General features: G+C 67.8%; 53 protein-coding genes, 1 tRNA gene and 1 pseudogene (2 of these 55 only partly in view). 26 read left to right on the forward strand and 29 right to left on the reverse strand.

Going from position 1 to position 55,839, the window contains the following annotated elements:
- Positions 1 to 392, reverse strand: partial view of a M50 family metallopeptidase gene (locus tag A3CU_RS0142525; RefSeq protein WP_084144244.1) — the 5' portion only. Its footprint begins 331 nt before the window's first position; 392 of the gene's 723 nt are visible here — the first part of the coding sequence; it begins with the start codon at positions 390 to 392; its stop codon lies beyond the left edge, outside the window.
- Positions 393 to 535: 143 nt separating this feature from the next.
- On the opposite strand from A3CU_RS0142525, the gene A3CU_RS55350 reads away from it, so the two are divergent.
- The 8 genes and pseudogenes from A3CU_RS55350 (at position 536) to A3CU_RS0142565 (ending at position 8,318) form a co-directional block, all read left to right on the forward strand.
- Positions 536 to 658 (forward strand): hypothetical protein, encoded by a 123-nt coding sequence (locus tag A3CU_RS55350; protein ID WP_281174201.1) that lies wholly within the window; start codon positions 536 to 538, stop codon positions 656 to 658.
- A gap of 208 nt (positions 659 to 866) precedes the next feature.
- Positions 867 to 1,342: pseudogene (locus A3CU_RS55030) on the forward strand (alpha/beta hydrolase fold domain-containing protein).
- Positions 1,285 to 1,539 (forward strand): alpha/beta hydrolase fold domain-containing protein, encoded by a 255-nt coding sequence (locus tag A3CU_RS55355; RefSeq protein ID WP_281174204.1) that lies wholly within the window; start codon positions 1,285 to 1,287, stop codon positions 1,537 to 1,539. The pseudogene A3CU_RS55030 and the gene A3CU_RS55355 overlap by 58 nt, the downstream one beginning before the upstream one ends.
- A gap of 1,393 nt (positions 1,540 to 2,932) precedes the next feature.
- Positions 2,933 to 3,541, forward strand: a complete 609-nt coding sequence (orn, locus tag A3CU_RS0142545; RefSeq protein ID WP_027947373.1) for an oligoribonuclease — start codon at positions 2,933 to 2,935, stop codon at positions 3,539 to 3,541.
- A gap of 66 nt (positions 3,542 to 3,607) precedes the next feature.
- Positions 3,608 to 3,683 (forward strand) — tRNA-His (locus A3CU_RS0142550).
- Positions 3,684 to 4,335: 652 nt separating this feature from the next.
- The gene (locus tag A3CU_RS55510; protein ID WP_342668967.1) at positions 4,336 to 4,851 is read left to right on the forward strand and encodes a pentapeptide repeat-containing protein; all 516 of its coding nucleotides are present in this window, start codon (positions 4,336 to 4,338) and stop codon (positions 4,849 to 4,851) included.
- Between the two features lie 44 nt (positions 4,852 to 4,895).
- Positions 4,896 to 5,672, forward strand: coding sequence for a rhomboid family intramembrane serine protease (locus tag A3CU_RS49495; protein ID WP_052373193.1), 777 nt, complete (start codon positions 4,896 to 4,898; stop codon positions 5,670 to 5,672).
- 1,041 nt (positions 5,673 to 6,713) lie between these two features.
- Complete coding sequence (locus tag A3CU_RS0142565) at positions 6,714 to 8,318, forward strand: acyl-CoA dehydrogenase family protein (RefSeq protein WP_084144245.1); 1,605 nt, start codon at positions 6,714 to 6,716, stop codon at positions 8,316 to 8,318.
- Between the two features lie 72 nt (positions 8,319 to 8,390).
- Here A3CU_RS0142565 and A3CU_RS0142570 read toward each other — a convergent pair whose 3' ends face one another.
- From A3CU_RS0142570 to A3CU_RS0142605, 8 genes are all read right to left on the reverse strand, one after another.
- A complete protein-coding gene (locus tag A3CU_RS0142570) occupies positions 8,391 to 8,951 on the reverse strand; it encodes a GAF domain-containing protein (RefSeq protein WP_027947376.1) in 561 nt (186 codons plus the stop codon).
- A 3-nt stretch (positions 8,952 to 8,954) separates the two neighbouring features.
- On the reverse strand, positions 8,955 to 9,590 hold the full coding sequence (locus A3CU_RS49500; RefSeq protein WP_052373173.1) for a GTP-binding protein: 636 nt from the start codon (positions 9,588 to 9,590) through the stop codon (positions 8,955 to 8,957).
- Complete coding sequence (locus A3CU_RS0142580; protein WP_027947377.1) at positions 9,571 to 9,939, reverse strand: DUF742 domain-containing protein; 369 nt, start codon at positions 9,937 to 9,939, stop codon at positions 9,571 to 9,573. Before A3CU_RS0142580 ends, A3CU_RS49500 begins: the two co-directional genes overlap by 20 nt.
- Before the next feature lie 2 nt (positions 9,940 to 9,941).
- Complete coding sequence (locus A3CU_RS0142585; protein ID WP_027947378.1) at positions 9,942 to 10,343, reverse strand: roadblock/LC7 domain-containing protein; 402 nt, start codon at positions 10,341 to 10,343, stop codon at positions 9,942 to 9,944.
- On the reverse strand, positions 10,328 to 11,956 hold the full coding sequence (locus tag A3CU_RS49505) for a sensor histidine kinase (protein ID WP_052373175.1): 1,629 nt from the start codon (positions 11,954 to 11,956) through the stop codon (positions 10,328 to 10,330). The genes A3CU_RS0142585 and A3CU_RS49505 overlap by 16 nt, the downstream gene beginning before the upstream one ends.
- Positions 11,957 to 12,794: 838 nt before the next feature.
- Positions 12,795 to 14,285 (reverse strand): 3-hydroxyacyl-CoA dehydrogenase, encoded by a 1,491-nt coding sequence (locus A3CU_RS0142595; RefSeq protein WP_027947379.1) that lies wholly within the window; start codon positions 14,283 to 14,285, stop codon positions 12,795 to 12,797.
- Positions 14,286 to 14,391: 106 nt separating this feature from the next.
- Positions 14,392 to 14,634: a hypothetical protein gene (locus A3CU_RS0142600; protein ID WP_156960841.1), complete on the reverse strand. Its 243-nt coding sequence runs from the start codon at positions 14,632 to 14,634 to the stop codon at positions 14,392 to 14,394.
- An 11-nt stretch (positions 14,635 to 14,645) separates the two neighbouring features.
- Entirely contained in the window at positions 14,646 to 15,092 is a 447-nt protein-coding gene (locus A3CU_RS0142605) for an MFS transporter (RefSeq protein WP_027947381.1), read from the reverse strand.
- Between the two features lie 123 nt (positions 15,093 to 15,215).
- Here A3CU_RS0142605 and A3CU_RS0142610 point away from each other — a divergent pair, with 123 nt between their 5' ends.
- Positions 15,216 to 16,349, forward strand: a complete 1,134-nt coding sequence (locus A3CU_RS0142610; RefSeq protein ID WP_027947382.1) for a hypothetical protein — start codon at positions 15,216 to 15,218, stop codon at positions 16,347 to 16,349.
- Between the two features lie 52 nt (positions 16,350 to 16,401).
- On the opposite strand, the gene A3CU_RS0142615 is transcribed toward A3CU_RS0142610, so the two are convergent.
- The 5 genes from A3CU_RS0142615 to A3CU_RS0142635 all read right to left on the reverse strand — a co-directional run bounded on the left by A3CU_RS0142615 (position 16,402) and on the right by A3CU_RS0142635 (position 22,275).
- Positions 16,402 to 17,874, reverse strand: a complete 1,473-nt coding sequence (locus A3CU_RS0142615; RefSeq protein ID WP_027947383.1) for an aldehyde dehydrogenase family protein — start codon at positions 17,872 to 17,874, stop codon at positions 16,402 to 16,404.
- Entirely contained in the window at positions 17,871 to 19,313 is a 1,443-nt protein-coding gene (locus tag A3CU_RS0142620; RefSeq protein ID WP_027947384.1) for an APC family permease, read from the reverse strand. The genes A3CU_RS0142615 and A3CU_RS0142620 overlap by 4 nt, the downstream gene beginning before the upstream one ends.
- 97 nt (positions 19,314 to 19,410) lie before the next feature.
- Complete coding sequence (locus tag A3CU_RS0142625; protein WP_043844472.1) at positions 19,411 to 20,766, reverse strand: glutamine synthetase family protein; 1,356 nt, start codon at positions 20,764 to 20,766, stop codon at positions 19,411 to 19,413.
- Positions 20,763 to 21,533 (reverse strand): SDR family NAD(P)-dependent oxidoreductase, encoded by a 771-nt coding sequence (locus tag A3CU_RS0142630; RefSeq protein WP_043844374.1) that lies wholly within the window; start codon positions 21,531 to 21,533, stop codon positions 20,763 to 20,765. The genes A3CU_RS0142625 and A3CU_RS0142630 overlap by 4 nt, the downstream gene beginning before the upstream one ends.
- Positions 21,517 to 22,275 (reverse strand): gamma-glutamyl-gamma-aminobutyrate hydrolase family protein, encoded by a 759-nt coding sequence (locus tag A3CU_RS0142635; protein WP_027947387.1) that lies wholly within the window; start codon positions 22,273 to 22,275, stop codon positions 21,517 to 21,519. The genes A3CU_RS0142630 and A3CU_RS0142635 overlap by 17 nt, the downstream gene beginning before the upstream one ends.
- Positions 22,276 to 22,352: 77 nt before the next feature.
- Here A3CU_RS0142635 and A3CU_RS0142640 point away from each other — a divergent pair, with 77 nt between their 5' ends.
- The 4 genes from A3CU_RS0142640 (at position 22,353) to A3CU_RS0142655 (ending at position 25,930) form a co-directional block, all read left to right on the forward strand.
- Positions 22,353 to 23,057: a FadR/GntR family transcriptional regulator gene (locus A3CU_RS0142640; protein WP_027947388.1), complete on the forward strand. Its 705-nt coding sequence runs from the start codon at positions 22,353 to 22,355 to the stop codon at positions 23,055 to 23,057.
- Positions 23,058 to 23,128: 71 nt separating this feature from the next.
- Positions 23,129 to 23,338, forward strand: coding sequence for a ferredoxin (locus A3CU_RS0142645; RefSeq protein ID WP_027947389.1), 210 nt, complete (start codon positions 23,129 to 23,131; stop codon positions 23,336 to 23,338).
- A complete protein-coding gene (locus A3CU_RS0142650) occupies positions 23,328 to 24,698 on the forward strand; it encodes an NAD(P)/FAD-dependent oxidoreductase (protein WP_027947390.1) in 1,371 nt (456 codons plus the stop codon). Before A3CU_RS0142645 ends, A3CU_RS0142650 begins: the two co-directional genes overlap by 11 nt.
- 20 nt (positions 24,699 to 24,718) lie before the next feature.
- On the forward strand, positions 24,719 to 25,930 hold the full coding sequence (locus A3CU_RS0142655) for a cytochrome P450 (protein WP_027947391.1): 1,212 nt from the start codon (positions 24,719 to 24,721) through the stop codon (positions 25,928 to 25,930).
- Here the strand turns inward: A3CU_RS0142655 and A3CU_RS0142660 are convergent.
- The gene (locus A3CU_RS0142660) at positions 25,927 to 26,892 is read right to left on the reverse strand and encodes an Lrp/AsnC family transcriptional regulator (RefSeq protein WP_027947392.1); all 966 of its coding nucleotides are present in this window, start codon (positions 26,890 to 26,892) and stop codon (positions 25,927 to 25,929) included. The genes A3CU_RS0142655 and A3CU_RS0142660 overlap by 4 nt on opposite strands.
- Positions 26,893 to 26,999: 107 nt before the next feature.
- On the opposite strand from A3CU_RS0142660, the gene A3CU_RS52065 reads away from it, so the two are divergent.
- From A3CU_RS52065 to A3CU_RS0142675, 3 genes are all read left to right on the forward strand, one after another.
- Complete coding sequence (locus tag A3CU_RS52065) at positions 27,000 to 27,668, forward strand: SDR family oxidoreductase (protein ID WP_245617566.1); 669 nt, start codon at positions 27,000 to 27,002, stop codon at positions 27,666 to 27,668.
- 96 nt (positions 27,669 to 27,764) lie between these two features.
- Positions 27,765 to 28,112 (forward strand): DUF6907 domain-containing protein, encoded by a 348-nt coding sequence (locus tag A3CU_RS0142670; protein ID WP_027947394.1) that lies wholly within the window; start codon positions 27,765 to 27,767, stop codon positions 28,110 to 28,112.
- Between the two features lie 148 nt (positions 28,113 to 28,260).
- A complete protein-coding gene (locus A3CU_RS0142675; protein ID WP_027947395.1) occupies positions 28,261 to 29,532 on the forward strand; it encodes an HNH endonuclease signature motif containing protein in 1,272 nt (423 codons plus the stop codon).
- Positions 29,533 to 29,551: 19 nt separating this feature from the next.
- On the opposite strand, the gene A3CU_RS0142680 is transcribed toward A3CU_RS0142675, so the two are convergent.
- From A3CU_RS0142680 to rhaI, 5 genes are all read right to left on the reverse strand, one after another.
- Complete coding sequence (locus tag A3CU_RS0142680) at positions 29,552 to 29,788, reverse strand: helix-turn-helix domain-containing protein (protein ID WP_027947396.1); 237 nt, start codon at positions 29,786 to 29,788, stop codon at positions 29,552 to 29,554.
- Complete coding sequence (locus tag A3CU_RS50515) at positions 29,788 to 30,414, reverse strand: DUF2975 domain-containing protein (protein WP_052373178.1); 627 nt, start codon at positions 30,412 to 30,414, stop codon at positions 29,788 to 29,790. Before A3CU_RS50515 ends, A3CU_RS0142680 begins: the two co-directional genes overlap by 1 nt.
- Before the next feature lie 80 nt (positions 30,415 to 30,494).
- Positions 30,495 to 31,847: a rhamnulokinase gene (locus A3CU_RS49520; protein WP_043844377.1), complete on the reverse strand. Its 1,353-nt coding sequence runs from the start codon at positions 31,845 to 31,847 to the stop codon at positions 30,495 to 30,497.
- Positions 31,844 to 33,865, reverse strand: coding sequence for a bifunctional rhamnulose-1-phosphate aldolase/short-chain dehydrogenase (locus A3CU_RS0142695; RefSeq protein WP_027947397.1), 2,022 nt, complete (start codon positions 33,863 to 33,865; stop codon positions 31,844 to 31,846). Before A3CU_RS0142695 ends, A3CU_RS49520 begins: the two co-directional genes overlap by 4 nt.
- Positions 33,853 to 35,019 (reverse strand): L-rhamnose isomerase, encoded by a 1,167-nt coding sequence (rhaI, locus tag A3CU_RS0142700; RefSeq protein ID WP_027947398.1) that lies wholly within the window; start codon positions 35,017 to 35,019, stop codon positions 33,853 to 33,855. Before rhaI ends, A3CU_RS0142695 begins: the two co-directional genes overlap by 13 nt.
- 81 nt (positions 35,020 to 35,100) lie before the next feature.
- Between rhaI and A3CU_RS0142705 the strand changes: the two genes are divergently transcribed.
- Positions 35,101 to 36,096, forward strand: coding sequence for a LacI family DNA-binding transcriptional regulator (locus tag A3CU_RS0142705; RefSeq protein ID WP_027947399.1), 996 nt, complete (start codon positions 35,101 to 35,103; stop codon positions 36,094 to 36,096).
- 73 nt (positions 36,097 to 36,169) lie between these two features.
- Here A3CU_RS0142705 and A3CU_RS0142710 read toward each other — a convergent pair whose 3' ends face one another.
- A complete protein-coding gene (locus A3CU_RS0142710) occupies positions 36,170 to 36,628 on the reverse strand; it encodes a winged helix-turn-helix transcriptional regulator (RefSeq protein WP_027947400.1) in 459 nt (152 codons plus the stop codon).
- A gap of 85 nt (positions 36,629 to 36,713) precedes the next feature.
- Between A3CU_RS0142710 and A3CU_RS49525 the strand changes: the two genes are divergently transcribed.
- The 3 genes from A3CU_RS49525 (at position 36,714) to A3CU_RS0142730 (ending at position 39,757) form a co-directional block, all read left to right on the forward strand.
- Positions 36,714 to 37,913, forward strand: a complete 1,200-nt coding sequence (locus A3CU_RS49525; protein ID WP_043844379.1) for an MFS transporter — start codon at positions 36,714 to 36,716, stop codon at positions 37,911 to 37,913.
- A 33-nt stretch (positions 37,914 to 37,946) separates the two neighbouring features.
- Positions 37,947 to 38,681, forward strand: a complete 735-nt coding sequence (locus tag A3CU_RS0142720; RefSeq protein WP_027947401.1) for a Clp protease N-terminal domain-containing protein — start codon at positions 37,947 to 37,949, stop codon at positions 38,679 to 38,681.
- Between the two features lie 107 nt (positions 38,682 to 38,788).
- Positions 38,789 to 39,757 carry an asparaginase gene (locus tag A3CU_RS0142730; RefSeq protein WP_043844381.1) on the forward strand — a complete coding sequence of 323 codons (969 nt, stop codon included), beginning with the start codon at positions 38,789 to 38,791 and terminating at the stop codon, positions 39,755 to 39,757.
- Between the two features lie 23 nt (positions 39,758 to 39,780).
- Here A3CU_RS0142730 and A3CU_RS0142735 read toward each other — a convergent pair whose 3' ends face one another.
- A complete protein-coding gene (locus A3CU_RS0142735; RefSeq protein WP_027947403.1) occupies positions 39,781 to 41,394 on the reverse strand; it encodes a GMC oxidoreductase in 1,614 nt (537 codons plus the stop codon).
- A 210-nt stretch (positions 41,395 to 41,604) separates the two neighbouring features.
- Between A3CU_RS0142735 and A3CU_RS49530 the strand changes: the two genes are divergently transcribed.
- The gene (locus tag A3CU_RS49530) at positions 41,605 to 42,120 is read left to right on the forward strand and encodes a hypothetical protein (protein WP_052373180.1); all 516 of its coding nucleotides are present in this window, start codon (positions 41,605 to 41,607) and stop codon (positions 42,118 to 42,120) included.
- A gap of 124 nt (positions 42,121 to 42,244) precedes the next feature.
- On the opposite strand, the gene A3CU_RS0142745 is transcribed toward A3CU_RS49530, so the two are convergent.
- The 3 genes from A3CU_RS0142745 to A3CU_RS49535 all read right to left on the reverse strand — a co-directional run bounded on the left by A3CU_RS0142745 (position 42,245) and on the right by A3CU_RS49535 (position 46,200).
- Complete coding sequence (locus A3CU_RS0142745) at positions 42,245 to 44,410, reverse strand: acetate--CoA ligase family protein (protein ID WP_027947404.1); 2,166 nt, start codon at positions 44,408 to 44,410, stop codon at positions 42,245 to 42,247.
- A gap of 7 nt (positions 44,411 to 44,417) precedes the next feature.
- Positions 44,418 to 45,191, reverse strand: coding sequence for an enoyl-CoA hydratase/isomerase family protein (locus A3CU_RS0142750; protein WP_027947405.1), 774 nt, complete (start codon positions 45,189 to 45,191; stop codon positions 44,418 to 44,420).
- 88 nt (positions 45,192 to 45,279) lie between these two features.
- Entirely contained in the window at positions 45,280 to 46,200 is a 921-nt protein-coding gene (locus tag A3CU_RS49535) for a MurR/RpiR family transcriptional regulator (protein ID WP_063628991.1), read from the reverse strand.
- A 178-nt stretch (positions 46,201 to 46,378) separates the two neighbouring features.
- On the opposite strand from A3CU_RS49535, the gene A3CU_RS0142760 reads away from it, so the two are divergent.
- Positions 46,379 to 47,800, forward strand: coding sequence for an amino acid permease (locus tag A3CU_RS0142760; protein WP_052373182.1), 1,422 nt, complete (start codon positions 46,379 to 46,381; stop codon positions 47,798 to 47,800).
- A gap of 4 nt (positions 47,801 to 47,804) precedes the next feature.
- On the opposite strand, the gene A3CU_RS0142765 is transcribed toward A3CU_RS0142760, so the two are convergent.
- The 3 genes from A3CU_RS0142765 to A3CU_RS0142775 all read right to left on the reverse strand — a co-directional run bounded on the left by A3CU_RS0142765 (position 47,805) and on the right by A3CU_RS0142775 (position 51,569).
- Positions 47,805 to 48,197, reverse strand: coding sequence for a hypothetical protein (locus tag A3CU_RS0142765; protein ID WP_027947407.1), 393 nt, complete (start codon positions 48,195 to 48,197; stop codon positions 47,805 to 47,807).
- A complete protein-coding gene (locus A3CU_RS0142770; RefSeq protein WP_027947408.1) occupies positions 48,194 to 49,138 on the reverse strand; it encodes an SseB family protein in 945 nt (314 codons plus the stop codon). The genes A3CU_RS0142765 and A3CU_RS0142770 overlap by 4 nt, the downstream gene beginning before the upstream one ends.
- A 220-nt stretch (positions 49,139 to 49,358) precedes the next feature.
- A complete protein-coding gene (locus tag A3CU_RS0142775) occupies positions 49,359 to 51,569 on the reverse strand; it encodes an AfsR/SARP family transcriptional regulator (protein WP_156960844.1) in 2,211 nt (736 codons plus the stop codon).
- Positions 51,570 to 51,782: 213 nt separating this feature from the next.
- Between A3CU_RS0142775 and A3CU_RS0142780 the strand changes: the two genes are divergently transcribed.
- Entirely contained in the window at positions 51,783 to 53,444 is a 1,662-nt protein-coding gene (locus tag A3CU_RS0142780; protein WP_027947410.1) for a right-handed parallel beta-helix repeat-containing protein, read from the forward strand.
- A 3-nt stretch (positions 53,445 to 53,447) separates the two neighbouring features.
- Here the strand turns inward: A3CU_RS0142780 and A3CU_RS0142785 are convergent, their stop codons facing one another.
- Complete coding sequence (locus A3CU_RS0142785; protein WP_027947411.1) at positions 53,448 to 54,161, reverse strand: hypothetical protein; 714 nt, start codon at positions 54,159 to 54,161, stop codon at positions 53,448 to 53,450.
- Between the two features lie 86 nt (positions 54,162 to 54,247).
- On the opposite strand from A3CU_RS0142785, the gene A3CU_RS53810 reads away from it, so the two are divergent.
- The 3 genes from A3CU_RS53810 to A3CU_RS50520 form a co-directional block, all read left to right on the forward strand.
- Entirely contained in the window at positions 54,248 to 54,619 is a 372-nt protein-coding gene (locus A3CU_RS53810; RefSeq protein WP_281174202.1) for a WXG100 family type VII secretion target, read from the forward strand.
- Between the two features lie 15 nt (positions 54,620 to 54,634).
- Positions 54,635 to 54,928: a WXG100 family type VII secretion target gene (locus A3CU_RS49540; protein WP_043844384.1), complete on the forward strand. Its 294-nt coding sequence runs from the start codon at positions 54,635 to 54,637 to the stop codon at positions 54,926 to 54,928.
- 678 nt (positions 54,929 to 55,606) lie between these two features.
- Positions 55,607 to 55,839, forward strand: the 5' end (the start) of a protein-coding gene (locus A3CU_RS50520) for a DUF222 domain-containing protein (RefSeq protein WP_425388327.1). The gene runs 679 nt beyond the window's last position; only the first 233 of its 912 coding nucleotides appear in the window; it begins with the start codon at positions 55,607 to 55,609; the stop codon falls past the right edge of the window.

A 55,839-nucleotide genomic window follows, 5' to 3' on the forward strand; every position in this document is an offset into this window, starting at 1 on the left:
CCCAGCAGCAGCAACGCGGCGATGACGAGCAGCGCCGTGACGCGGTTGGCGGCGACCAGACTCGCGAAGCCCAGCCCGAGCACGGCCGGGGCCGGGTATCCACACAGCGCCGTCATGGCCATCCCCGGCCCGGTCGGCTTGCCTCGCGACAACGTGACACCCGAGGTGTCGGAATGCAGCTGAATCCCCTGGAGTCGTCTACCCACCAGCACGGCGACCAACGCGTGCCCGGCCTCGTGCACGATCGTCACGATGTTGCGCGCCAGCCGCCACGGCGCTGAAGACAGCACCAGTACCAGTGCGAGCCCGCCGGTGACCAGCGGTACCACTGCCGTGGGGTTCGGCTGCGCGCCGAACAGACCCGTCAAACCTGCGGTGTCGGCGAAAGTCACGCGCGAATCTCACCATATTGCTTGTCTGCGTCCTGTTATCCGTCACGAAGGCATAGCCGACCATAGGTCTGACCTAAAAATAGATCGAATATATTTTTAGGTTTGACCTAAGCTTGCTGGGTGATCGAACGAAAGGAGTCCGGGTGAACCTGCGCATCACGCCAGCATCGAGGTCCCGCCGGGGGCGTGAGCAGGGCGGAAAGCCGATCCGGCCCAACCCTCGTCCCGTACTGCCCCGGCAGGTGCCCGGCAAGCAGAGCCGCTGACCCCAGCGAAGACGACCAGGAGAACCGTGTGCGGATTTCCGCCACCGCCGACGACACCGCCGCCGTCCTGGCGCAGATCCACGCCCTGGCCAAGCACGTGCCAGAGTTGCCCGACGACGCGGACCTCGCGCCCGTACTTCCCAGCACGGGCGGGGTCCGTGGGCAGTGGGTGAATGCCTCCGGGTGCTCGGCGAGGGAGACGGGCGTCGTGCTGTATGCCCATGGCGGGGGTTTCGCGGACACCGAACCCCGGGCAGAGCGGCTCATTGCCTACCGGTTGTCCACCGCGACGGGGCGGCCCGTGTTCGCGGTGGACTACCGGCTCGTCCCTACCCGGCGGCGATGAACGATGTGGTGGCCGCCTACCGGAGCCTGCTCGATCAGGGCACGCCGGCGTCCCGGGTGCTGCTGTTCGGTGAGTCGGCGGGAGCCACGCTCGTCCTGCCGGCCCTGCTGACGCTCAAGGAGAGCGGGGATCGGATGCCGGTGGGGGGCGGTCGGGGTGTCCCCGTTGACCGATCTGACGCTGTCCAGCCCGTCGTTGACCACCAAGGACGGGCTGGACATGATCAATCGCGTCGCACCGGAGAAGGTCACCGCCCGCTATCTGGAGGGCGAGGCCGGATCTGGCACGCCAGTCACCGCTGCACGGCGACCTCAGCGGCCCGCCCGCCCTGCTGCTGATGGCCGGCTCCGCCGAGGTGCTGCTCGACGACGCCCGGCGCTTCGCCGCAGCGGCCACCGTGACGGGAACCGACGTCACCCTCGACATCTACGACGGCATGCCCCACACCTTCCACCTGGCGATGCTGTCCGGTATGCCCCTGACCACAACAGCCACGTTTCTCCGGCGCCTGGCGGACTGGACACCGCGCCGATGAACCTGCGCATCACTCCCGGCGAGCCCTGAGGTGCACGCACCCCTACCCCGACGACGACCCGAGCGTCCCGGCAGGCACGAACTCGGCCTGAGTGGACCTGGCCGGGGATCACACGATTCGGTGGTCATGAGTTCCTTCCCTGCTCGTGACGTGGGGGTCACCATGCCCGCGGTTCATGCCGCCGTGGGGTGCATTTCCTCGCGCCTCTTCGCACCCTGGATAGCCCCGCAACTCACCCGTCCCTGCCCGGTCGGCCCCGGCGATCTCGTCCTCGATCTCGGTGCCGGTCAGGGCGCCATCACCGCTTCCGTGGCCGCCACCGGGGCACGGGGTCATCGCCGCGGAGTTCCTCGACCGACTCCCTCGCCGGTTCGACGGACACCGCGACGTCCGGGTGGTACACGCCGGCTTCCACGCGTTCCCCTTGTCCCGGAAGGAATTCACGGTCACCGCCAGCGTTCCCAAGGAATTCACGGTCACCGCCAGCATTCCCTACTCGCTTTCAACGCTCCTGTTCCGACGGCTGTGCGGCTCAGAGCGGACCGCGCCGGCCGGGGCCGCGGTGATCGTCGAATGGGGTTCGCCAGGCCTCCCCGTGCGATCCCGCACCGCCTCGAAGCGGCGTGGTGGGCGGCCCGGTTCGACGTCCGGTTGCGCTCGCGGGTGCCCGCCCCGTGTTTTCGCCGCCCCCATGAGTCGATTCCGCGCACCTCACCATCAAGCGGCAGGACCTCGACCGCATCGCCGAAAGTACATTGTGGATGATCGTGAGCGCGGCCCACCGGCGGCCGGACCTGTCCGCCAAGGCGGCGTTAAGGGAGCGTGTGGGCTTGCCCCCAGCCGGGGGTGTTGGGGAACCCCCACAAGGCAGAGCGTCTGGGCGCGGAACGCCAGGAAACAAGGGCCGCAACCCGCGCCCTGAGTTGCGGGCTGCGGGAATCGACGCGGCGCACGCGGCCGGCACCGCGCCTCCGGCCGCGTGGGCGGCCCTGGCCCGCAGCCTCCTTTAGCACCGGACCGGCGCGAGTCCCACACTCCCGTAACGCGAGTCCCACACTCCCGTAACGCGAGTCCCACACTCCCGTAACGCGAGTCCCACACTCCCGTAACGCGTGTCCCACTGTCCGGTAGACGGGAATGTAGAACTCGCACGACGGGAACGCGGGACTCGCCAAACGGGAAGGTGAGACGCGAACGACCGGAACGAGGGACACGCACAACGGGAACGGGGAACTCGCACGACGGGAAGGTGGGACTCGCACGACGGGAAGGTGGGACTCGCGAGACGGGAAGGTGGGACTCGCGCGACGGGGATGGGCGACTCGCGGGCTTTCCGGTTTCCGCAACCGGACGTCGACAAACCGTCGGGGGCTCTGCGCGCTAGGGTTTTCCGGTGACCGACCATCTTGTCTGGATCGACTGCGAAATGACGGGGCTCGACCTCGCCAAGGACGCCCTCATCGAAATCGCCGTCCTCGTGACCGACGCCGACCTCAACATCCTCGGCGACGGCCTCGACCTCGTCATCCACGCCGACGACGACGTGCTCGCCACCATGCCCGACGTGGTCCGCGACATGCACGCCCGGTCCGGACTCACCGAGGAAGTCCGCCGCTCGGACATCACCCTCCAGGAAGCCGAACGGCAAGTCCTCGACTACGTGCGCCAACACATACCCGAGCCGGGCAGCGCCCCCCTCGCCGGCAACTCCATCGCCACCGACCGCGGCTTCATCGCCCGCGACATGCCCGCCCTCGACGCGCACCTGCACTACCGCATGGTCGACGTCTCCTCCGTCAAGGAACTCGTCCGGCGCTGGTACCCGCGCGCCTACTACGCCAAGCCCGAGAAGGGCCTCGCCCACCGCGCACTCGCCGACATCAAGGAGTCCATCAGCGAACTCGACTACTACCGCCGTACCACCTTCGTCCCCCAGCCCGGACCCACCAGCGAGGCAGCCCGCGCGGCCGCGGCCGAAGTGCGATCACGCCACGGTGCATAACCCCTTTCCGGTCCCCGCGAACGACGCGCTACGATATGCGAGCCGAGGTCGACCAGACCTCGCACGGTGGGTGTAGCTCAGTCGGTAGAGCACCTGGTTGTGGTCCAGGATGTCGCGGGTTCGAATCCCGTCACTCACCCCACGGCGAGCCCTGTTCGCGCCTGTTGGGGGCTTCCCGATTGGTGGGGTTCGTCCTTGTGTTGGGGGGCCGAGCCCCCCAAACCCCCCGCGGTGCGAGCTCCTCACCTTGGCGGGCGCTGGTGGCGTTGGGTGGGGACCAGCGTGAGGTGACATGCTGCGGGAAGCCCCTCTAGCCGGCGCTGGTCGCGTTGGGCGGGGACCAGCATGAGTTGAGATACTGCGGGAGCCCCTCTGGTTGGCGCTGGCGGGGTGGAGTGGGACCAGCATGAGGTGACATGCTGCGGGAGCCTCTGGCCGGTGTTGTGGGCATACTCGTGTGTGGTGACGTGGAGTGGCCAGCTAGCGCGGGTGGGCGCAGGTGCATGATCGAAGGGGTGCTTGTGAGGGCATTGCGGGGGGCGTGTGGGGAGTGCGTGGGGTTGTGTTGTGTGGGGCCGGGGTTTGTGAAGTCGGCGGACTTTCCGATCAACAAGGCGGCGGGAGAGCCTTGCCGGCATCTGCGGGATGACTTTCGGTGTGGGATCCATGACCAACTCCGCCCCCGCGGGTTCGTGGGGTGCACGGTTTACGACTGCTTCGGGGCGGGACAGCGGGTTTCGCAGGAGATGTTTCCGGGGCGGGACTGGCGTGAGGGGCCGGATACTGCCCAAGCGATGTTCGCGGTGTTCAACGTCGTTCGCGAGCTTCACGAGTTGCTCTGGTATCTCCGTGAGGCGGTCGAGTTGGAAGCGGGGCGCGGCTTGCGGGCGGAACTCCTCGCCGCCCGCGAGAAGACCGAACGGCTCGCCGACTCCGACGCCGAGACCCTGCGCGGGCTGGACGTGACGCCACACTGGCAGGAAACCAACGCCCTACTGATCCGCGTCAGCGAAGCGGTACGCGGCAAAGGCCGCAACCTCCGCGGCGCCGACCTCATGGGCAAGCACTTCCGAGGCGCCGACCTGCGGCGGGCCAACCTGCGCGGCGCGTACCTGATCGGTGCCGACCTGCGCGGCGCCGACCTCGGCCTGGCCGACCTCATCGGCGCCGACCTGCGCGGTGCCGATCTCCGCGGCGCCGACCTCGGCACCGCCCTCTTCGTCACCCAACCGCAGCTCGACGCCGCCAAGGGCGACTCGTCCACCACACTGTCCCGTTGGCTGACCCCACCCGCCCACTGGGCCGCCTGACCACGAAACCGCCGGGTTGACGCTTACGGGGTTACCGTGTGGAAGTGATCCCCGTCCACGATGTGAACCCGCTACGCCGCACACCGTGGGTCACCTACGCGCTGATCGCGGCGAACGTCGTCGTCTTCCTGTCGATGCCGAGCGCCGCGCGCACCCTGGCCGGGCAAACCAACCTCGCCGAGCTCTGCCAGCTCCAGGCGTTCGTCGAACGATGGGGCGCGGTACCCGTCGAACTGCTGCGCGACCAGGTGCCGGCGCTCGTCCCCACCGGAGGCACCGGCGTCGGCCCGCAGGGCCCGGGCTGCCTCATCGGGCCGCCCGCCTACCACAAGTCGCCCCCGCTGTCCGTGCTGACCTCGATGTTCCTGCACAGCAGCTGGGCCCACCTGCTCGGCAACATGCTGTTCCTGGCGATCTTCGGCAACAACGTCGAAGACCGGCTCGGGCGGATCCGCTTCCTGCTGTTCTACCTCGTCTGCGGCTACGCGGCGGCCTACGGCTTCGCGCTGACCAGCCCTGGCGCCACCGAGCCGCTGATCGGCGCCTCCGGCGCCATCGCGGGCGTGCTCGGCGCCTACATCGTGATCTACCCGAAAGCGCGGGTCTGGGGGCTCATCCCCATCCTGTTCTTCATCCCGCTGCGCGTGCCCGCCTGGCTCATGCTCGGCATGTGGTTCATCCTCCAGGCGTTCTACGCCACCGGCTACGGCACCGCGGCGGCGGGCTCGGTCGCCTACGCCGCGCACGTGATCGGCTTCGTGCTCGGGGCGCTGCTCGGCTTCACCGCGCGCCGCCGCCGGCCACATCCCCGAACCTTCTGATCACACCGCACGTTGTAACAGAGGAGATCACTCGGCGGCCACGCGGGAAGCGGTGCCGAGATGGGCCGCTCTACGGCGCGAGCAAGGAGCACTCGCATCCCTGGTCGTCTCCCAACCGTCTCCCGGACGGCTGGCCGCAACTTGACACAGTCAACGTGATCGACGCCATAGTGGAAGATCCTGAAGCCGCTTGCGCGCCTTTCACCACCCCTCACATCGGACTGAGCCCAGGCCGCGGAAAGTACCCGGATGACCCCGCTCAGCGACCGTGGAAGACCGTGATCGACCTCGTCACCAGCACCAGCAGGCCTCGCGGCGGCGCGGGCAGGGACGGCCCGGCATCATCTTGACCCGGTGTATCCGGGCCGATCTTCGGCCCGATCTCCAGCGAGCAGAATCGGCGTCGCCGGCCCCGGCGCCCGGACTTCCGCGAGCTTCAACGTATTCAAGATCATCGAGTGGTGGTATCCCGCGGACGTTTGTGTCAACATGGTCAACGGTCATCACCCGGTGCGCCAGGAGGCCGGACGGCGATTGGTCATATGGGAGACACATTGGACGTCGCAGCACGAACCGGTGGGGAACGGTCCAACTCTGTCCATTATGGACCTACCTGGTCAATTTCGCGACCAGGCCGGACCAAGGTGACCATCGACCGCGGCCGCGGCCGGACGGGCTTGATCACCTGACGAAAACCGTAATCATCGACGGTTGTCGCACGCCAGCGGCGCGATGAGGCCATCCAATACGGGTCTCCGGTTTTGGCCTGCCCAAAATCCCCCACTTCGGCAACGGCCGCCAGAACTCCCATGGTTTACCGGAAAGCACGGCCGGGCCTGCCTGGCGACCATCACCAGAAGCAAGGGCGAATGAACGAGAAGGACGGCTTAGTGCAGGATCTCACGTCGACACCCCGCAAGCACCCTCATTCTGGTAGGACCGTTGAATTCATCGACCGTTGAAAGATTTGCCGCCCTGCTGAGGCTCAGGAGCTCGCGGAGCGGCGAGACCACCGAACAGGACCCAGCCGGGAGGAATGGAATGGGCGCGGAAGCCGCTGGACAGGTTCTTGCCCCGCCGAAAGCAACGAACGGCGTGCCCGAGCTGGCCCCGGCGTCGGATTCGGCGGCACGGATGCTGCGCTTTCTGCGTCAGTACGCGCGAGAGTTCCTGAACACGCGGTTGATGGACGAGCGTCGCGCGTTGCCGCCCGCGCTGGTGTCAGACTTCGCCGAGGCGGGCTTGTTCGGCATGGTAGTGCCCAAGCAGTACCAGGGCCAGGAATTGTCGAGCGTCGACATGACCCGGGTGTTCATACAGCTTGGGGCCATCGACGCCAACCTCGCAATATTGTGCGCGGTGCACAACACGTTGGGCACCCTGCCGATCGCGCTCTTCGCGAATGACGAGGTCAAGCGCAACGTGGTGCCACGCGCCGCCAGAGGCCAGATACTGACCACGAGCGCGATCAGTGAAGCCGGCATCGGTACCCACGTCAGGGGACTCACCACCCACGCGACGAAGCACGCGGACGGCAGCTACACGATCAACGGCAGCAAAAAATGGATCTCCTTGGGCGGAGACGCGCGGTATGTGAATGTATTCGCGAAAGTTCAAGACGAACGTGGCAAGGCTCTGGGCATCACGGCTTTGCTGGTCGACAACCGCACTCCTGGCTTCAACATCGGCCCGGAAATGCTGACCCTGGGCCTGCGCGCGGTCCCTCAGTACGACCTCACCTTCACCGACCTGCGGGTGCCCCCGTCAGCGCTGCTGGGGGTCGAGGGAGAGGGATTCTCCGTGTGCAAGGCGGCATTCATGGCCGGCCGAGTAGTGCTCGCCGCTACCTCGATGGGCGCGGCGATGCGCTCCTTGGAGGTGGCCCAGCGGTTCGCCACGCGGCGTGAGGTCGCCACCGGCCGGTTGTCCGAGAATGGCCGGATCCGGCAGATATTCGCCGACGCCGGGGCCGCGATCCAGGCGATAGAGACCTTGGTTTTCCGTATCGGGACGTGGCGTGACGCCGGCCAGGTCGTCCCCGACGCCTGGTATTTCTGCGCGAAGATATTGGGCTGCGAACTCGCTTGGCGGACCGTGGACACGGCCCTCCAGATGCTGGCCGCTCGGGGCTTTCTCGACACCAACATCGTCGGCCAGCATTTCCGCGATTATCGTTTGTTCCGAATCTTCGAAGGCTCCACGGAGGCGATCACGGTCTACCTGGGAGCCATAATGGCCAGAAACCCCGAGGCGTTCGCCGCGATGGTCTACGAGCGAACCTCGGCTCCACAGGTGCTCGACCTCGTCGACCAGGTCACGCAGATCATGGCCAAACGCGCCGGTGACACCGCCGGGCGGCACGTCCACGCCGCTGTCGTCGGAGAACTCGTTTGCTGGACCTTGATGGCCGCGGTGACCAGCGGCATCGCCAACAACTCCGCGATGCACGCTTACACGGCCTCGTGGGTTGAACGCCAATTGCGTGACCGTCTGCGTAGCGCACACCAGGACCTCTACATAGGTGATTTGCCTACAACAGAGGAGTTCGCCGACCATATCGCGGGCTACCGCGGGATGATCGGTGACATCGACCAGAAGCGCTGGCCTGGTGAGGAGTGGCGAGTCGACCCGCTACTACGCCGGTGAAGACAAGGCGGTGCCCCGGGCAATAGAACAGGACTGCCCGGGGCACCGCCCCATACTGGGTTGAAAGCGCTTTCACTGCTCGCGTCGATTGATCAGTTCCATCAGTTCGGCGGCCAGTGTCTTGATCGTGGACAGGCCGGGGCGGCCCCACGGGCGAGGTTCGGCGTCGACGACGCACACCGTGCCCAGGGTCGTGCCGGTCCGGTCGATCAGCGGAGCGCCCATGTAGGACCGGACACCCATTTGGTCGACGAACGGATTACCCGCGAACCGCGGGTAATCGCAGACGTCGTCGAGCACCAGAGCCTTGCGACGGACCACAACGTGCGGGCAGAAACCGTACTCCGGAGTCCACTCCCGGGAAAGTTCCGGCTGCACGGCCGCCTGCAGTGCCGCCGAAGTCTGCGAACTGGTGGGCGTGTAGAGCCCGCTGAGGTACTGTCCGCGGTCACCGACGAAGTTGACCATCGCATACGGCGTCTTGGTGATCTGTGCGACTTTGGCGGCGAACTCGTCGAACTCCTGAACCGGCTGATGACCGTCCAGGCCGAGCGCGCGCAGCCGGGTCATTCGCTGGGCCAGTTCGGTGTCGACCGGGGCCGTCAGCAGGCGGTCGTCCATTGGTTCGGTCATCGGCTAGCTCCAGATTCTGTCGGCGCGAGCAGCGGAGGTGGGGTTTTGCACGTGCTGAAGAGCGTTCTGCGAGGTGGCGGCCAGGAAAACGTGTTCGACGAGTTTGACCAGCGTAGTGCTCGCGGAACGGGTTACGCGAGCGTCGCATCTGAGCATGGGCACATGGGGCTTGAGCGCCAACGCCGACCGCAGATCCCGCTCGGGATAGCGGTAAGCGCTGTCGAATTCGTTAACGGCGACCAGGAACTTGATGTCACGGCGCTCGAAGAACTCGATTGCGCTGAAACAGTCCTCGAGTCGTCTGGTGTCGGCGAGCACCACCGCTCCGAGCGCGCCCCGGGACAGTTCGTCCCACATGAACCAGAACCGGTTCTGCCCGGGCGTGCCGAACAGGTACAGAATCATGTTCTGCTCGGCGAAGGTGATCCGCCCGAAGTCCATCGCGACGGTGGTGGTGGTCTTACCCTCGACACCGACGGTGCTGTCGGTGCCGATGCTTGCCGTGGTGAGGGTTTCCTCCGTGGTGAGCGGTTCGATCTCGCTCACCGAGCGGACGAACGTCGTCTTACCCACACCGAACCCGCCCGCGATGAGAATCTTGAACTGGACGGGAAAGAAGTCAGAGCTTTCGGAGAGCATCGACCAAAGCCTTCAGTTGGGTGGGGTCGGGCGGATCGAACATGGCGGGGAACCGCGCGGTGACCGCCCCGGATTCGATGAGATCGGACAGCACGACCTTGGCGACCATCACGGGCTGCCGCAGGTGTGCCGCGATCTCGGCGACGGACGTCGGCGCGCGGCACAGGCGCAGGGCTTGGGCGTGCTCCAGCCCGAGCCGCTCGGGCGCGACCCTGCCCTGGCCCGTGGCGCGTACCAACGACATCATGTCCAGCTGAGTGCTGGGCTTGGTGCGCCCGCCGGTGACGGTGTAGGGACGTTCCCACAGTTCGTCACCGGACTCGAAGTGCTCTTCCTCGGGCGGTGTCATGCCTAGCGGTTTCCGTTGGCAGAGCTAAAACGGCTCGGCGTCGCCAGGTAAGCCGGAATCTGGGTGCTGAGCCGTCCCATTTCGTAGCTGAGAATTCCGGCGTCGACCTCTCTGCCGGCCAGCACGGCCAGCACCGTGCCGACACTGGCCGCCGTGACGAACAGGATGACCTCGCCGAGTTCGGCGACGACCTGGCGAACGCCGTCGCCACCGCCGAACCGGGTTCCCACTCCTTGTGCCAGTGAGCACAGACCGCTGGCCATGGCGGCCAGCTGGTCGGCGCCATCGGTGTCCATGCCGTGCCACGACTTCGCGATCCCGTCCGCCGACAGCAAAACTGCGCTGCGCGTGTGGGGAACGGACTCCGCCAGACGGCGTAGCAGCCAGGTCAGGTCGTCGGCCATGATGCCTCGGATTCTCCCTCGGTAGTTCGATGCTGCTTGAGCGACTGGTTACTTTCGGTGTTCTGCGCTTCCCGCGCCCGGTCAAAACCCTGCTGGACGACGGCCATCAGGTTGGTGTTGTGGCCCGGCAACGGCTTGGTCGGCGCCGACGGCGCCTGGAGCAGTTCCGGCCGTAGGTGGGAACCACGGCGCTGGGGCAGTGGCGGCAGTGCCTCCGCCGGTGGGTTGGCCCGCCCGAGTTCGCCGGTTGTGGAATCACCAGCCGTCGAGCCACCGGGCGTCCGCACCGGCAGCGCAGCCTGCGGCGCGGCGGACGGGTACCCGGGGTGGGCGTCCGTCTGGGGGCTGGACGGCTCCTGCCATGCGTTGAACGGCGTGGATGCCGGTGGCACGTTCGGTGCACCGGTGATGGCGGCCACGGACGCCGCCGGGGTGGCCTGCTGCGGGTCCCAGCCACCGGGTTGCGGCGCCGCCGGACGCGGGGCCGCTTGGCGCTGCTGAAGTTGGTGCTGCGGCGCCGACTCCGCCCGCTGCGACAGTGGCTCCAGTCGGTGTTGCGGTTCGTGCTGCGGCAGCTGCTCGGGTCGCTGCTGCTGCGGCAGCACGCTCGGCTGTTCCCGCGTGGTCTCCTGTGCGGGCTCGCTGATCAGGGTGTGCGGCAACACGACCGCCGCGTCGATGCCGCCGAAGATATTGGTCTGCAACTGCACGCGGATGTCGTGCCGCCGCGCGAGTTCCTTGACCACGGCCATGCCGATCCGCCCGTCGGAGAGCAGGTCGGCCAGGTCGATGGTGGCCGTGCCTTCCAGCAGCAGGTTGATCCGCTGCAAATCATCGCGCGTCATGCCCAGACCACGGTCCTGGATCTCGACGGCGAGACCGGCCGTGACCTTGTGCACGCGCAAGACGACCTTCGCGGCGTCCGGCGCGGTGAACGTGGTGGCGTTCTCCAGCAGTTCGGCGAGCAGGTGGATGATCTCGGCGACGGCATGCCCCCGCAGGCTGATGCCTTCGACCGGGACGATCGAAACCTGCTTGTAGTGCTCGATTTCCGCGACGGCCGAGCGCAGCACGGCGTAGATGCTCACCGGCTGGTTCGACCGGCGCTGCGGGCTGCCGCCGCCCAGCACGGCGAGGTTCTCGGCCTGCCGGCGAACGCGAGTGGCGAGGTGGTCGATCTCGTACAGACCACGGAGCAGATCCGGGTCCTCGATCTCGCGCTCGAGGCCGTCGACCCGCTGGATCGCCCGGTTGACCAGCGACTGCAGGCGGCGGGCCAGTTTGCCGAACACCTCCCGGCGCTGCTCGGGGTCACTGTCGAACGTCGACTGGTCAACGGGTTCGGCCGGCCCGGGAGCACTGGGGGTGCCAGGGGCACTAGGGGCACTAGGGGCGCTGACGTAGCGGACCGGGGCGGCGCTGGAGAACCCCTCCGCATGCGTGCGGACCGCGGACGTGATCGTGGTCGCGGCGATCAGAACCGCCGCGATGCAGAACACCGCGACGCCGGCACCAATCAGCACAGCCCAGGATGCGTACGCCGCGGCGGCGACGATGCCACCGACCGCGAGTAGTGCCACCACCGCCATGGTGATGACGACGATGCGCAGCACCTGACTCCTCAGGCGTTGTGCGACGGCTGCGTTGTGCGCGGGTGCAGGCTCGGACGCCGCTGGTGACTGCCACGGCGAGGGCGCTTCAGGCAGATCGGGCATAGGTCCTTCCCAGCCGGTATGAACAACACGGTGCAGACGGGATGCCACTAACACGCAGCAACACCGCGAGCCCGATGTTGGAAACGATCTTGGCGCCCAGGATGCTACCCCAACCACGCCGGGAATTTTCAGGGCCATATGCCAAAGAACTTCCCGCGGTTGTGGTTCGGACCCCCAACTCCCGCCCCGGCATTGCGCGCCGGACGGACCGAAATAGCGCATGAACTGCACAAACTCCGACGAACCCTGATCAGTCGTTGGATGAATTTCATTCACCTTCGATGATCGCGCGAGCGCGATGGACGTCCGGTCGCGGTAGCCGGGTCCGATATGTGAGACGATGACTACAGTAGTGACTACCCCCGGACACATACGGTAGTCGCGGTGGCCTTCATCCCGAGGACTCCCCTCCCCGGCGGCTCGGCGCGCCGAGCCGCCGGGGATGCGTCGTTCGCCACAGCGCAAGTAATTCGCGTGCTAAAGAAAACAACGCGGTCCGGGCGGTTTTCGTCGATATAACGACGATCGCGTCGCCGGCCGGAAAATCAACTTCGCCGGATCTCGTCCGCCGATTCGTCCCGTCCGGCCGAAATCAATGGCGGGTTCGCCGAATCCGCCACCCGTGTCCCCGCTTCAGGCGCCCGAGTTCCCGCTTGCAGCCCCCGAGTTCCCGCTCCAGGCACGCGTGGCCCCGACTCCAGCGCCCGAGTTCCCGGCTCAGGCGCCCGAGTTCCCGTTACAGGTCGGCGGGGGACGTGCCGGAGGCGGTCAGCGGCAGGCCGAGTTGCGCGCGCTCGGTGAGCCAGCGGGTCGGCCGGTAGCGCGGGTCGCCGGTGGTGGCGTGCAGGGCGCGTTGCAGTTCGAGCATGCGGTCGACGCCGATCTTCTCGCCCCACGCGAGCGGGCCGACCGGGTAGCCGAGACCGGTGGTGACGCCGAGATCGATGTCGGCGGGCGCGGCGATGCCCTGCTCCGCGATCGAAGCCGCCACGGAAACGATCGAGGCGACCAGCCGCTGCGCGACCGAGCCTGCGGTGTCGCGTGCGATCGAAACGCTCTTGCCACCACGCGCAAGGAGTGCGGCGGCGTCGCGGGCCGCCGCCGGGTCGGCCGCCGGGGTCACCGCGAGCACGCGGCGTTCGGTGGCCAGGGAAAGCGGGTCCACGCCGAACGTGCGGGCCGCCGGCAGCCCACGCTCGGCCACCGCGGACGCCACGGTCGTGCCCCAGGTGGGCACGAGCACCACGGCCCGTTCCGACGGAGCGGGCTCCACCACGGCGCCCGCCTCCGTCAGTGCCGCGTGCACCGCCGCGTCGTCCGTCCACACCGGACGGTCGGTGTCGCCCTTCACCGGCTGTTCCACGGGTGACGGCGCGTCCGGCTGGTAGCTGAACCAGCCCCGCCCGGTCTTGCGACCGTGCAGCCCGGCCGCCACCCGGTTCGGCGTGAGGTAGGACGCGCGCAGCCGGTCGGAGTAGCGGAAACCCTGCCAGATCGACTCGATCACGGTGGAGGTCACGTCCAAGCCGGTCAGGTCCATCAGTTCGAACGGCCCCATACGCAGGCCGAGCACGTCCCGGGCGATCCGGTCGATGACGGCCGGTGACGCGACGTCCTCCTCCAACACCGCCAGCGCCTCGTTGATCAGCCCGCGCCCGGCGTGGTTGATGAGGAACCCAGGTGTGTCAGCGACAACCACCGCGCGGTGCCCGGTCTCGCGCACCAGGCTGATGAGCGTCTCGACCAGCTCGGGCCGGGTCGCGGCGCCCGGGATCACCTCCACGATCTTCATCAGTGGCGCCGGGTTGAAAAAGTGCATTCCGGCCAGGCGGGACGGGTCGGCGAGGGTGGCACCGACCTGGGTGACGGGCAGGGAGGAGGTGTTCGTCGCGAAGATCGTGTGCGCGGGCAGGACGCGCTCCAGCGCGCGGAACAGCTCAGCCTTGGTGTCGAGGTCTTCGCGCACCGCCTCGACGACCAGGTCGACACCATCGCCCGGCTCGTCCGGCCGGTCCAGCGGCACCAGCCGGGACAGGATCGCCGCGGCCTCTTCGGTCGTGATGCGCCCCTTCTCGGCGGCACGCTCGATCATCGACCGGACGAACCCGACGGCCTCGCCGACCGACTCGGGCCGGGCATCGGCCAGCTCGACCACGTGACCGGCGGTCGCCGCCCACTGCGCGATGCCACGCCCCATCACCCCGGTGCCGACAATCCTGATCCGCATCACGACCACCTTCCTCAAGCGCGAACCCGTGCCCCGACCGCCATCCTCGCTTACCGGGCGCGGTCGTGTGCGGGGTGGGTGAGCCCGGCCACCCACCGCTGGCGGGCTACTCCTCGGGCCAGGCGACGCTGAGGTGCTGGATCTTGGTGAACTCGAAGCCGCCGATGTTGCCGATGGAATTGACCAGTGCGAGCGCTACGGCGCCCCTGGCACCGGGGAAGTGCTGCGACGGGAAGCTGTACAGCAGGGGTACCGCGCCCTGGATGCACGCGCCGAGGCACAAGCCGGTGAATGCGATAGCGGCGTTGCCGGTGAGGCTCGCGATGAGCATCCCTACCGCGCAAATCACGAGGATGACCGTCAGGAGGACGGCGCGGCCTCCGCGCCGCGAGGTGTAGCGCGAGACGCCCAGCAGCGCTGGGGTGGCCACGACCACGGGATCGCCGAAAGCAGGCCGGACGCGACGCTGCCGGTATGCAGCTTCAGTTTGATGATCTGCGGTAGCCAGTATGTGACCGAGTAGAAGCCGAGCATCATCAGGGCGTAGACCAAGCAGTAGTACCAGACTTGCGGGTTGCGCAGGATGGCCAGGACGGCCCGCAATCCGTGGTCACTCGACTCGGCGCTGCGGTCCTGGTCGCGCTCGATCGCCGCGGCCAGCACGCGTTTCTCGTTCGCGTCGAGCCACTTCGCCTTAGCGGGGGAGGTCGGCATCAACACGAACGAAGCCACGCCGATGGCGCCGGCGAGACCACCTTCGATGAGGAAGACCCACTGCCAGCCCGAGACGTACCTCTGGCCGGCCATGTCCGAGCTGGCGCGAAACGGCCGCCACTGACCCAACCCTGAACGGCCCCGGGTCCGATGGAGGCCATCGTGCGAGTGAGGGCATCACGATCAGCCTCACGGTCGGTCTCTACCCTCGACGCCATGTCCCCGGTATCACGCGGCCGCAAAAAGAAGAACAAGGGCAAGTCCACCAAGCCGCGTCGCACCGCGCCCATGCTGAGTTCACCGTTCGCCGGCACGACACTGTCGCGGCCGGACTGGTTCGACGCGTCGATCAAGAGCGTCCTGGACGGCGCCGAGGCGACGCTGTCGGCCCACAGCACGCGTGAACTCGAGCAGGTGGTCGCCGAACTCATCGGCGCGGAGTTGCATCAGGCGGTGCACGACGACCGTGACGGGCTGCGGTTCGACTGGCTGTTCCACGAGATCGTGGATGCCGCGGCAGTAAGGCGCCGCGAGGGAAGCACCGACTCGATGGACCGGTTGCTGCACGGCCTGGCCGCGATCGGGACACCCGCGTTGCGCGCGTACACGGAACAGCATTTGCCGAAACGAGCGGTCGGCGACTGGCCGCGAGTCACGGCCACGGGCGAGGTGTGGCGTATGCGCGACGCTTACGGCACTCGCTTCGGCGTGATCGCGGGGTTCACCTACCCGGGTGTATTCCTGTTCGACGTCGACGGCAGCAGTTGGGTCAGACTCATGCATGTCGACGTGTTCGACGACGTGGAGCAGGCTGCGACGGCATGGCGCGAGCAGGTGGGTGACAGCGCGAACGGCGTGGAGCCACAACCGATCAGCGCGGCGGACGAACTGCTGTGCCTCCGTGAGTGTGAGACCGGCGAGCTCGGCGTAATGGGCGACGAGTCGCGCAACGTCATGGACAACTGGTTCCGGGTCAACCGTCGCCTCCACGACCTGGCTGATCTGGACCTACTGCCCGAACCGGTCAACCTGTACCAGGGCGTCGATCCGGGCCCAATGGCCGAGGAGTTCACGCGTTGGTACGCCATGCAGGACAGCGCCGAGCCGAACCCGGAGATCGCCGAAGCTATCGCGGCCGAGTGGCTGGAAGGCTCGCTGCCCGAGACATGGTTCTGTGTGTCTCCCGCTCGGATCAGCTACATCCGGGCCTTGATCTCGGACTGGGTCGACGAGTACGCCGGCCCCGGCGAGGCGATGCTGGCCCCTTGGGCCCGGTGGCTCGTCCAACGGGCCGACCTGCCGGAACATCTCTCCGAGCCGGTATTCGCGGCACTGGACACCCCGCTGTGAAAGCGTCTGCAGTGCCTGGTGGCACTAACGGCCAATGCGTCCGGTAGGCGCGTCAGAGGGGACGTACGGGGTCTTCCACACCGACGATCCGCGCGCCGCGGAAGAAGCGCAGGAGTTCGGCGTCGCCATGGGCGCCGATGCCGCTGCCGCCCCAGAACCCTTGGGTGGATTCCGGGCTGAGGTCGAGCACGCTGGTCCCGTTGATCTTGACCTCGCCGCACTCGAGCCGTGCGCCGAGGGCGAGAGCGGCCTCGATGTCGGTGCTGAAGACATACCCGGCGAGCCCGGTGTTGCGGCTGTTCGCCAATTCGAGCGCGGCCTCGTCGGTCTCCGCCCGGTGCAGGGTCAGCACCGGGCCGAAGACCTCGTCGACGGTGTCCGCGGGCGCCACGCGATGCACGACGGTGGGCGCGTGGAACCAGCCTGGTAGGTCGGGCAGGGCCGTGACTTGCGTGGCGACCGCGCCACGGTCGGTCAGTCTCGCGATGGTGGCGGTGATCCGGTCACGCTGCGCGCGATGTGCCTGTGGTCCCATGGTCGACTCGCGGTCGAGGCAGCTGCCCAGCTTGATCGTCCGAAGCCGGTCGAGAATCGCGTCGAGCAGGATGTCGTGCAGCTTGGCGGGCACGAACACGTCGCCTGGGCTCTCGCACCATTGACCATTGAGCTTGGTGAAGCCCGCGACGAGCGCGTCGGCGGCGGCGTCCACGTCGGCGTCAGCGCGGACGATCACCGGGTTGTTGCTTCCCAGTTCCAACTGGAGTGCCTTGGCGTGCCCCGCCGCGGCTACCGCGATGGCGGCGCCCGCGACGCGTCCGCCGGTGAACGCGAGCGCCCGCACCCGTGGGTCGCGGGCCAGGATCTGCCCGGTCTCCGGTCCACCGTGGACCAGTTGGAACACGGCCGGCGGTGCGCCGGTCTCGGCGACCGCTTCGGCCACCGCCTCGGCGAACAGAGCGGGGCCCGACGGCGCCCAGTTCGACGGCTTGGCGATGACCGGGGCACCCGCGGCGAGCGCGAAGGCCGCCTTCTTCGCCACGGTGAAGGTGGGCGCGTTCCACGGTGCGATCACCGCGGCGGGCCCCCATGGCACGTGCAGGAGGCGGACCGGCCCGGAGGGCGCGGGAAGCGCCCGGTCGCCGGGTTCGGCGGCCAACCGCGCGCCGGCGGCGCGGAGCACGTCGGGCAGACCGTGACCGAACAGCTCGGTCACCGAGCGGACCACGCCGCTGTTGAGGGAGTCGCACGCCGCGATCGCACCGGCCCGCCGCTCGAGGATCTCGGCCACGCGGTGCAGGAACGCGATCCGTTCCGCCACCGGGAGTTCCCGCCAGGCACCGGCTCGGTGCACCGCGTCCGCCGCCACGATCGCACGGTCCACTTCGGACTCCGCGGTCTGGAGCTGAGGCTGCAGCGGCTGACCGGTATCCGGGTTGGTCAGTTGCTGGTCCAACTGCTCCGCCGGGCGCGCCCAGCGCCCGTCGATCAGATCGCGTTGGGATGGAAGCGCGGGTGTGGTGCTCACGGAACCTGCCTTTCGGTGGTGAGAGATTCGGGGGTGTCCGTGGCGAGCAGCCGGGCGGCCGAGGTCAGTCCCTCCCGTCGCGTGCGCCACAGCACGAAGGAGACCACCAGGCCGAGGAGCAGCCAGCCACCCACGATCGCCGCCGCCAGGTTCAACGGCCACTCGGGCAGCGGCCACACCGTGTAGTACAGGCCGACGAGCAGGATCGCGCTCGCCGCGACGGGGATCACGCCGTGGCGGATGAAGTTCCATTCAGGACGGTGCCTGGTCCGGAACAGCCGGATCACCGACAGGTTGCCCAGTACGTACACCACGATCACACCCAGGGTGACGAACAGGCCGACGAAACTGAAGGCGCCGGTTGGGGTGAGCCAGAATCCCACACCGAGGCACACCGCGACGTTGAGCAGCATGGTCAAGGTGAGCGCGCCTACCGGGGTGCGGTGTTTCGGGTGCAGCCGGGCGAGGCGTCGCGGCAGAATTCCGTTTCGCCCCAAGGTGTAGAGCACTCGCGCACCCGCGTTCTGGCCCGCGAGTGCGGTCGCCAGCGAGGAGTTGAGCAGCGCGAACGCCAGGAAGAGCCAGGCCCAGCCGGAGAATCGGTCCGCGAGGGCGAAGAAGGCGTTCTCTCCCTCTCCGATGTCACCGATCGAGGCGCTGCCCCAACTCGTCACCATCGCGTATCCGGCGAGGACCCAGATCAACCCGACGGCGATGATGGAGATCACCACGGTACGCGGAATGGCCCGGCGAGGATTCGCCGTCTCCTCGGCGAGCGGCGCCGCGGACTCGAAACCGGTGAACAACAACACCCCGAACGCGAACGCAAGGAACACGGTGTTCGTGTCGCTGCCCGTGGGCAGCCGGAACGGTTCGAGCGAGAACGCCGGCGATCCGTTGCGGAGGATCAACACGATCGCGAACGCCACGATGATCAGGCTTTCCAGCGCACCGACGGCGACGGTCAACCGGGCCGAGGGCTGGATACCGCGCACGGTCGCGAAGTGCACCACCGCGAGCAGCACCAGCACGATGACCCACCACGGCACGTGAATGCCGAGGTTCTGCTCGATGACCGGATCGAGAATGCCCGCGGTGAACAGCACCGCGATCGTCGGAATCAGCGGATCGTAGAGAAAATATGCCCAGGCCGTGACGAATCCGGCCCGCTCGCCAAGGCCATGGCTGACATAGCTGTAGTACCCGCCCGACGAAGGCAGCTTGCGGGCCAGGGCCGACACACACAGTCCGGTCAACAGGACGGCGACCAGCGCCATCACCAGGATCAGCGGCACCGCCATGCCGACCAGGCCGGCCAGTGCCGGTCCGATGACGATGATGCCCAGCGCGGGCCCGAGATGACTGACCGCCTGGAAGATCACCTCGCCTTGACCGAGCACGCCTTTGTTCAGGCCGCCGGGAGTAGCACCGTCCGCCATGATGGACCACCTCGAGTCAGGAAAGATCGGCCAGTCGGGTCGGCATCCACCCGGCTGACGCGGGGAAGGCCTCGGGGTGAATCGGCTCGTGCCGAAATCAAATACTCTCGAAATAGCGGTCGCGGTCCCAGTCACTGACGGACCGGAGGAAGTCGCGCCACTCGTTCCGTGCCACCGCGGCGTAGTGTTTGGTGACGTTCTTCTGGAAGGCAGCCGCGGCGAAGGCGCTGCGCTCGAACCGATCGGCCGCCTCTCCGAGAGTGTCCGGAAGCTCCTCGTGTCGCTCCGAATACGCGTCGCCGAGGCTGGGTTCGCCCGGGTCGGTGCCACGTGCCATGCCGTCACGCATGCTCGCCAGGACGGCGGCCGTTGCCAGATAGGGGTTCACATCGGCGCCGGGCAACCGCATTTCCAGCCGGTTGGCTTCCGGGGAACCGGTGATCAGCCGACAGGTCGTGGTGCGGTTGTCGAACCCCCAGGTGAGGCCGTTTCCGGCGAAATCGGTGCTCAGAATGCGCCGCATCGAGTTGACCGTGGGCGCGTAAAAGAGCATCAGATCGGCCGTATGGTCGAGTAGACCGCCCACCGCGTGCGAGAGCGGGGCACTGACCGTGCGCGCGGCTTGCCCGTCGTAGAACGGGAACCCGCCAGAGTCGTCCTTAATGGACACGTGTACGTGACACGACGATCCCATGCCGTCGGTGAGCGGCCGGGCCATGAACGTCGCGGTCATTCCGTGCGAGCGGGCCAGATCCTGGACGGCGCTTTTGAACAACACGTGCCGGTCCGCCGTCGCCAGCGCGTCGGCGTATTCGAGGTTGATTTCCCATTGGCCGAGCCCGTACTCCGCCTGCGCCACCTCAACCGGAATACCGCTTTCCTCCAGGGTGCGGCGGACCGTGCGGAAGAACGGTTCCATCGCATTGCCCGGTGCTATGGCGTAGTCGGAACGGGCGAGCGTCGTGGGGTCGAGATCGCGGTAACCCGCCCGGCGCAACCGTTCGGGCGTGCCATGGTATAGGTGGAACTCCAGCTCGGTGGCCGTGTAGGGCGTCAAGCCGTCGTCGGACAGCCGGCGGATCTGGTCCCGGAGGATGGTCCGCGGGGCGACCGAAAGCGGCTCGCCGGTGTCCTCGTCCACCGAATCGGCCAGGCAGATCGCGGTGCCTTCCAGCCACGCGGCGCGACGCAGGGTGGTCAGATCGGGCAGTAGTCGGAAATCGTGCCAGCCGGTGTGGCCACCAGCGAAGTCGACCTTCAGCGCCCCGAGATCCTGAGTCACGTCCCAGGCGTAGACGCAGGTGCACACGTGGACACCAGCCTGGATCACCCGGCGAAAGGAGCGAACCGGCATCCTCTTGCCGAACAACCGGCCGTACATGTCGACACCGGCGACCACGACGGTGTCGATGCCCAAACCGTCTAATTCGGACAGTTCGATCACATCGGTCATCGCGCCAGCCACCCCCCGTCGACCGGCAGTTGCACCCCACTGATGTAGGAGGCGTCGTCGGAAAGCAGGAAGGAAACCGCGGCGGCCATGTCCTCGGGCTTGCCCATACGCGGGACCAGCAGTCGAGCCTTCATCGCGTCGAGCACTTCCGGCGCAGTGAGATCGACCCCCGGAAGGAAGTTCGTGGGCACCGGGCCCGGCGCGATCGCGTTGACCCGTACGTTGTAACGGGACAGCTCCACGGCCAGCGCCTTGGTCAGCATCTTCACGCCTCCCTTCGACGCATTGTAGTGCACCTGGGCGAATCCCTGCGAGGAAACCACCACATCGGCCTCTACTGTGGACAGATTGACCACCGCGCCGCGCATCGACTCACGAAAATACGGAACGGCGAGTTGCGTGACGACGTAGACGCCTTTGAGGTTGACATCCACGACGAGATCCCACTCTTCGTCGGTCAACTCCTCCAAAGAGGACATCGTGATCAATCCCGCATTGTTCACGAGGTAGTCGAACCGTCCCCAAGCGTCCACAGCGGCTTCGAAAGCCGCCTTCACCGTGACCCGGTCCCGGACGTCGGCGGCCAGCGCGAGCGCGGTGCCCGACTCCTCCTCGATCGCCTTGACGGTTTCGGCGGCACGAGACTGGTCGACATCGACGCAGGCCACGCGGGCACCCTCACGAGCCAGCCGCAGCGCGATCCCGCGGCCGATACCGGATCCGGCACCGGTCACGAGCGCGACGCGGTTTTCATGCGATGGCGACATATTCACTCTCCTTGGCTTGTGTGGCGTTGCATCGCAGCCGCGCCTGGTCGACCAGCCAGTGGAACAGCGGGTCGGTGGTGTCGAACATTTCCGGGTGCCACTGGACGCCGAGCGTGGGAGCGCCGTCGGCTTCGATCGCCTCCACCACACCGTCCGGAGCCCGGCCCACGACCCGCAATCCGTGGCCGACCTCGTCGACCGCTTGGTGGTGCAGGCTGTTGACGGTCACGTTCGCGCCGAACAGTGCATGCGGGATCGACCCTTCGGCCAGGGCAACCGGATGCGCACGATGGCCGCGCGGATAACCGAGGAAGCTGTGTGCCTCGCCGGCATCTGGGGGCAGATGCGGCACGAGCGTGCCGCCCCGGCTTAAATTGATCAGCTGGGCCCCGCGACAGATACCGAGGACCGGCAGGCCCGAAGTCGTCGCGGCCTCCAGCAACGCGAATTCGAACGCGTCCCGCCGCGGGTCCAGCGGGGTGGCCTCCGGCCCGGGAGCCCGCCCATAACGGCGAGGGTCGATGTCGGCACCGCCGGACAGCAACAGGCCGTCGAGCCGATCGACGACCGCGCGCGGATCGCTGTCCATGCTCAGCAGCACCGGGATTCCGCCCGCGGCGGCGACGGAGGCCGCGTAGTCGGCGAAGAACACTTCGACCACGGCGTCGGCGAGGCTGGGCGGAGCCGACGGGCCGGCGAGCTGGCGGCGCCCGCTGAGGCCGATCAACGGCTTATGGGTCATAGGGATGACGTTAGAACCTTTGACTTCCCAGGTCAACGGTGCGGACACCGGGTATTAGTGGATCTAATGTAAGACCTATGGACTTCGAGTTCACGACCCCGACCGTGAGCGAGGACATCGCCGCGCGACTTCGCACCCTCATCCACTCCGGCGAACTGGGTCCGGGAGACCGGCTGCCGCCGGAGCGGGAACTGGCAGAACGTATGCGCGTCGGTCGAGTCAGCCTCCGTGAAGCGATCCGCCTGCTCCAGGCCAGCGGCTACGTCGAGGTCCGCCGCGGTGCCACCGGCGGCACGTTCGTCACCCAGCTCGACCGCCCGTATCAGGACTGGTTGCGGCAGATGCGCAACCGCGTCGACGAGATCGGGGACATCCTCGACCTGAGGATCGGGCTCGAAGCGCGGGCCGCGGCATTGGCCGCCCGCCGTCGCACCGACGCGCAACTGTCCGCCATGGCCACGGCCATCGACCAACTAGCCAGTTCGGACAGCCGCACCTCGTTCCGTGCCGCCGATGCCGCGTTCCATGGCGCGGTCGCCGCGGCCGCGCACAACAAGCGGCTGGAGACGGCGATCGCCCAGGCCCGGGGGGAAATGTTCACCCCGGTCGACCGGCTCGTCTATACCGAACTGATCATGTCGAGTCAGGCCGCCCACGCCGCGGTGCACGAGGCGATCCGGGACCGCAACGCGGAACTCGCCGCCCGCGCGATGGAGTCCCATCTCGAGCAGACGCGACAGGAACTGCATCACGTCATTTTCGGCGGCTCCCGAACCGAGTAGCCAGCGAACGTCCGATTCTGCCCCCACACTGGAAAGGAACAGGGGGCCGAAGCGACGGACGGAGTCGTGGGATGCGCGTCGTTGTGGACCTCACCCGCTGCCAGGGCTACGCGCAGTGCGTGTTCCTCGCACCGGACGTGTTCCGGCTGCACGGGGAAGAGAGCCTGCTGTACACCCCGGCCGTGGCCGACGATCAGCTGGATCGGGTGCGGCAGGCGGTGGCGGCATGTCCGGTCCAGGCCATCCTCCTCGGTGACGAGGTGAGCACAGGTGGCCGGTGACCTGCAGGAAGGCCGCATCGTCATCGTTGGCGCGTCGCTGGCCGGGTTGCGAGCCGCCGAGGCGCTGCGTGATGAGGGTTTCACCGGCTCACTGACCGTGGTGGGAGATGAGCCCTATCCGCCCTACGACCGGCCGCCGCTGTCCAAACAGGTGCTGCTCGGCCAGGCAGCGGCGGAGGCCACCGGACTGCCGATGCGCCGGGACCCGGGGGCCGGCTGGCGGCTGGGCGTGCGCGCCACCGGCCTGGATGCCCTCGGAAAACGGGTGATGCTGGCCGACGGCGAGTCGCTGCGGTTCGACCGGCTGCTGATCGCCACCGGGACTCGGGCACGACCCTGGCCGATCCCGGAGGAGGCCGCGCTGGACGGGGTGTTCACCCTGCGCACCCGCGGTGACGCTAGGGAGTTGGCCGAGCGGCTGGCTGCCGGGCCGCGGCGGGTGCTGGTGATCGGCGGCGGCTTCACCGGCTCGGAGATCGCCTCGGCCTGCCGGGCCCGGGGGCTGGACGTCACGGTCGCCGAACGCGGGCCCGCACCTCTGGTGGGCGCGCTCGGCGGGACCCTGTCGAAGCTCGCCGCCGCGATGCAGCGGTTCCACGGTGTGGACCTGCGCTGCGGCGTGACGGTCACCGCCCTGCGCGGGAACGGCAACGGCCGGTTCACGGGTGCAGACCTGTCCGACGGCAGCCGCGTCGAGGCAGACGTGTGCGTCGTGGCCTTGGGGGCGGTCCGCAACGTCGAGTGGCTGGCGGACTCCGGGCTGGCCGCGGGCCCGCGCGGGATCGCCTGCGACGCCGGGTGCCGGGCCTTCAACATGTACGGGATCGTCACCGACGACGTCTTCGTGGCCGGTGACGTTTCCCGGTTCCCGCACCCGCTGTTCGCATACCAGATGCTTTCCCTGGAGCACTGGGGAAACGCGGTCGCTCAGGCGGAGGTGGCGGCGCACAACATGGTCAATCCGGGGCCGCTGCGGCGCCCGCACCTCGCGCTCCCGACGTTCTGGTCGAGCCAGTTCGGGCTCAACATCAAGTCGGTCGGCGTACCCACCTTCTCGGACCAGGTCGTCATCGCACAGGGATCGCTGGAGGAACGTCGCCTGGCGATGGTCTACGGCTACCAGGGGCGGGTCACCGCCGCGGTCACCGTCGACATGGCCAAGTCGCTCGAGTACTACCAGCACCTGATCGAAAGCGCCGCCCCGTTCCCGCCCGCGCCCGGTGCGGCGGACCGTCCGCTCGCGGCCGAGATCCCGATTCCCTCCGATGTGCCGGATCCGAAGGGGCTTTCCCACGGCCCCACCGTGGCGCTCACCGGTTACCTTCCCGACCGCCGGCTGACCGTGGTGCGGCACGGCTGAGAAATCGCACGAGGAGAACCATGACCGCCGACACCCTGCTGGACCGGATCACCGACTACGCCAACCGACCCGACCCCTACCCGCTGTACGCGGAACTTCGCGAAGCCGGTCCCGTGGTAGGGCAGGCGGATGGCAGCAGCTACCTGGTAGGCACCTACCACGAGATCAACGCCCTGCTCCACGACCCGCGGCTCAGTGCGGATCCCCGCAAGGGCCCACCCGGATCCGCCGATCTGTCCGAGGAGGCGCCGGAGCCGCCGTTTTTGACTCTCGACGATCCCGAGCACCACCGGCTGCGCACTTTGGCCATGCGACCGTTCGGCCCGCCGCACAGTCCCGGCCGGGTCGACGCCATGCGCGGCCGGATCTACGAAATCACCGAGGAACTGATCGCGGCGCTGGATGATCGCACCCGGATCGACATCGTCGACGACTTCGCCTATCCGCTGCCCGTCACGGTCATCTGCCGGCTCCTCGTCCCGCGCGAGGACGAGCCGCTGTTCCGGGGATGGTCCGACACTCTCGTCGCGTCCACCGACCTGCGGCCCGGGCAGGACGGTTCCGAGCCGATCCAGGCCTCCCGGCGAGCCCGGCTCGAGATGGGCCAGTACCTGGTGGACCTGGCCGAACAGCGCCGCGGCCGGCCGGGCGAGGACATGCTCTCCGCCTTCGTCAACGAACTCGACCCGGCCCTGCGGCTCACCCGTGAGGAATTGGCGAGCACCGCCGTACTGCTGCTCGTCGCCGGACACGAGACCACGGTCAACCTGATCACCAACGGGGTCCTCACCCTGCTGCGCCACCCCGACCAACTCGACCGGCTGCGCCGTGACCCGGGGCTGCTGCCCGGTGCGATCGAGGAACAGCTGCGCTACGACGGCCCGGTGCACGCGCGCAGGCGCTACCCTCTCGCCGACATTCACATCGCCGGTTCCACCATTCCCAAAGGCACGTCCGTCGTACTCATGCTTGCCTCAGGCAACCGCGACCCCAAACGGTTCCACGAGCCCGACCGGTTCGACCCCACTCGCCCGGACAACCAGCACCTGGGCTTCGGCGGCGGCATCCACCTGTGCTACGGCGCACCGCTCGCCCGCATCGAAGCCCAAACCGCGCTCGGCGCGCTGATCCCCCGCCTCGGCACCGCAACCCTGGTCGAGGACCCGCCCCCCTACCGGCAGAGCGCCGTGCTGCGCGGACCCCGCCACCTTCCCCTTGATGTCAGTCGTTAACGCGGTAGAACCGCACCGGCGCGTTTCACGGTGCGGATCAACGGCGCGGTCTCCATGGTGTGCACGTCCTTGAGCGAGCTAATCCGTTCGGTTAGGTACTGGTAGAGGTCGCTGGAATCCCGGCAGATGACCGCGGCGACCAGATTCGTGCGGCCGGTGGTAATGGCGGTGAAGGAAATCTCGGGATGGCGGGCAAGATCGTTGGCCACCTTGAGCAATGCGGAGGGTCGAACGGTCAGCCAGAGCCGGGCCTCGGTGTAGTAACCGAGCACGGCGGGTGGGATGTCGACGTCGAAGACGAGCACCCCGACCTGGCGGAGATGGTCGATGCGACGTTTCACGGTGGATTCCGACCATCCGGTGTCGGCGGCGAGTTCGGCGTAGGACGCGCGTCCGTCGCGGGCCAGCGCGGCTAGCAGGGTGTGGTCGCGGTCGTCGAGGTGGATCAAACCCTCCACCTGCTGGGGTGGGGTGGGCCGCAGCCGGGCGGCCTGGTCGGTGGCGAGCCAGTGCAGGCCCCTCCATTGGTTCGGTCCAGGGCTCCCCAGGAGTGCGTGGGCGGTGACGTCGAGGACGCGGCTGGCGCGTGGCATCTTGTCCATCAGGAGCTTGTCGCGTTCGGCGTCGTTGGGTGCCTGGAGGTTGCAGGAGATCTCGGTACCACCGGAGAGCACGTGCACCCAGAACGTGTCCGAGCGGCGGGCAAGCACGGTGGCGATGGCGTCGACGGCGTCCGGGGTGCAGCGCACGCGAATGGTCCACGAGGTGTACCCGAGCAGCAGGCCGTTCGTCGAGCCCACGACGCGAAGCACACCGGCCGTGCGCAGGCGCCGGTAGCGGCGGGCCACGGTGTTCTCGGAGACGCCGAGCACGTTCGCGATCATGCTGAACGAGGCTCTGCCGTCGATCTGCAACGCGTGTACGAGTCCTCGGTCGGTGTCATCGAGAATGGCGGATTCCATCACACGAACCTATCTCGTGTCGGAAACCGTCAAAAGCGGGCTGTTGGCTGGCCTGGTGTAGAGCGCCAGGCAACAGTGAACCAGGCCTATAGAGCGAAGGGATTCTGATGACGACTTTGGTGACGGGAGCGACCGGGAACGTTGGTCGCCAGGTGATCGCGCAGTTGCTCGACGCGTCCGATACCGCAGTTCGTGCCGTTACCCGCAACCCTGCGGCGGCTGGCCTTCCGGACGGTGTTGTCGCTGTGCCCGCGGATCTGGCTGAACCGGAAAGCCTGGACGGGTGCCTGCGCGGGGTGGATGCGGTATTCCTGATGTGGCCGCTGCACAGCGGTGAGGCCCTGCCCGCGGTGCTGGACGTGATCAAAAGGCACGCTCACCGCGTGGTCTTCCTTGGTTCAGGGGGCGTCCGTGACCTCACCATGGACCAACAACAGGAGTTGATCGCGCAGTCTGGTCTGGAGTGGACGGCCATTCGGCCCAGCACGTTTGCGGTCAACGCGTTGTGGTGGGCGGAACAGATTCGTGCTGGCGACGTCGTGCGCGGCGTCTACGGCGAACTCGGTGGACGTTTTACTGGACACCTACGCCATGATGATGACGTGGCCGAGGCCGGAGGTCACCTCCGCTGTCGAGGACGTTACGGGGGCGCCAGCACGTACTTTCCGGCAATGGGCGGCCGACCACGCCGCCGCCTTCGAGTGAATTCCGTGACCGTCATTCTTGTGGCTGCAACGGGTTTTCCCATCGTGTCCAATGGACAGTTGCCTATGTGATCGATAGAGTAGTGGTGTTCCATCAACATAAGACGGCCCCCGGCGGTGCTGCGAACACCAACCGAGGGCCTTGATCGACTACAGAGGAGTCGACCCATGAGGGATTGTATTCCCTTCTGGCAGATCCACCCCTGCCCACCCTGGTGCGCCATCAAGCACACCGACACCGATCATGTCGAAGACCGGATACACCGGCCTGACCAGGAATTTGCGGCCGTCCCGCTGACCGTCAACGACCCGATCCACCGCCGACGCCCGGACGGCTCGGCGTACTCCGAGCCTCCCCTGCTCCGCGTCGACATGGAGCAACACACAAGAGAAACCTCGCCACGCATCTCGCTCCGCGAGACCAACTCGGTCGGATTCACTCTCACCGGCAGCGAAGCCCTCCAGATCGGCCGCGCCCTGGTCAGAGCCGGACAACTCGCCAACGAAACCGCCTGATCAAACACCCGAACTGCATGCCAGAAGCGTTGCCTCACACGCAGGCAGCGCTTCTGGCGCTGCTCTTTTCTGGCCGTGTTGATCCTGCCGCGTCGAGTTCACTCGAATGAGTGTCGAACATAAGTCCGAATATCGATAGCATGGGGGCATGTCCGAGCAGACTCCCGCTTCCCAGTTGTGGCAGGTTCCCGATGGGGACCTGGCCGCAATTGTGATGGCGCGCGAGGAAAAGCTGCGGACTGCCTACGCCGAGATGCTCGCGGCTGTGGGCGAGGCCGAGCAGCGTGGGCTGGGGAAGTCCTTGGGGTTCAAGGACACGTCCGCGTTCCTGACCGATGCGTTGCGGATTTTCCGGCGGGAAGCCAGACAGCGCATCGATCATGCTGCGGCCATGATGCCTTCCTCGTCGTTGACCGGAGTGCCTCAACACCCGCCGCTGGCCGCCACGGGTGGAGCCCTGACTGCTGGGGACATCAACACAGAGCATGTCCAGGCGATTACCGCGATCTTTCAGGCCTGTCCGGCCGGGATTCCTGCCGAGCAGCGTGAGGAGGATGAGCAGATCCTGGTGGACCTGGCCCGGCAGGCCGGTCCGGAGGCGGTGCGGAAAGCCTGCCGCCGACTCCACGCCATCTGGGACCAGGACACCGCGCCACCGGAAGACAAGGACCGCGAGCAGGCCAACCCGTCACGCCGGTTGAACATCACTCACCGCAGGGATGGCAGCATCCGATTCAACGGCGAACTCGATCCCGAAACCGCCGAAACACTCGACGGACTACTCGGACCACTAGCCAAACCACACAAGAACCCCGACACTGGCGAACACGACTCGCGCACGGCCGCAGAACGCAACGGAGACGCACTTGCCGAGATCATCGCGATCGCTGCTCGGTGCGACGAGCTAGCCACCCAAGGCGGAGAGCGTGCGGTAATGATCGTGTCCGTCACACTGGCCGAGCTGGAGGACCGGGCTCGGCATGCCTTCCTCGACGTCCCCGGGGTCTCCAACGTTGACGGACTTCGCCGCTTGGCTTGTGAGGCCAAGGTGGTACCCGCGATCTTCGGCAACAAGGCCGCACCTCTGTATGTGGGGGACGCGTCCCGGTTCGCCACTCCCGCCCAGCGCCGTTACCTGGCCGTGCGAGACGCCGGGTGCGCGTTTCCGGGGTGCGCTCGTGGTCCTAAGTGGACAACGCCGCATCATGTGGTGGCGTGGTCGGTGGACAAGCGCAGTGACGTCGATAATCTCGTGCTCTTGTGCGCTCGCCACCATCGGATGGTTCATCACACGTCGTGGGAGGTGAGGATGAACGGGCATCTACCCGAGTTCATCCCTCCACCTTGGATTGACCGCGAGCGAAAGCCCATGCGCAACCTGGCGCACGCACCGCCACCCAGACACCAACAAGCCGCATAGCCACACCAGCTCGCCGGGATCAACCGCCGTGGCTGTCGCGGCGGACGGTGAGCAGGTCGCCAGGCTGGCAGTCGAGCACTTCACAGAGCCTGGTGAGGGTGCTGAACCGGATCGCTTTCGCGTGACCGTTCTTCAGGATGGACAGGTTGGCGATGGTGATGCCCACGCGGTTGGCCAACTCGGTGAGCGTGAGTCCCCGCGCGGCTAGCAGCGCGTCGAGGTGCACCTCGACGGCGTGCTCGTCTTCGGCGGCCATCACACGGTGCCGTCGAGGTCTTCTCGCATGCGTACACCGATGCGCATGATCCGGGCGAACGTCAGCGCACCGAGCCCGGACAACAGCACCGGCCAGGACCACTGCCAGTACACCATGCCCAACGGTGTGGCCGGGTCGAGCGTGCTGAGGTCGGCGACGAGATAGGCGGTCGCGATGCCCTTGACGACCATGGCCACCAACTGCCCGGCCACCAGGAACCAGCCGAGCGTCCGGAGCCGGTCGGCCACCCCCTCGCCGAACACGCCGGCGCGCTCGGCCTCACGAATCACCCGGTGCAGCAGAAACAGTGCACCGAGGAACAGGAGGCCACCAGGCACCTCGATCAGCGCGTGCAGGGCCTGCTGACCGGCGTCAGGGTGCTGCGTGCACAGCGACACACCATCGGCGTTAGCGCCCACGCCGGGCTTGGCGAACTGCGCGTCCACCGACATTCCGACGTTGCTGGCGTTCACACACAGAAAGCCCTTGCCAAGGCCGAACAGGCTGCCCGAGCCGAACACCGCGCTCAGCACCCCAACCGCCAGGCCGATCACCATCAGGGTGGCCAAGGCGCCCGAGACACTCCGCAACGGCTCCAACGGATTGCGCGCCTTGGGTGCACGCATCACGACCTCTCAGTTTATCGTCTTTCGATAAGATCGAGAAACGATAAGGCCTCTTGCCGGTGCTGTCCAGGCTACGGCGATTATGGCCGATAGACGGTAAGCCGCTGCGTGTGCGCAAGCAGGTCGCGCAGCGAGCCGAGGCCGCCGGAGAGCGCGCCGTGCGCTCTGGCCTGGACAAGCACGTTGCCCAGCGCGGTCGCCTCCACCGGACCGGCGATCACGGGCAGTCCACAGGCGTCGGCCGTCAGTCGGCACAGCAACTCGTTGCGTGCGCCGCCGCCCACGACGTGGATCTCATCAACGCGCCGGCCGGACAGCCGCGCCGCGTCGTCGATCGTGCGCCGGTAGGCGTCCGCGAGGCTGTCCAACACGCAGCGCGTGAACTCGCCGGGTGTGCCGGGCACCGGCTGGCCGGTTTCGGCGCAGGCGGCGGCGATGCGTGCGGGCATGTCTCCGGGTGGAAGGAACCGCGGGTCCCCGGCGTCGATGATCGCCCGGCGCGGCAGCGCGGCGGCCTCGTCCAGCAGCCGTCTCGTATCCGGAATTTCCCATGCCCGCTGGCATTCCTGCAGCAACCACAGTCCCATTACGTTGCGCAGGAAGCGGATCGTGCCGTCGACGCCCACCTCGTTGGTGAAGTTGGCCTCGCGACTCGCCTCGGACAACACCGGCTCGGGCAGTTCGAGCCCGACGAGCGACCAGGTGCCCGACGAAATATAAGCGAAGTTCTCAGTCGTCGCGGGCACGCCGACCACGGCGGACGCGGTGTCGTGTGAACCCACGGCGTAGACCGGCACGCCGGCATGAGTACCGGCCTCCTCGCCCGGCTTTCGCAGTGGCGGGAACAGATCGAGGTCGATCCCGACGCGTCTCGCGACCTCCGCCGACCACCGGCCGGTACGCGGATCGAGCAGCGCTGTCGTGGATGCGTTGGTCAGCTCTGTGCCTGCGACTCCGGTCAACCAGTAGGAGATCAGGTCCGGCATCATCAGCAGTCGCTCCGCGCGCCGGGCCCGGGTATCCGCGGCGAGCTGGAACACCGTGTTGATCGGGAGGAACTGGATTCCCGTCTCGGCGTAGAGCTTCTCCGGCGGGATTTTCGCGAACACCTCGTCGATCACGGGCTCGGTGCGGGCGTCCCGATAGTGCACCGGGTTGCTCAGCAGCGCACCGTCCGCGCCGAGCAGGCCGTAGTCGACGCCCCAGGTGTCGATGCCGATGGCGTCCACCGGCCCTGCCTTGCGCAGCCCATCGAGAACTCCTTGGTAGAGCGCGAGAATGTCCCAGCACAGAGTGCCGTCGGTGCGCACCGGCCGGTTGTCGAACCGGTGCACCTCGGTCAGTGCCACGCCGCGCGACAGCCCAGCCGACAGCTCGCCGACCATGACGCGCCCGCTCGACGCCCCGAGATCGACGGCCGCGAACGTCGTCATCGCAGGAACGCGGCCGCCACCCCGGCATCCACCGGCACGTGCACGCCGGTGGTGTGGGACAGCTCGCCGCCGGTCAGCACGAACACCGCGTTCGCGACGTGCTCGGGCAGCACCTCGCGCTTGAGCAGGGTGCGCTGCGCGTAGAAGGCGCCGAGTTCCTCCTCCTTCACGCCGTAGACCGCGGCGCGTTGCGCGCCCCAGCCGCCGGCGAAGATGCCCGAGCCCCGCACCACGCCGTCCGGGTTGACGCCGTTGACCCGGATCCCGTGTTCACCGAGTTCCGCGGCCAGCAACCGCACCTGGTGCGCCTGATCGGCTTTCGTCGCGCTGTAGGCGATGTTGTTCGGTCCGGCGAACACGGAGTTCTTGCTGGTGATGTAGACGATGTCGCCGCCCATGCCCTGCTCGATCATCATCCGGGCGGCCTCGCGCGACACCAGGAACGAGCCGCGCGCCATCACGTCGTGCTGCAGGTCCCAGTCGTGGGTCGTGGTCTCCAGCAGCGACTTGGAGATCGACAGGCCGGCGTTGTTCACCACCAGGTCGATGCCGCCGAAGGCGAGCGCGGCGGCCTGGAACGCGGCGCGGATCCGCTTCTCGTCGGTCACGTCGGCGACCACGGAGATCGCCTTGTCCGGTCCGCCCAGCGCGGTGGCCAGTTCGCCGGCCGGGCTGAGATCCGCGACCACGACGCACGCGCCCTCGGCCACGAGTCGCTGCGCGACCGCCTTCCCGATGCCGGACGCCGCACCGGTCACCAGCGCGACCCGGGTAGCAAGGGGTTTCGGCGCTGGGCGCCGCTGGAGCTTGGCCTCCTCCAAGGCCCAGTACTCGATGCGGAACTTCTCGCGCTCGTCGATCGGCGTGTATGCCGAGACCGACTCCGCGCCGCGCATCACGTTGATGGCGTTGACGTAGAACTCGCCGGCCACGCGCGCGGTCTGCGCGTCCGCACCGAAGGAGAACATGCCGACGCCGGGCACGAGCACGATCGCCGGGTCCGCGCCGCGCATCGGCGGCGAGTCCGGGGTGGCGTACCGCTCGTAGTAGGCGCGGTAGTCCTCACGGTATGCGGCGTGCAGTTCGCGCAGGCGCTCGATCGCTTCCGCCGGCGGCACGGTCGGCGGCAGGTCGAGCACGAGCGGGCGGACCTTGGTGCGAAGGAAGTGGTCCGGGCACGACGTGCCGAGCGCCGCCAGACGCGGATGTTCCTTGCGGGACAGGAAGTCCAGCACGACCTCGGAGTCGGTGAAGTGCCCGATCTGGCGGCGGTCGGTGGACGCGAGGCCGCGGATGACCGGCGCCAGCGCGGCCGCCCGCTCCCGGCGCTCTGCCTCGGGCAGCGGCTCGTGCACGACCGGCCCGAAGGGCTCGGGGCGGCCGTGCTCGGCGAGGAACCGGGCCGCGGTGCGGATGATCTCCAGCGAATGCGCCTCGGCCTCGTCGGAGGTATCGCCCCACGCGGTGATCCCGTGCCCGCCGAGGATGCAGCCGATGGCCTTCGGGTGCTCGGCCTTGATCCTCGCGATGTCCAGTCCTAATTGGAATCCCGGGCGCCGCCACGGTACCCACACCACACGGTCGCCGAAGCACTGCTCGGTGAGCTTCTCGCCATCGGCCGCGGTGGCCAGCGCGATGCCCGAATCGGGGTGCAGGTGGTCGACGTGCGCGGCGTCGACCAGCCCGTGCATCGCGGTGTCGATCGACGACGCGGCACCGCCCTTGCCGTGCAGGCAGTAGTCGAACGCGGCGACCATCTCGTCCTCGCGCTCGACCCCCGGATACACGTCGGCCAGCGCGCGCAAGCGGTCGAGCCGCAGCACGGCGAGCCCCGACTCGGTGAGGGTGCCGAGGTCACCGCCGGAACCCTTGACCCACAACAACTCCACGGGCTTCCCGGTGACCGGGTCGGTGGCCGTTGCCTTGGCCGAGGTGTTGCCGCCGGCGTAGTTGGTGTTGCGTGGGTCCGAGCCGAGCCGGTTGGACCGTGCGATGAGTTCGGAAATCATGCTCCCCATCCAGCCTGGTGTCCGCCGACCCGCTCGGCGACGATGCGTTCCGCGTAGCCCGAGCGCTGGTACGCCGCGAGTGGGTCCTCCTCGAGGCCCATCTCGGTGCGCAGTTCGGCGAGGATCGGGCGGACATCGGTCTTGTAGGCGTCCATGAACACGTCGTTCGCGGCGATCACGTCGCCGGCCCGCTGCGCCGCGGCGAGCGCTTCGGAGTCGACCAGCAGCGCCTTCGCCGTGGCCTCCTGGACGTTGCACACCGAGCGGATCTGGCCGGGGATCTTGGGCTCGATGTTGTGGCACTGGTCGAGCATGAAGGCGATGCCCGCGTCCGCCTCGTACCCGCCGCCGCGCACGACCTCGTACATGATCCGGAAAAGCTGGAACGGGTCCGCGGCACCGACCATGAGATCGTCGTCGGCGTAGAAGCGCGAGTTGAAGTCGAACGCGCCGAGCTTGCCCGCGCGCAACAGGAAAGCGACGATGAACTCGATGTTCGTGCCAGGCGCGTGATGCCCGGTGTCCACGCACACCTGCGCCTGCTCACCCAGTTCGACGCAGTGCGCGTAGGCGGTGCCCCAGTCCGGCACGTCCGTGGTGTAGAAGGCGGGCTCGAACAGCTTGTACTCCAACAGCATCCGCTGATGCGGGCCGAGCCGCCGGTACACCGCGGCCAGCGCCTCGGCGAGCCGGTCCTGGCGAGCGCGGATGTCGTCCTGGCCGGGATAGTTGGTGCCGTCGGAGAACCACAGCTTGAGGTCGCGAGAGCCGGTCGCGTCCATGATGTCGACGCATTCCAGTAGATGGTCGAGCGCCTTGGCGCGAATGCGCGGGTCCGGGTTCGTGACGCTGCCGAGCTTGTAGTCGTCGTCCTGGAAGACGTTCGAGTTGATCGTCCCGATCCGGAGCCCGGCGGACTCGGCGTACTTGGCGAGCCCGGAGTAGTCGTCGACCTTGTCCCATGGGATGTGCAGCGCGATGCTGGGGGCGACACCGGTGAACGCGTGCACCTGCGCCGCGTCGTCGATCTTCTCCTCGACCGTTCTGGGCACTCCGGGCTGCGCGAAGACCTTGAACCGGGTGCCCGAGTTGCCGTAGGCCCAGGAGGGTGTCTCGATCCGCTGCGTGCGCAGCCGCTGGTTGATTCCGGTGCTCACGCCCATGGCTGTCTCCTCGTCGAGATCGCGCCTTAAAACGTTTCATACGGATGCTAGGCTGTGCGCCGAGACAGAGCAAGGGGCCCTATGGTCGGCATCAAGGATGTGGCTCGGCGAGCCGGGGTTTCCATCGGAACGGTGTCCAATGTGGTCAATCGTCCGCACGTGGTCTCCCCCGCCACACGATCGCGCGTGCTGTCGGTGATCGAGGAACTGGGCTACGTGCGCGACGAGTCCGCACGGCAGCTGCGCGCCGGGCGCAGCCGGATCATGGCCCTGCTCGTGCTCGACCTCGGCAACCCGTTCTTCGTGGATGTCGCACGCGGCGCCGAAGAGGCCGCGCACGACGCGGGCCTCAACGTGATCACCTGCAACAGCGGGCAGCGACTCGACCTGGAGGCGTCGTACCTGTCGATGCTGGCCGAACAGCGCGTGCGCGGGGTGCTGCTGAGCCCGGTCGACACCAGCGGCGAGGCGCTGCAGACGTTCCAGCGCAGCGGCATCCCCTACGTGTTCGTGGACCGCAAGATCCCCGCGGTGAAGGCGAGTTCCGTCTCGGTGGACGATGTCGCCGGCGGCGCGCTCGCGGCGCATCATCTGGTGGAGACCGGGCACCGGCGGATCGCCTTCGTCAACGGCCCCTCGATCCTCACGCAGTGCCGCGACCGCGAGGCCGGGGTGCGCTCGGCCGTCGCGGACGTCGAACTCTCCGTACTGGAGACGGCCGCGCTGGACGTGGCGTCGGGGCGTGACGCGGGCGCACGATTGCTGGGGATGAACCCGCGACCCACCGCGGTGTTCTGCGTCAACGACCTGCTCGCCCTGGGCGTGCTGCAGACGATGGTCGGCGCCGGCGTGCGGGTGCCGGCCGAGATGGCCATCGTCGGCTACGACGACATCGAGTTCGCCGGCGCCGCCGCGGTTCCGCTCACCTCGGTGCGCCAACCCGCGAAGCGCCTGGGGCGCACGGCCGCGGAGTTGCTCATCGCCGAGACCGCGGGCGGAGACGAGCCCGTCCAGCACCAGGAGGTCGTGTTCGCCCCCGAACTCGTGGTCCGTGAGTCCACCCGCGTCGTGCGATAGCCCGCTTCGGTACAACGCGGCGGCACTGCACCGGGAACCGGTGGTGCGCAGGCCGCGGACCGGCTCGGCGCCGTCAGCGGTTCTTCCGCACAGAAGTCGTGTCGACGTCAGCGGGGTCGCCGCCTGAGCCGATCGGCTGGAGCCGCGGCAGCGGGAGGCCGTGTTCGTCAACGAGGACGGAGTGGGTCTCGCCGGCGGCGAAGGCATGCCGTTCGCCCCATTGACGCAGGGCGACGATGACGGTGAACAGGTCGCGCCCGGCAGGGGTGAGGGTGTAGAGCTGCCGCCTGCCCGAGGGTGCGGTCTGCCGGTCGAGGACGCCGCGCTCGACCAGCCGGCGGAGCCGGTCGGTGAGGATGTTGCGGGCGATGCCGGTGCGCTGCTGGAAGTCGGTGAACGCTCGCGCGCCGTCCATGGCGTCGCGGACGATGAGCAGGCTCCAGCGGTCGCCGATCAGGTCGACGGTTCGCGCCACCGGGCAGGTCGGATCGGTCCAGGTCACGTCCTCGGCGCCGATCGCGGTCTGAGTCATCGCTTCTCCCGAAGAGTTGCTGATTGAAACCATTCTGCCGTACTGTCGAATCAGTTGCAAATTGCTACTGATTGAAGGAGGGCGGATGGGGTTGACCGTCGGCCGAAGGACGTTGCTTGCCGTGATCTGCGCGGTCGCCGTCGCGAGCATTTATGCCACGCAACCGGTTCTCGCCCGGATCGGAAGCGAGCTGGGCGTGCCGGCCGCCCGCCTGGGATGGATCGTCGCTGCCGGGCAACTCGGCTACCTGGCGGGGCTGGCCGTTCTGGTCCCCCTGGGCGACCTGATGGACAGGCGCAAGCTCATGGCGGGACACCTGCTGCTGACCGGGGTGGGTGCGGCACTGGCCGCGACAGCCGCTCAGGCCTGGATGCTGTTAGCCGGGCTGGTGATCGCGGGCCTGTTCGCGGTCGTCGTCCAGACGACGGTCGCCTACGCCGCAGCCCTGTCCACACCCGGGGAACGTGGCCGCAACCTCGGTGTGGTCACCTCCGGTGTCGTCGTCGGCATTCTCGGGGCACGCGTCGCGGCCGGCGCCCTGGCCGCGGTGTGGGGCTGGCGCAGTGTGTACGTCGCACTCGCCGTGCTCCTGGTGACGCTGGCGTGCCTCGTCCTGAGAACCCTGCCGCCGGACACACGTTCCGACCACGCCACATATCGACAGGTGCTGACGTCGTTGGGCGGACTGTTCCGCGAGCGCTTGTTCGTCTCGCGCGGGCTGATCGCGTTCTTCCTGTTCGCCTCCTTCGGCACGCTGTGGAGCGGCCTGGCGCTGCCGCTCGCGGCCGAGCCGTGGCAGCTGAGCACCGCGCAGATCGGCCTGTTCGGCCTTGCCGGCCTGACCGGCGCGCTCGGCGCCGCCCGGGCGGGACGCTGGGCCGATGCGGGGTTCGCGAGCGCCGTCACCGGCGGAGCGCTCGCGCTCCTCGCCGTCTCCTGGCTGGCCATCGGGCAAGCGTCGTGGTCGCTGTGGCTCGTCATCATCGGCGTGGTCGTGCTCGATTTCGCCGTGCAAGCCGTGCACGTGAGCAATCAGCACCTGCTCACCATGACCCATCCGCACCGCACCAGCAGCGTCATCGGCGGATACATGATCTTCTACTCGCTCGGCTCCGCCCTCGGCGCGACCACGACGACCACCGTGTTCGCCGGCGCCGGATGGACCGGCTCCAGCATCCTCGGCGCGGCCTTCGCCGCCTGTGCGCTCGTGGCCTGGGCGTCCAGCCGTCGCGTGGTTTCGAAGCTCCCACAGGTTGTCCATAACCCCACAAAGGGTTATATATAGGGGTAGGTATCTTGATGGCAGGAAGGGGCGGCGATGCCGAAGATCAACGTGTATCTGCCCGATGATCTGGCCGACGCGGTCAAGGCGTCCGGGGTGCCGGTCTCGGCGATCTGCCAGCGGGCACTGGAACAGTCGGTACGGCGCGTGACGGCGATCCGGGCGACCGTGCTGGGCGACCTGGCGACCGATGACCCGACGGCTCAGCTCTCGCATTTCGCCGAACGCGCGCGCAACGCGATCAAACTCGCGGTCGAGCAAGCGCGGACGACCCACGCCGCCAACGTCGGCACGGAACATCTGCTGCACGGAATTCTCGCCGAGGGGAGCAATCTCGCCCTGCGTGTGCTGCACACAATGGAGATCGATCCCGCTCACGTGGCACGAGCGCTACCCGACGCCTCGCCGGCACCGGAAACTCCGTCGGCGACACAGTTCAGCGGGCCCGCGGCCAATGCGCTGGAGTTGACCGTGACCGAGGCCCTCGCGCTGGGGCACAACTACGTCGGCTGCGAGCACCTCCTACTCGGCCTGCTCAGCGAACCCGACGGCACCGCCGGCCGGGTACTGCGGGAGTTGGGCATCGACCAGCGCACCGCGCGCCGGACAGTCGTGGCCGCACTCACCGGCTACACCCACCTCCGCGCCCAAACGAGCGCCTCCGCAGATACGGCAAGCGTGATCACCACAGCGGTGCGCCAGGAACTCCGCCCTGTTCTCGATCGCCTGGAACGGCTGGAGCAGCGGGCCGGCCTCACCGCCGAGGCTTGAGTGTCCACACCGGACACCAGGGCGCGAACGCAGCGGCGGATCCTTTCCCGCATCGCAATTGCCCTGCTAACCGCGATATTGGTGATCATCATGACGGGAGTGGTGTGATGCCACGTGTGCTACTTCTGGCCACCGGCGACACGATCGCCTACCGCCAGCACTCGGGACGGCCCGCAATCGCGACCGCAGCCGAACTGCTCGTGGCCGCGGGCGTTCCAGCCGTCGACGTGCGTGCCGAGGACGTCATGGCCGAGCCGAGCTGGGACACCTCACCCGCCACGATGTTGTCCCTGGCCCGCCGAGTGCGCACCGCCCTCGCGGACGACGGATTCGACGGCGTGGTCGTCACCCATGGCATCGACACCCTCGAAGAAACGGCCTTCCTCACCGACCTGATCGTCGGCCGCGCCGCCGCCCGCGGCGGCGTCGTGTTCACCGGCGCCGCCCACTGCCTGGACGAACCTGCCAGCGATGGCCCCGGCAACCTGGCCTCCGCCCTCACCGCCGCCGCCCACCCCACAACACGTGGTCTGGGCACGCTCGTCTGCTTCAACCGGGAACTGCACGCCGCCCGCTGGGCAACCCTGACCGACACCACCGAGCCATCGGCGTTCTCCTCGGCACCGCACCCGTTGCTTGGGCGGGTGACCCCCACCGGCGACGTGACCATCACGGCAACCCCACCGGCTCGGCCCCCGCAGGCCGAGGGAATGCCCGAATCCGACGTGGCCTTGATCAAGACCTACCCCGGCATCACGCCGGCCCTGTTGACCACCGCGGCCGACGCCGGCGCGCGGGGCATCGTGCTGGAAGGCACCGGGGCGGGAAATGTGCCCGTCGAACTGTTCACCACCATCAGCGAACTGACCGAATGGGACATTCCCGTCGTCCTCGCCTCCCGCGCCCGCACCCATCCCACCGCCCTCGACCACGCGCACGAGGGCACCGGCCTCGCCACCAAGGTCGGCGCGATCAGCGCGCGAGGACTCACTCCCGCCCACGCACGGATCGCCCTCATGGTCGCCCTCGGAAGTGGCGGTGTGGCGGCGGTACGGGAATGGTTCGGCCGGCTCTGATCGTTCGGGTTCGAGACGAGCGGTCAGCGGATGTCGGTGGCGATGATGTGCTCGATGTTGCGTTCGGCCAGTGCCGTGATGGTGACGAACGGATTCACGCCGGTACTACCGGGAATGAGTGAACCGTCGGTGACATACAGGTTCGGATAGCCGTTGACCCGGCCGTAGAGGTCGGTGGCCTTGCCGAGCACGAGGCCACCCAGCGGGTGGTAGGTGAAGCGGTTTTCGAACGCACGCGTGTCACTGAAGAGGTCGGACCGGTAGACCGTGACGTTCGCGGCGTTGATCTTGTCGAACAGGTTCTTCGCCGCGTCGATCGAACGCTGCCCCTGCGCGAGATCCCAGTGCAAGGTTACCGAGTCCGTGGCCGAGTCGTAGGCGAAGTAACCGCGCTCCGGATTCTTGGTGATCGCCAGGTACAGGCTCGCCCAGGTCTCGATGCCCGCCGGCAGGGGCGCGATCTCGGCGAACACCGGGTAGGCCGGGTCGTTCCACGCGTCGATGCCCATCGCGGGCATGCCCGACTGCAGGGACCCGGTGGGATCCCAGATGTGATTGGCACGGCCGAGCATGACGTTGCCGTTGGTGCCCCAGCCCTGTCCGACTTCGCTGCCCAGCAGCGGCAGTTTCCCGGTCTCACGAGCGCGCACGAGGAGGCTCGTCGACCCGATGCTGCCCGCGCCGAGGAACAGGTACTTCGCACCGATCTGCTTGGTGGCGAGCACGTTTCCTTCAGCGTCGGTCTGCCTGACGGTCAGCAGGTAGGTGCCGTCGGGCTGCCGGGTGATTTCACGCACCTCGTGCAAGGTCTTGATGGTGACCATGCCGGTGCCCAGCGCTGCGGCAAGGTAGGTCTTGTCGAGCGACCGTTTCCCGTGGTTGTTGCCGTAGATGACCTCCGACGCCAGTGCCGAACGCGGCACCTGGTTGGTTTCTTCCTGCTTCATATATGTGAAGTCGTAGACGCTCGGCACGAAGGTGGTGGTCAAGCCCGCGTTCTGCGCGGCCTTTCGGGAAACCCTGGCGTACTGATAGCAGTCGCAGGTCTCGAACCAGGCCGGGTCGATGTCGTTCTTGCCGAGGTTGGCGTTGGCTCGCGGGAAGTAGACGTCGTACATTTCGGCGGCGTTGACCTCAGGCAAGATCTCCTCGAAGTACGACCGCTTCGGCGTGACCGCCATGGCGCCGTTGACCAGCGAGCCGCCTCCGACGCCCCGCCCGACGAAGACCGACATGTCTCCGAAATGCATGCGGTCGAGGACGCCGGCGTACGGCGTGATGTCCTTGTTGATCACGTCCAGCCACAGGAAGGTGGCCAGCGGCGCCTCGGTTCTGGTCTTGAACCACATCGACCGCTTGTCGGGGTTCAGCATGCTCGGAAAGATCGAGCCGTCGCTGCTCGCGGTGTCCCACAGTTGGCCCATCTCGAGCATGAGGGTGGGCACGCCCGCCGCACCGAGGCGCAACGCGGTCGCCGCCGCGCCGTAACCGGTGCCGATCACCACTGCCTCGGAATAGTCCCGGCCCTCGGCCATCGCCGTGGACCGGGACGCGGAAATGGTCGTCAACCCCAGCGACGCTGCCGAACTGAGCGCGGCCATACCGAGAAAGCGTCTGCGCGACAACGAGTTTGACATAGGTAAACACTATTCACTCGTGACAGTAAATGGTGTTAAGTACACTCGAACGGCCTAGTACTCCAGCCGGACTTCGTGATCGGTGCTGGTGAGGGGGTGTTGGAGAGGAGTGCGGCCGCCAGTTGATCATGGTTGGTTGTGTGGACCTCTCAAGATCGGCTGGCGGCCGCGGGTTGGCAACAATCGTGTGGTCGAGCCAGAGGGAGACAGATGACCGAGCCGGTGAGGGCAGCGACGGCTGAACTGCGTGTGAGTTATGGACAGTTCTTCGTCAGGGACTACGGCAGTTGGGTCGGCGACCTGTCCCTTGCCGCTTCCAACGGTCTCGTGGGGGCGGACTCCAGCGGGGCTGTTGTCCTCACCGGCATCCACACAGGTCGGGTCAACGTGACCGTTGAACTCCTCGACAGTGCACCGGGCTCGGTCGACCTCGACGACTGGGAAGAAGTCGTCGAGGTGTCGGTGGACTCCGAGGATGGGGAACTCATCGCCTGCGGGCTTGAGGACTCACCGCTGGAGTTCCCATACCTGTCCCACGCAGGAGCTGGCCCGTACCGGCTTCGCGTGCACGCTCGCGGCCGCGACACAGCCCCCGGTCTCAACCGCTTTGAGCCTGTCGAGGACTACAAGATCTCCGTGTGGCCCGCACCAGAAGCGGCGGAAACCGTCTACAAACAGTCGGACAAGTACGGACAGCAAGTCCGGACCACCTGGCCGCGACCGTAACGACCGAGAACGACCCCGACAACCAAGCCGCAGCCCCCCGAACCAGCTGAGAGAGTCGTCGGATTCTGTGCCGGCTAACAACGCGGCGCGAGTCGGCCGAGCGTTGACGCCGACCGCGTGGGTATCACGAAGCCGAGATGACCACACGCACGTCGACGGGGCGGATGGACGAACCGCTCGCGATCACCGGGTTCAGGTCGAGTTCGGCCAGTTCAGGTGTCGTCGCCACGAAGTTCCCGACCTTGACGAGGAATTCGCTCAACGCGTCGAGGTCGACGGCCGGCAGCGTCCGGTGTCCGGACAGCAGCCTCGAAACGAGGGTTTCCTGGATCATTTCCTTCGCTTCGAGCGCGCTGAACGGGACCGCGCGGAAGGTCACGTCGCGCAGTGCCTCGACGAGTATCCCCCCGCTGCCGAAGGCGACCACGGGTCCGAAGATCGGGTCCACCGTCGCGCCCACCAGGAGTTCGACTCCTCGTGGGGCCATCGGGCCGACGAGCACGCCCGTGATCTCGGCCTCCGGCACGGCGGAGCGAAGCGAGTCGACGATCTCGGTGTAGGCGCCCTCGGCGGTGCCGGGGGTCACGTCGAGCCGCACGCCGCCGAGGTCGGACTTGTGCACAGCCTGTGGAGAAACGACCTTGAGCGCACAGGGGCCTCCGAATGCCGCCACCGCGGCCTCGGCATCTCGCGCGCTGCGGACCAGGCGCCACGGACCGAGGTCGATCCCGGCTTCTTCCAGGAGATAGCGGCCGCTCGGCTCATCAAGCGGCCGGACCTCCTGGCCGCCTTCCGCTGCCGAGAGGGAAACCCGGAATTCGCCACGATCTTCCATTGTGGACAGATAGCGGCCGCGGCGGTACAGCGCGATGGTGGCCCGCACCGCGTGATCGATCGAAGCGAGCACCTGAACCCCGCTCGCGCGAAGGATCGCATGATTCTCCGGGCGATCCGGCTCGTACAAACTCTGTACCAGCAACGGAATCCCCGTGGTGCCGGCCAGCTCGGCCAGGCGCCGGGCGGCGAGGTTCTCGGCGCCTTGCAGGCCCGAATCGAACCGAAGATGATAGCCGCCGAACAGGCCGACAACGAGCACCATGCCGACACTCGGGTCATCGGCGAGACAGCGTGCGCATTCGGCAAGCCGCTCAGGGTCGTCGTCGGTGGCGCCGGCGACATCCACGGGATTGCCCACGGCCGCGGCGGGCCCGAGCAGCTCGCGCAGTCGTCCGGAGGTCGCCGGGGACAGCTCGGCCAGTTCGATCCCCGCCGCGCTGAGGGCGTCCGCCGCGAGCGTCGCATGCCCGCCGCCGTCGCTGAGCACCACGACACCGCGGCCGGCCGGCACCGGCGGCGTGGTGGCCAATACGCCCGACACCACGGCGAGTTCGTCGGAGCGCTCAACGAGTTCCACCCCGGCCTGCCGGAGAACGGCGGTCGCGACCGCATCCGACCCGGCGACCGATCCGGTGTGGGACAGGGCGGTGCGCTTCCCGATCTCCGAGCGGCCGCCGCGCAGCATGACCACGGGGCGGTGCCGCGTCACGTCGGCGAGCGTGGCGATCAGCTCCCGGCCGTGCCGGAAACCCTCGCTGTGCACGGCGATCGCGCCGGTCGTTTCCCGGCGGGCGAGGTAGGCGATGCATTCGTCGTAGCGCACGTCGGACTGGTTGCCCAGCCCGATGTAGGTGTCGAAGCCGGGTCCCCGGGCCGCCCGGCTCTCCGCGACCAGTGACAGCAACATGTTGCCGCTCTGCGCGATTACGCTGATCGGCCCCGGCGGCACATCGGGCAGTCCCACCAGGTTCGCGCCGCCGCTGACGTTGAGGATGCCCGAGGTGTTCGGCCCCACCACGCGGATGCCGGTGGCGGCCACCACCTCCCGCAGCTCCTCCTCCAGCTCGATGCCGGACGGCCCGGACTCGCGGAAACCGTTGGCCAGCACGACCGCACCCGCCACACCCGCGCTCGCACAGGCACGCAACACGCGCGGCACGGTCTGTGCCGGGGTGGCGATCAGCGCGACATCCACGCCCGCCGGCAGGTGGGAAACGTGCGGGAGGACAGTGAGGCCCAACAGGTTGCCGCCCTTGGGATTCACCGGATAGATCGGGTAGGGGTAGCCGGCGTCAATCAGTGCGCGAATCGCCTGATAGCCGCGCTTGCCGGGGTCGGTCGACGCACCGACGACCGCGATGGAACGAGGGTCGAACATCCGCTCCAGCGGGTCGTGCCGCGCTCCGTTCGCGGCGGCCGGGACCGGGCCGGCGGCTCGCTGTACCGTGGTCATTCGCGGCTCACCTGCCCAGGAATTCCGGCTCGCGGCCCTCTCCGAAGGCGGCGACCCCTTCTGCCCAGTCATCGGTGCCCATCACGGCGAGAAGGTCCTTCGCCTCGGCCTGCAGCGCGTCGTCCAACCCGCTGTCGCGCGCCAAAGCCGCCTTCATCCGTCGCACGGACAGCGGTGCCAGGCTGGACAACCGCGACACCAGCCGATCGGTCACCGCCGTCAACTCGGCTTCGGGCGGCGCTTGGTGCGCCAGCCCCCACTGCACCGCCTGCGCGCCGGTGAACCGCTCGCCGAGCAGCAACAGATCGGTGGCCTTGCGCAGCCCGACGAGGCGGGGCAGCCGGTGGGTGACGCCACCGCCGACGAAGGTGCCGAGCGCCACCTCCGGAAAGCCCATCTTGGCATCCTCGGCCATGACCAGGAAGTCGGCGCTGACCGCCATCTCGGCACCGGCACCCAGCGCGTACCCGCGGACCTCGGCGACCACCGGGACCGGCAGCTTCTGGATGCGTTCGCACACCTGCTGTCCCAATGCGACATAAGTCGCCCGGTCGGCCTGGGAACGATCCGCCGTGCGATGCGCCTTGAGATCGGCGCCGGCGGAGAACGCCCGGCCCGCACCGGTAAGTACCACGCAGCGGACACTCGAATCGAGCACCGCCGCCTGCAACTGGTTCAGAAGCTCGGTGTAGAGCTCCTCACTGACCGCGTTCAGCCGCTCTGGCCGGTTGAGCACGATCCGTAGCACTGGCCCCGAACGTTCGCCGAGCACCACACTCATGACGGTGCGATCCCTTCAGTCTGGAGAACCGATGGCCCACAGACAGCCTGACAGAATGACCGTTGCGTGACAAGCTCTACATGCAACTCTACTTGCCTTGCCGCCGGGCGCGAGGGCGGCGCGGCCGGCTCACCGGTTCGTTCTCCGCATAGACGTCGAACGAATCCAGCAGTTCCTCGTCCAGCAGCAACTCCGCGCGGCTGCGCGCACCGGTTTCCAACGCCACCGCGGTGGACATCGCCTGTACCAACGAGATGAACGACGTCACCGAGCGCAGGAGCGTGACTCCCTCGGTCTCCACGAAGAACGGGAAGTCGGCGGCGGTCGCCAACGGTGAGGCCGCATCGTCGGTGAGCGCCACCGTGTGCAGTCCATGTTCGCGGGCATAACGGATCGCTCGCACCGTGTCGGCGGTGTACCGGCGGATCGCGATCGCGATGAAGACGTCCTGGTCCCGCAGGTCACGCAGTTCGTCGACCAGACCGCCGGAAACGGGCGCGATCAGGCGCACGTCCGGGCGGACCATGTGCAGCAGGTAGGCCAGCAACTGCGCCACGGGAAGGCATTTGCGCAGACCCATGACGTGCACCCGCGGGGCCGCCGCCAGCAGCCGGACCAGGCGCTGCCACTCTTCGGGCTCGATCCGCTCGAACGTTCTGGCCAGGTTCTGCTGATCGTGCTCGACCACTCGCGCCAGCAGCCCGCCGGCCGTGCCGTTGCGCTCGGCGCGCTCGAAGCGGCCGACCAAATGCGCCCGCTCGGCCAGGTGCTCCCGGCACAGCTTGACCAGATCCGGGTAACCACCGAGACCCAGGTTCGTCGCGAAGCGCACGAGAGAGGACTGATGCACGCCGGCCTCGCGCGCCGTCTCCGCGATGGTGCGAAACGCGGTGGCTTCCGGGTCGGTGAGCAGGAGCCGGGCGACCCGGCGCTGGCCAGGCGCGAACGAGTCCATCCGTGCCTGAAGCTCGGCACGCAACTCGGCGTAGCTCTGCGGCGGAACGGACACCTACGACCTCCTGGCAACCTCACGGCGCACGCAACTGCAGATGCGTGTGCATCCATTCAAGCACTCCAACTGCGCCAACAAACCCTTGACGCTGACCGAGTTGCGCGAGCATGATGTAACGCAATTCACGTTGCGTATCCGGCAAGGGCCACCGGAACCACACGAGGAAGGAAGGTCCATGCCTGCCAACGTTTCCGCCGGCGGCCGCGCGTCACTGCGAAATGCGTTGAGTACCCGGCAGCTGACGATGATCGGCCTCGGTGGTGTGATCGGCGCGGGGTTGTTCGTCGGTAGCGGCAAGGTCATCGCCTCCACCGGCCCGGGGATCGTGTTCGTGTACGCGGCGACCGGAGTCGTGATCGTCCTGGTCATGCAGATGCTCGCCGAACTCGCCGTGGCCAACCCGAACACCGGATCCTTCTCCGCCTACGCCAGCAAGGAACTCGGCTCGTGGGCCGGGCTATCCGTGGGCTGGCTCTACGCCTACCACTGGTGCGTCGTCATCGCGTTCGAAGCGATCTCGGGCGCCGCGATCGCCAACCACCTCGTGCCCGGCATCCCGACCTGGTTGTGGGCACTGGTGTTCATGAGCGCGCTCACCGCGGTCAATCTCGTCGGAGTCGCCTCGTTCGGCCGGTTCGAGTACTGGTTCGCGCTGATCAAGGTCGTGGCCATCATCGCCTTCATCGCGATCGGCGTGGTCGCGATCCTCGGCCTGCTGCCGCACGTGTCCTCACCGGGCCTGCACAACCTCACCGGAAACGGTGGCCTGCTGCCCAAGGGCGCCTACCCGATGCTCACCGCGGCGCTGACCGTCTTCTTCTCGTACTTCGGCACCGAACTGGTGACCGTCGCCGCGGGTGAGGCGAAGGACCCGGTGACGGCCGTCCGGCGGAGCATGCGCAGCGTGTCCTGGCGGATCCTGGTCTTCTACATCGGTTCGATCCTGATCGTGGTCACGCTGCTGCCGTGGAACGCGGCGCAGGTGACCCAGAGCCCGTATGCCGCGGTACTCGGCTTCCTCGGGCTACCCGGGGCGGAGACGGTGATGAACCTCATCGTGCTCACCGCCGTACTGTCCTGTTTGAACTCCGGCCTCTACTCCTCGTCGAGGATGTTGTTCTCGATGGCCCAGCGGGGCGAAGCGCCGCGCCTGTTCGGGACCACTCGCGGCACCTCACAGGTGCCCATGCGGGCGGTGCTCGCCGCCGCGGCCGGCGGGTTCTTCACGGTGGTCGCCAACTACTTCCTGCCCACCGACGTGGTCTTCAGTTTCCTGCTGAACTCCTCCGGGGGAATCGCCGTCGTCGTCTATCTCTGCATCACGGCCACGCAGATCGTCAGCCGCCGCCGGCGCGAGCGGGAGGGCACGGTCAACCAGACCGTGCGGATGTGGTTGTTCCCGTATCTTTCGGTACTGGTCCTGGTGGCGCTCGTGGTGGTGATCGGCGGTATGGCCTTCACCGCGAGCAGCCGCGTGTCGCTGCTGCTCACCCTGACGGTGACGGTGGTGGCCATCGCGGCGGGACTGGTCAAGCAGCGCCGCGCTGGTGCGCGGGAAATGCCGGTACAGCCGAGTCTGGAACTGGAAGCGGAGTGAGGCTTCACTCGCCGATCAACACCTGCTCCAACCTGGTGCTGGTCACTTCCTCCACCGGCACCCAGATCCGGTGAACTCCACGCTCCACTGTGGACAGCCCTAGCCGGTGCGCCACCGGCAACTGGCCGCCCACGTATTCCAGCAACACCCGATTCGAGTCATCGCGAGACACAACGTGGAAGGGCTCTTCCCGCCAAGAGCACGCCTCCACGACATAGGAGAGCCGATCGACCTCGCCCGCCGGTACGCCCCGGACCCACCGGCCCGGGGCGAGTTCGCCGAAGCCGTCTGCCCGGTCTGATCGGTACAGCCGTATGGTCAGCCGGCCGTCCTCCAGGGCGGGGCTGGCTTCGAACTCCTGGCCGCGCCACCACGCCACATACCCGTTGGTCGTCACATCCTCTCCCCCAGCGAGTCCGGCAGGAAGTCCGGATCCCATAACCAGGACCGTCGATCGGCGTCGTAGTAGGCGGCTCGCGACTCGACCTCCGGCCCGTCCGTGGTCAACTGAACAAGTTCCGAGCCGTGTGGCAGGCGCAGCCCGTGTACCTGGTACAGCTGCACCGCCGGCTCGACGTCGTCCAGGAAACCGGTGCCGCGGAAGTGCGGTTCGTCGACGGCCCAGCCGCGCGCGGCGGTCATCTGCTCGACGTCCGGGCCGCCGAACGGGATCCGGTACAGCGCCGCGCCCACCGCGAGCCAGCGCAGCGCGTAGACCGTGGTCGAGTCCTCGGCGATGTTCGGGTTGAGCCGCGACAGCCGCAAACCCTTTACCAGCAACGGAACCGTGTCGAAATGCGCGATCTCATCCTCGGCCAGCACGTAACCCGAGACCAGACTTTCGTTGGCCGTCAACATATCCACGGCCTGCCGCAGCGAGAGGAACTTGCGCAGCACCGTGGCCGCGACCGGCTCCGAGGCGCTGCCGGGGTGCTCGAGAGCGTCGTCAACGAGCCGGCTGGCCATCCTGATCAAGTCCGCGGCGGCGATCCGGCTCACCAGCGGCGTGAGCGGATCGAGCAGCATCGGGCATCGCATGTCCGGCCATGCCGCGATGAGATCGCGCAACGCTGTCACCCGGTGGTACCGCACTTCGCCGTTCGTGCCGGTGAACAGCGCCTCCGGGGAGGTGAACACCGGAAGGCAAGGACCTTCGCCGACGGTGGCGTACCACCAGGACACCGGCTCCTGCCCCGTGCCGGCGGCGTCCGTGACCGGCAGGACGACCTCGGCCGAGAGGAGCAGCCGCAGAAACGCCGCGGTGTCGTCGGTGCGTAGCGCTCGGTCCAACCCGATTTCCAGTTCGTTGGCCGGAGTCCAGCTCGCCTGACCGGTCATGCTTGTTCCTCCGCGAGTCCGCGCGCGACCGCGATCGTGTCGGCGGGGCGCTCCATGAGGAAGCAAGTCACGTTCTCGATTACGGCGCCCCGCCGCCCCGATAAGGGGGTCTGGGGGCTTGCCCCCAGTCGGGGGTGTGGGGGCGGAGCCCCCACAAGACACGGGACAAAGGCGCGCGCGTGGTGGTCACCGTGATTGCCGCGACTTGATACAAGAGGTCTCATGACAGGGCCAGCCCCGGGCCGCCGCCCGCGACCCTGGCGAGCAGCCGTTCGGTTTCCGGTTCCAGGCAGTCACCGCAGTCGGGTGCGGTCAAGGCGGCCCGCGCCTGCTCGACGGTTCCCCGCAGTGCGCCCGGGTTGTGCTCCTCCTGGAACAGCAACAAACTGCGCCACAACGGTTCGCAGAACGGAAGCGCGGTCAACCCCTGGCGCAGGACCCATTCCACGCCGGGCGGATCGCCCGCGCGGTCGGCGAGTTCCGCCGCCCTGCGGACCGTCGCGACGATGGTGTGGGACAACCGATCCGACAGTGGTTCGAGCCATTGCGAATGGGACACCTCACCGCGGATCAGCGCCAGCGCACTGAGCAGGCGGGCCCGCTCGTTGCCGGGATCGGTACCGGCGATCAGCTCGTCGAAAAGCTCGTAGTCGACCCGAACGCCGTCGTGCAGCCGCCAGCCGTCCTCGGTCTCCCGTAGCCGCGGACGGCCGTTCTCGTCCGCGCCCAGCCAGGCGTTCAGACTTCGCAGGGTGGCGGTGAGTTCGTGCTCGTCTCGCACCGAATCGCGCAAGGCCGCACTCGTAAACCCGTTGTCCCGCAGCGCCGCGGCCGCAGTGAGTTCGGTGAGCAGCGGCTTCCGGGCGGTGATCACCGGTCCCGGGGCCAGCACCTCGACCGGGCCCAGCACGCGGACCTCGATCGGAGCGGGCCACAACCGGTTGCGTTCGGCGTCGGACACCACCGGGGCACGCAGGGCGCGGATCGTTTCGCGCCACTCATCGGGTACGCGGCTGGACCGGGAACCGTTGGGCGCCAAGGGTGCCGGCGACGCAGACGGCGACGCGGCACGAGCAGGACGGGCAACGCCCACCGCGACCGCCGGTGGCGGCACGGGCGCGGCCGGAGCGGCACGAACCACGCCGTAGTCCCCGCTACTGGCCGCGGGCGGCGGCGCCGCGCGAACCACGGTGTCCTCCCTGCGACCGGCCGCAGGTGGCGGCGCCGCGCGGACCACGCCGTCATCTGCGCCTACTGCCGCCGGTGGTGGCGCCGCCGGACGTAGGACCGGCTGCACCGCATGCCCGGGCACGGGCGGCGGCGTGGGCACAGCTTGGGCACGGACCGAGCGGCTCGGGTCGGGGATCTCGATGATGTCGATTTCGCGGTAACCGGCATCCCTTCGCAGCATGCGCAACTGCCGCTGACAGGACTCGACAACGCCGCTCAGCGGCCTCAAACGCAGACCGAGCGACTCCAGCGCCACCTCACCATCCGCCGTGGCTTCGATGTTCCAGCGCGCGAAGGACGTGTCTCCAAGGCAGATCACGACGACCGGGCTGTGCGCGTCGGAAGCGAGCCGCATGGCGCGATCGACCTCGTCCGGTGCCGGTGGCTCGGCCAGCAGCAGCACCTGGGGCCGGAGGTCCACGCGGCCGCCGGCATGGTGCCGGCCGGTGGCCAGGTTGGCGGCGTCGGCCTCACCGAGCACGAGACTCGACCGCCCGGCCACCCGTTCCGCGCGGTCGAGCGCCTCGGTCAGCGAACTTGTGTGCTGGATCCGTTTCTGGTCGGGCACGCACACCGGCTCGTCGAAACCGATCATGGTGATCCCGGCCTGCGTCGACCACGGGCTGGTCGCCAGTTCGAAGGCCAGCGCGTTGATCAGGCGGCCGGCCTGGCGCGGCTCGCCGGTCACCGCGATGATCCCGGGCGCCTGTTCCAGGTCCACCAGCACCGACCAGCCGTGCGACGTCCCGAGCGTCACCAGGGCGGGAAACGCGGTGGCGTCCGGCCGCCACTGTCCGAGCTCCGCGAGGTGCAGCACCCAGGACCGCCCGTCGTCCGCCGATCCGTCGACCCGCCACGGAAGCACCGGCAGCTCCGGGACCGGCCGCTCGAAGTGGACCACGATCCCGTCGGGCGCCACGAACACCGTGTGGAGATCCGGCAGGGGAAGACCACCGGTGATCCGGCCGCGGACGAGTTGCCCGAGCGCCGCGGAAAGGAACGACGCGAGCCGGGTGTCCCGGGAGAGGTGGACGGTGTCACCCGGCACACTCCGGGTGGCTACCCGGGACCGGTGTCGCCACACGGCGCCGGTCACGGCCGCCGACCCTCCTAACAGGACACTGCCGCCGAGGGCCCACAGGGCACCCGCGGGCATCCCGAGCACGCCGCCCGCAAGGATCAATGATGCCTGGGCCGCCACCTACGCCTCCCGTAGTCCGCATGCACCGCGCGGTGCTCGAGACCGAACAGGCCGGTGACGGCGACAAGCGGCGGCCCAGGCCGAAGTACGTCACCGGCAGGCGCCAGTATAGGCCCTCGTCATCGTTTTGGTCTCGGTTCCTCCGCCATGGACATCGCCGGTAAGGTGCGCTGTACTAGGTCAGCGCCGGTATTCATCGACCCCATCGGAACAATGGCACGCAATATTCTGGTCTCGACCACGCAGCGGGGTGCCTACCCCACCATCGAGGACGCACTCCGCGCCGTCGACGCGGAGGCGGTGATCACCGTGGCTCCGGGCGAATATCCCGCGACGCTCACCATCCACGGGGGAAAGATCACCATCCGGGCCGCCGACGGACCGGGCACCGTCGTGCTGGACAACAGATCGACGGAGCACGCACTGCTCAGGACCGACGGGACCACACTGGTGCTCACCGATCTGACGCTTCGCTCCGCCGGGCCGGTGGTCGTGCTCGAAGAAAGCACGCTGACGATGGACCGGTGCGAGCTGGAAGGCGGCCTCGGCGCCGGGTTGGCCGCGCTGGACGGCAGCCGGGTCGAAGTCCAGCGGTCGCGGTTCATCGGTGGCACCAACGCCCTGGTCTTCGACGATTCCGGTGGCAACGTGGTCAACACGGAAGTGCGGGACGCGGCCGACGACGGGATCATCGTGCGGGTGGGCGGAAATCCGGAAATCCGCAACTCGACCGTCCGCGGCTGCGGGCACCGGGGCATTTACGTCTACCAGTCCGGTCGCCCCACGATCGAGGGGTGCGAGGTCTCGCAGACCACCGACACCGGCATTTCGGTCGTCGGGAGCGCCCCGACGATCCGCAACTGCAGCATCCGCGACACACAGGGACCGGGCATCGCGATCTCGGCGGGCAGCCAGGGCAGTGTCGAAGGCTGCACGACGGCGAACACCGGGGAGCCCGCGATCGACGTGGCCGAGGGTGCGACCACGCGGATCATCGCCGGTCAGCAGGGCCCCGGCCACGCCGCCGGAGTACGGGAAGAACCGTCCGAACAGGACTCCGGCCGGGTGGAATCACTGCTCGGCGAGCTCGACGAGATGGTCGGCCTGGCCGGGGTCAAGGAGGAAGTCCGCTCGGTGATCGACGAGATCCAGGTCAACGAGTGGCGCCGGGCCGCCGGGCTCGGCACCGGCGCCGTGAGCTACCACCTGATCTTCGCCGGCGCTCCGGGCACCGGAAAGACGAGCGTGGCCCGGATCTACGGCAAGCTCCTCGCCGCACTGGGCGTGCTGCGCCGGGGCCGGTTCCGGGAGGTCTCGCGGCGCGACATGGTGGGCCAGTACATCGGGCACACCGCGGAGAAGACCGCCGCACTGATCAGCGAAGCGCTCGGCGGCGTGCTGTTCATCGACGAGGCCTACACCTTGTCGCGGGCGGCTGGGGCCGGTGGCAACGACTTCGGGCAGGAAGCCATCGACATGCTGGTGAAGATGATGGAGGACCACCGGCACGAACTGGTCGTCGTGGTTGCCGGGTACACCAAGGAGATGAGCGAGTTCCTGGACGCCAATCCAGGGCTGGCGTCCCGGTTCAACAAGACGATCGAGTTCGAGAACTACGACTCGCCCGAGCTGGTGCTGATCATGCGGCGGATGGCCGCGACCGACGACTACACCCTGGGCGAGGATGTCGAGGCCGCGCTGCACGAGTGGTTCGCGAAGATCGACCGTGGGCCGAACTTCGGCAACGCGCGCGAGGCCCGGAAGTTGTTCGAAGCGATGCGTAAGGCCCAGTCACAGCGCCTGCGCGGCCTCGGCCGGATGCCCACCGTCGACGAGCTTCGCACCCTCGTCGTCGCCGACGTCCCGGCGCTCTGAGCTTTACCGCCGGGCCTCGACGGGCACCGGCGGCTTGGGCACGTCGAGGTTCTCCGCCGCGAGCCGGCGACCCCACGTGACGCGGCCGTCCCGGGGAATGTCCACCCGCCACTGGTAGACGTCGCACCGCCACCGCGCACCGAGTAGCGGGTTGTGGACGGTCGCGGAAAAGAACGTCAGTGCCACGCCGACGGCGGTCTCGTCCTGCCGGAGCGGCTCGACCGGCGGTCCATCGGTGATCCCGAATTGCGCACGGAGTTGGCCGGCGTCGAGCAGCAGTTCGCGCCGGGCCGTGCTCCACGGGTGGTAGGCGACGAGAACCTGGGCGTAGGCCATCGGATCGAGGTCGACGGACACACGCTGGGCCAGTTCGACCGCGACGGCCTCGTCGTTGAGGTGATATCGACGCGCGTCCGTGGTCACGACGATCGCATCGGTTTCCCGTTCGCCACTTGCGAATACGTCCTCACGTTCCAGCACGGCGAGCCCGTCGACCCACGGTGCACGGCCGATGAGCAGGAACTCCGGGTCGTCGCGGATCGTCAGCAGCCGGCCATCGGTCTGTACCGCGACACCCACCGAATCCGGCCAGGTGTGGACGGTCCGGACCACCTCGTCGTCGTCCAGAACGTGATGCTTGAACAGTTCCAACAGAATCTCGTTGTTGAGCACGCCGGTCTCCGCGTCGTTCGATGGCTGCGGTGGCCCGGTCCGCACCCGGGAGAATACTGTTCGGCTGTTCCGCCGTCGAGCCACCCGTGGTATTTTGGCCGCGGGCCATGTTTCTGCAGGTGTGCCCTGACATGGGCCCGGATGAAGGTGGGGTGACCCCCTTGGCTGGAGCCAAAACCGATTTAGCGACAATGCAAGCCACCGCACAGACGTCGACGAGCATCGCCGGCGAGATAGCGGCGGATCACCGGCGTATCGACGGTGAGCTCAGCGCGGTGTGGGCCAAATGGAAAGGCGAGGCCCCTCGTGCGGCCTTGCAGGTCTGGCACGGTGAATTGAGCCCACAGCTCGACTCCCTCAAGCAGCAGCTGGATCAGATCGCGCAGGCGGTGCACAGCGCGAGGACCAACTACGGCACCACGGACGACAACCGGGCAATGGCGGTGCGTGCGGTGGCGCCCGCGACCGGCGGCATCACGTCCGCCCTCAGCCCCGGCATCTGAGAAAAGGGGGATTACATGTCTCTGATCGACTACGACTTCGGCCTGCTCTCCACCGCCGAACAGGATGTCCAGTCCAGTGTGTCGCGCATAATCAGCCGAGTCGACGAACTCAACAACTCCGTGCGGCAGCTGCAAAGCGTGTGGCAGAGCACGAGCGCGGCGCCGGCGTACGCGAACCTGATGCGGAACTGGGACACGATGAAGGAACAACTCCTGCTGTCCGTCCAGAAGTTCGGGACCGCGATCGGCGACTCCGGGCGGGAGATGAACACCACGGAGAATACGAACACCCAGGCGCTGGGCGGATAACCGCCAAGCCGGTCCTGTTGGGTCCTTGGCCGATCTACCTTCGGTAGATCGGCCAAGGCCCTGGTGTCTCGTTCGCCGCGGCCGTTAGCCGGCGTGTAGGACGAAGAACAGGAAACACGGACCGGTTGAGAGCACGCGGAGGCAATACGCGTCCAGCAGCCGAGGTGACCATGCTCTCGGACTGTTGGGACGTCGAAGACGATGACATCGAGTTCGACGGGGACGAGCGCTGGGCGCGACTTCGCTCATCCTCAACGAGATGGACGGCCTCGACGGGAACGCTGCCGGCAAACACTGTGCCTTCGACGTTGCGAGCCTTCACGCAGCCGGACTCGTTCCCGCAACCGGCCATGGATCGTGCCGAAGCCCCCGCCAGCACTTCAGCGGGCGAGGATCCGTGCACCGTTTTCCACGGTGAGAAATCTGCCGACAGCTCCCGCCTTGTTTGCTGTTGCCCGCGACAGGGGCAAAAAGAAGCCGAACCTCGTGGTGATCACGATTTGGCGTCAAGATAATTAGCAGAGCCCCCGAGACCACCGGGTCCAAAGACAGACTCGTACGTGAATATCTTTCGCGTGTGACATTCGGTCATGGGTTCGATACAATGAGTGTATGTCGTCCCGGAAATCCGAGTCCGTACCTGAGCAGATGCTCGTCGATGTCTTGGCCGCTGAGGAGATGTCGGTGTACTGCGTGTATGAGCCGGATTTGGTGGATCCGTTTCCGGAGACTCCGGCGCGGGTCTTGGCTCGTCGTGGGTTGTTGCGGCGTATTCAGTCCACGCAGGCCGAGATCAACCGGTTGCAGGCGATGCAGTACGAGGCGGTCGCCGAGTTCGCCGGTAAAGCCGAGGACCGCAGCGCGGTGGCACGTGAACTCGCGTTGGCGTTGGCTGTCTCGCCGCGCGCGGC

Source organism: Amycolatopsis taiwanensis DSM 45107, from assembly GCF_000519205.1.
Lineage (GTDB): Bacteria > Actinomycetota > Actinomycetes > Mycobacteriales > Pseudonocardiaceae > Amycolatopsis_E > Amycolatopsis_E taiwanensis.

What these genes read in the sequence shown, in the direction of transcription:
- A3CU_RS55510 (WP_342668967.1), top strand. Translation starts at nt 4,336, where the DNA reads ATGTTCGCGGTGTTCAACGTCGTTCGCGAGCTTCACGAGTTGCTCTGG.
- A3CU_RS0142565 (WP_084144245.1), top strand. Translation starts at nt 6,714, where the DNA reads ATGGGCGCGGAAGCCGCTGGACAGGTTCTTGCCCCGCCGAAAGCAACG.
- A3CU_RS0142570 (WP_027947376.1), bottom strand. Translation starts at nt 8,951, where the DNA reads ATGACCGAACCAATGGACGACCGCCTGCTGACGGCCCCGGTCGACACC.
- A3CU_RS49500 (WP_052373173.1), bottom strand. Translation starts at nt 9,590, where the DNA reads ATGCTCTCCGAAAGCTCTGACTTCTTTCCCGTCCAGTTCAAGATTCTC.
- A3CU_RS0142580 (WP_027947377.1), bottom strand. Translation starts at nt 9,939, where the DNA reads ATGACACCGCCCGAGGAAGAGCACTTCGAGTCCGGTGACGAACTGTGG.
- A3CU_RS0142585 (WP_027947378.1), bottom strand. Translation starts at nt 10,343, where the DNA reads ATGGCCGACGACCTGACCTGGCTGCTACGCCGTCTGGCGGAGTCCGTT.
- A3CU_RS0142595 (WP_027947379.1), bottom strand. Translation starts at nt 14,285, where the DNA reads ATGCGGATCAGGATTGTCGGCACCGGGGTGATGGGGCGTGGCATCGCG.
- A3CU_RS0142605 (WP_027947381.1), bottom strand. Translation starts at nt 15,092, where the DNA reads ATGGCCGGCCAGAGGTACGTCTCGGGCTGGCAGTGGGTCTTCCTCATC.
- A3CU_RS0142610 (WP_027947382.1), top strand. Translation starts at nt 15,216, where the DNA reads ATGTCCCCGGTATCACGCGGCCGCAAAAAGAAGAACAAGGGCAAGTCC.
- A3CU_RS0142620 (WP_027947384.1), bottom strand. Translation starts at nt 19,313, where the DNA reads ATGGCGGACGGTGCTACTCCCGGCGGCCTGAACAAAGGCGTGCTCGGT.
- A3CU_RS0142625 (WP_043844472.1), bottom strand. Translation starts at nt 20,766, where the DNA reads ATGACCGATGTGATCGAACTGTCCGAATTAGACGGTTTGGGCATCGAC.
- A3CU_RS0142630 (WP_043844374.1), bottom strand. Translation starts at nt 21,533, where the DNA reads ATGTCGCCATCGCATGAAAACCGCGTCGCGCTCGTGACCGGTGCCGGA.
- A3CU_RS0142635 (WP_027947387.1), bottom strand. Translation starts at nt 22,275, where the DNA reads ATGACCCATAAGCCGTTGATCGGCCTCAGCGGGCGCCGCCAGCTCGCC.
- A3CU_RS0142640 (WP_027947388.1), top strand. Translation starts at nt 22,353, where the DNA reads ATGGACTTCGAGTTCACGACCCCGACCGTGAGCGAGGACATCGCCGCG.
- A3CU_RS0142645 (WP_027947389.1), top strand. Translation starts at nt 23,129, where the DNA reads ATGCGCGTCGTTGTGGACCTCACCCGCTGCCAGGGCTACGCGCAGTGC.
- A3CU_RS0142655 (WP_027947391.1), top strand. Translation starts at nt 24,719, where the DNA reads ATGACCGCCGACACCCTGCTGGACCGGATCACCGACTACGCCAACCGA.
- A3CU_RS0142660 (WP_027947392.1), bottom strand. Translation starts at nt 26,892, where the DNA reads ATGGAATCCGCCATTCTCGATGACACCGACCGAGGACTCGTACACGCG.
- A3CU_RS52065 (WP_245617566.1), top strand. Translation starts at nt 27,000, where the DNA reads ATGACGACTTTGGTGACGGGAGCGACCGGGAACGTTGGTCGCCAGGTG.
- A3CU_RS0142670 (WP_027947394.1), top strand. Translation starts at nt 27,765, where the DNA reads ATGAGGGATTGTATTCCCTTCTGGCAGATCCACCCCTGCCCACCCTGG.
- A3CU_RS0142675 (WP_027947395.1), top strand. Translation starts at nt 28,261, where the DNA reads ATGTCCGAGCAGACTCCCGCTTCCCAGTTGTGGCAGGTTCCCGATGGG.
- A3CU_RS0142680 (WP_027947396.1), bottom strand. Translation starts at nt 29,788, where the DNA reads ATGGCCGCCGAAGACGAGCACGCCGTCGAGGTGCACCTCGACGCGCTG.
- A3CU_RS50515 (WP_052373178.1), bottom strand. Translation starts at nt 30,414, where the DNA reads ATGCGTGCACCCAAGGCGCGCAATCCGTTGGAGCCGTTGCGGAGTGTC.
- A3CU_RS49520 (WP_043844377.1), bottom strand. Translation starts at nt 31,847, where the DNA reads ATGACGACGTTCGCGGCCGTCGATCTCGGGGCGTCGAGCGGGCGCGTC.
- A3CU_RS0142695 (WP_027947397.1), bottom strand. Translation starts at nt 33,865, where the DNA reads ATGGGGAGCATGATTTCCGAACTCATCGCACGGTCCAACCGGCTCGGC.
- rhaI (WP_027947398.1), bottom strand. Translation starts at nt 35,019, where the DNA reads ATGGGCGTGAGCACCGGAATCAACCAGCGGCTGCGCACGCAGCGGATC.
- A3CU_RS0142705 (WP_027947399.1), top strand. Translation starts at nt 35,101, where the DNA reads ATGGTCGGCATCAAGGATGTGGCTCGGCGAGCCGGGGTTTCCATCGGA.
- A3CU_RS0142710 (WP_027947400.1), bottom strand. Translation starts at nt 36,628, where the DNA reads ATGACTCAGACCGCGATCGGCGCCGAGGACGTGACCTGGACCGATCCG.
- A3CU_RS49525 (WP_043844379.1), top strand. Translation starts at nt 36,714, where the DNA reads ATGGGGTTGACCGTCGGCCGAAGGACGTTGCTTGCCGTGATCTGCGCG.
- A3CU_RS0142720 (WP_027947401.1), top strand. Translation starts at nt 37,947, where the DNA reads ATGCCGAAGATCAACGTGTATCTGCCCGATGATCTGGCCGACGCGGTC.
- A3CU_RS0142730 (WP_043844381.1), top strand. Translation starts at nt 38,789, where the DNA reads ATGCCACGTGTGCTACTTCTGGCCACCGGCGACACGATCGCCTACCGC.
- A3CU_RS0142735 (WP_027947403.1), bottom strand. Translation starts at nt 41,394, where the DNA reads ATGTCAAACTCGTTGTCGCGCAGACGCTTTCTCGGTATGGCCGCGCTC.
- A3CU_RS49530 (WP_052373180.1), top strand. Translation starts at nt 41,605, where the DNA reads ATGACCGAGCCGGTGAGGGCAGCGACGGCTGAACTGCGTGTGAGTTAT.
- A3CU_RS0142745 (WP_027947404.1), bottom strand. Translation starts at nt 44,410, where the DNA reads ATGACCACGGTACAGCGAGCCGCCGGCCCGGTCCCGGCCGCCGCGAAC.
- A3CU_RS0142750 (WP_027947405.1), bottom strand. Translation starts at nt 45,191, where the DNA reads ATGAGTGTGGTGCTCGGCGAACGTTCGGGGCCAGTGCTACGGATCGTG.
- A3CU_RS0142760 (WP_052373182.1), top strand. Translation starts at nt 46,379, where the DNA reads ATGCCTGCCAACGTTTCCGCCGGCGGCCGCGCGTCACTGCGAAATGCG.
- A3CU_RS0142770 (WP_027947408.1), bottom strand. Translation starts at nt 49,138, where the DNA reads ATGACCGGTCAGGCGAGCTGGACTCCGGCCAACGAACTGGAAATCGGG.
- A3CU_RS0142780 (WP_027947410.1), top strand. Translation starts at nt 51,783, where the DNA reads ATGGCACGCAATATTCTGGTCTCGACCACGCAGCGGGGTGCCTACCCC.
- A3CU_RS53810 (WP_281174202.1), top strand. Translation starts at nt 54,248, where the DNA reads ATGGGCCCGGATGAAGGTGGGGTGACCCCCTTGGCTGGAGCCAAAACC.
- A3CU_RS49540 (WP_043844384.1), top strand. Translation starts at nt 54,635, where the DNA reads ATGTCTCTGATCGACTACGACTTCGGCCTGCTCTCCACCGCCGAACAG.